This is a genomic window from Streptomyces sp. NPDC056835, assembly GCF_042789485.1.
Lineage (GTDB): Bacteria > Actinomycetota > Actinomycetes > Streptomycetales > Streptomycetaceae > Streptomyces.
The window spans coordinates 57,672-115,342 of sequence record NZ_JBHUBB010000027.1 but is presented as its reverse complement, the minus strand read 5'-3'; the positions used below and the strand labels follow the sequence as shown (position 1 = coordinate 115,342).

Annotated in this window: 43 protein-coding genes (2 of these 43 cut by a window edge); 32 read left to right on the top strand and 11 right to left on the bottom strand. The window is 69.9% G+C overall.

All coding sequences use genetic code 11. The annotated features are described in order from the left end of the window. From ACFRMN_RS27780 to ACFRMN_RS27765, 4 genes are all read left to right on the top strand, one after another. Positions 1-103, top strand: the end of a protein-coding gene (locus ACFRMN_RS27780) for a GNAT family N-acetyltransferase (protein WP_383024127.1). Its footprint begins 2,753 nt before the window's first position; the window shows 103 of its 2,856 coding nt (coding positions 2,754-2,856); its start codon lies beyond the left edge, outside the window; the stop codon is at positions 101-103. A gap of 79 nt (positions 104-182) precedes the next feature. Then, on the top strand, positions 183-779 hold the full coding sequence (locus ACFRMN_RS27775) for a DUF5998 family protein (protein WP_383024125.1): 597 nt from the start codon (positions 183-185) through the stop codon (positions 777-779). Then, positions 779-1,975 (top strand): alkaline phosphatase family protein, encoded by a 1,197-nt coding sequence (locus ACFRMN_RS27770; protein ID WP_383024122.1) that lies wholly within the window; start codon positions 779-781, stop codon positions 1,973-1,975. Before ACFRMN_RS27775 ends, ACFRMN_RS27770 begins: the two co-directional genes overlap by 1 nt. A gap of 67 nt (positions 1,976-2,042) precedes the next feature. Next, positions 2,043-2,693, top strand: coding sequence for a thymidine kinase (locus ACFRMN_RS27765; RefSeq protein ID WP_383024119.1), 651 nt, complete (start codon positions 2,043-2,045; stop codon positions 2,691-2,693). 60 nt (positions 2,694-2,753) lie between these two features. Here ACFRMN_RS27765 and ACFRMN_RS27760 read toward each other — a convergent pair whose 3' ends face one another. Continuing rightward, on the bottom strand, positions 2,754-3,269 hold the full coding sequence (locus ACFRMN_RS27760) for an MmpS family transport accessory protein (RefSeq protein WP_383024117.1): 516 nt from the start codon (positions 3,267-3,269) through the stop codon (positions 2,754-2,756). A 559-nt stretch (positions 3,270-3,828) separates the two neighbouring features. Between ACFRMN_RS27760 and ACFRMN_RS27755 the strand changes: the two genes are divergently transcribed. Then, positions 3,829-12,267, top strand: coding sequence for a DNRLRE domain-containing protein (locus ACFRMN_RS27755; RefSeq protein ID WP_383024114.1), 8,439 nt, complete (start codon positions 3,829-3,831; stop codon positions 12,265-12,267). A gap of 42 nt (positions 12,268-12,309) precedes the next feature. Continuing rightward, complete coding sequence (locus ACFRMN_RS27750) at positions 12,310-12,852, top strand: hypothetical protein (protein ID WP_383024112.1); 543 nt, start codon at positions 12,310-12,312, stop codon at positions 12,850-12,852. 251 nt (positions 12,853-13,103) lie between these two features. Here ACFRMN_RS27750 and ACFRMN_RS27745 read toward each other — a convergent pair whose 3' ends face one another. Continuing rightward, on the bottom strand, positions 13,104-13,880 hold the full coding sequence (locus ACFRMN_RS27745; protein ID WP_383024109.1) for a VOC family protein: 777 nt from the start codon (positions 13,878-13,880) through the stop codon (positions 13,104-13,106). Positions 13,881-14,087: 207 nt separating this feature from the next. Between ACFRMN_RS27745 and ACFRMN_RS27740 the strand changes: the two genes are divergently transcribed. Then, positions 14,088-14,915 (top strand): sulfurtransferase, encoded by an 828-nt coding sequence (locus tag ACFRMN_RS27740; protein WP_383024106.1) that lies wholly within the window; start codon positions 14,088-14,090, stop codon positions 14,913-14,915. Positions 14,916-15,004: 89 nt separating this feature from the next. Here the strand turns inward: ACFRMN_RS27740 and sepH are convergent, their stop codons facing one another. Further along, the gene (sepH, locus tag ACFRMN_RS27735) at positions 15,005-16,066 is read right to left on the bottom strand and encodes a septation protein SepH (protein ID WP_351390669.1); all 1,062 of its coding nucleotides are present in this window, start codon (positions 16,064-16,066) and stop codon (positions 15,005-15,007) included. A 458-nt stretch (positions 16,067-16,524) separates the two neighbouring features. On the opposite strand from sepH, the gene ACFRMN_RS27730 reads away from it, so the two are divergent. Continuing rightward, a complete protein-coding gene (locus ACFRMN_RS27730; protein ID WP_383024103.1) occupies positions 16,525-17,343 on the top strand; it encodes a hypothetical protein in 819 nt (272 codons plus the stop codon). Here ACFRMN_RS27730 and ACFRMN_RS27725 read toward each other — a convergent pair. After that, positions 17,340-18,659 (bottom strand): D-arabinono-1,4-lactone oxidase, encoded by a 1,320-nt coding sequence (locus tag ACFRMN_RS27725; RefSeq protein ID WP_383024101.1) that lies wholly within the window; start codon positions 18,657-18,659, stop codon positions 17,340-17,342. The two genes, ACFRMN_RS27730 and ACFRMN_RS27725, sit on opposite strands and share 4 nt — an antisense overlap. Continuing rightward, positions 18,619-19,866, bottom strand: coding sequence for an MFS transporter (locus ACFRMN_RS27720; protein ID WP_383024098.1), 1,248 nt, complete (start codon positions 19,864-19,866; stop codon positions 18,619-18,621). The genes ACFRMN_RS27725 and ACFRMN_RS27720 overlap by 41 nt, the downstream gene beginning before the upstream one ends. 182 nt (positions 19,867-20,048) lie before the next feature. Between ACFRMN_RS27720 and ACFRMN_RS27715 the strand changes: the two genes are divergently transcribed. Both ACFRMN_RS27715 and ACFRMN_RS27710 read left to right on the top strand, forming a co-directional pair. After that, positions 20,049-21,176, top strand: coding sequence for a ferrochelatase (locus tag ACFRMN_RS27715; RefSeq protein ID WP_383024096.1), 1,128 nt, complete (start codon positions 20,049-20,051; stop codon positions 21,174-21,176). Positions 21,177-21,187: 11 nt separating this feature from the next. Further along, entirely contained in the window at positions 21,188-22,024 is an 837-nt protein-coding gene (locus ACFRMN_RS27710) for an inositol monophosphatase family protein (RefSeq protein ID WP_383024093.1), read from the top strand. A gap of 184 nt (positions 22,025-22,208) precedes the next feature. Here ACFRMN_RS27710 and ACFRMN_RS27705 read toward each other — a convergent pair whose 3' ends face one another. Then, positions 22,209-22,391 carry a hypothetical protein gene (locus tag ACFRMN_RS27705; RefSeq protein ID WP_351390653.1) on the bottom strand — a complete coding sequence of 61 codons (183 nt, stop codon included), beginning with the start codon at positions 22,389-22,391 and terminating at the stop codon, positions 22,209-22,211. A 350-nt stretch (positions 22,392-22,741) separates the two neighbouring features. Here ACFRMN_RS27705 and ACFRMN_RS27700 point away from each other — a divergent pair, with 350 nt between their 5' ends. From ACFRMN_RS27700 to ACFRMN_RS27685, 4 genes are all read left to right on the top strand, one after another. Continuing rightward, a complete protein-coding gene (locus ACFRMN_RS27700) occupies positions 22,742-23,395 on the top strand; it encodes a response regulator transcription factor (RefSeq protein ID WP_030350181.1) in 654 nt (217 codons plus the stop codon). An 8-nt stretch (positions 23,396-23,403) separates the two neighbouring features. Then, on the top strand, positions 23,404-24,642 hold the full coding sequence (locus ACFRMN_RS27695; protein ID WP_383024089.1) for a sensor histidine kinase: 1,239 nt from the start codon (positions 23,404-23,406) through the stop codon (positions 24,640-24,642). 404 nt (positions 24,643-25,046) lie between these two features. Next, positions 25,047-25,343: a DUF4193 domain-containing protein gene (locus ACFRMN_RS27690; RefSeq protein WP_030350183.1), complete on the top strand. Its 297-nt coding sequence runs from the start codon at positions 25,047-25,049 to the stop codon at positions 25,341-25,343. Positions 25,344-25,356: 13 nt separating this feature from the next. Next, positions 25,357-26,271 (top strand): hypothetical protein, encoded by a 915-nt coding sequence (locus ACFRMN_RS27685; protein WP_383024086.1) that lies wholly within the window; start codon positions 25,357-25,359, stop codon positions 26,269-26,271. A 52-nt stretch (positions 26,272-26,323) separates the two neighbouring features. Here ACFRMN_RS27685 and ACFRMN_RS27680 read toward each other — a convergent pair whose 3' ends face one another. After that, positions 26,324-26,782, bottom strand: a complete 459-nt coding sequence (locus tag ACFRMN_RS27680; RefSeq protein WP_383024083.1) for a DUF3093 domain-containing protein — start codon at positions 26,780-26,782, stop codon at positions 26,324-26,326. A 58-nt stretch (positions 26,783-26,840) separates the two neighbouring features. Between ACFRMN_RS27680 and ACFRMN_RS27675 the strand changes: the two genes are divergently transcribed. From ACFRMN_RS27675 to ACFRMN_RS27625, 11 genes are all read left to right on the top strand, one after another. Then, on the top strand, positions 26,841-27,461 hold the full coding sequence (locus tag ACFRMN_RS27675) for a PaaI family thioesterase (protein ID WP_383024081.1): 621 nt from the start codon (positions 26,841-26,843) through the stop codon (positions 27,459-27,461). After that, positions 27,458-27,982: a dUTP diphosphatase gene (gene dut / locus ACFRMN_RS27670; RefSeq protein WP_383024079.1), complete on the top strand. Its 525-nt coding sequence runs from the start codon at positions 27,458-27,460 to the stop codon at positions 27,980-27,982. The genes ACFRMN_RS27675 and dut overlap by 4 nt, the downstream gene beginning before the upstream one ends. A gap of 1 nt (position 27,983) precedes the next feature. Continuing rightward, positions 27,984-28,766, top strand: coding sequence for a DUF3710 domain-containing protein (locus ACFRMN_RS27665; RefSeq protein ID WP_383024076.1), 783 nt, complete (start codon positions 27,984-27,986; stop codon positions 28,764-28,766). A 294-nt stretch (positions 28,767-29,060) separates the two neighbouring features. Next, on the top strand, positions 29,061-29,150 hold the full coding sequence (kdpF, locus tag ACFRMN_RS27660; protein WP_037727062.1) for a K(+)-transporting ATPase subunit F: 90 nt from the start codon (positions 29,061-29,063) through the stop codon (positions 29,148-29,150). A gap of 3 nt (positions 29,151-29,153) precedes the next feature. Beyond that, on the top strand, positions 29,154-30,818 hold the full coding sequence (gene kdpA / locus ACFRMN_RS27655; RefSeq protein ID WP_383024073.1) for a potassium-transporting ATPase subunit KdpA: 1,665 nt from the start codon (positions 29,154-29,156) through the stop codon (positions 30,816-30,818). Beyond that, a complete protein-coding gene (kdpB, locus tag ACFRMN_RS27650; RefSeq protein WP_383024071.1) occupies positions 30,815-32,959 on the top strand; it encodes a potassium-transporting ATPase subunit KdpB in 2,145 nt (714 codons plus the stop codon). Before kdpA ends, kdpB begins: the two co-directional genes overlap by 4 nt. 14 nt (positions 32,960-32,973) lie before the next feature. Then, positions 32,974-33,636, top strand: a complete 663-nt coding sequence (locus ACFRMN_RS27645) for a potassium-transporting ATPase subunit C (RefSeq protein ID WP_383024165.1) — start codon at positions 32,974-32,976, stop codon at positions 33,634-33,636. Positions 33,637-33,761: 125 nt separating this feature from the next. Further along, a complete protein-coding gene (locus ACFRMN_RS27640; RefSeq protein ID WP_383024068.1) occupies positions 33,762-36,305 on the top strand; it encodes a DUF4118 domain-containing protein in 2,544 nt (847 codons plus the stop codon). A 26-nt stretch (positions 36,306-36,331) separates the two neighbouring features. Continuing rightward, complete coding sequence (locus tag ACFRMN_RS27635; RefSeq protein WP_383024065.1) at positions 36,332-37,021, top strand: response regulator; 690 nt, start codon at positions 36,332-36,334, stop codon at positions 37,019-37,021. Positions 37,022-37,054: 33 nt separating this feature from the next. After that, the gene (locus ACFRMN_RS27630) at positions 37,055-37,441 is read left to right on the top strand and encodes an OB-fold nucleic acid binding domain-containing protein (RefSeq protein WP_165372066.1); all 387 of its coding nucleotides are present in this window, start codon (positions 37,055-37,057) and stop codon (positions 37,439-37,441) included. Positions 37,442-37,552: 111 nt separating this feature from the next. Then, positions 37,553-38,272, top strand: a complete 720-nt coding sequence (locus ACFRMN_RS27625; protein ID WP_383024162.1) for a DUF3159 domain-containing protein — start codon at positions 37,553-37,555, stop codon at positions 38,270-38,272. Positions 38,273-38,365: 93 nt separating this feature from the next. On the opposite strand, the gene ACFRMN_RS27620 is transcribed toward ACFRMN_RS27625, so the two are convergent. Continuing rightward, positions 38,366-39,043, bottom strand: a complete 678-nt coding sequence (locus ACFRMN_RS27620; RefSeq protein ID WP_383024062.1) for a potassium channel family protein — start codon at positions 39,041-39,043, stop codon at positions 38,366-38,368. Next, a complete protein-coding gene (locus tag ACFRMN_RS27615; protein ID WP_030350197.1) occupies positions 39,043-39,711 on the bottom strand; it encodes a TrkA family potassium uptake protein in 669 nt (222 codons plus the stop codon). Before ACFRMN_RS27615 ends, ACFRMN_RS27620 begins: the two co-directional genes overlap by 1 nt. A gap of 590 nt (positions 39,712-40,301) precedes the next feature. On the opposite strand from ACFRMN_RS27615, the gene ACFRMN_RS27610 reads away from it, so the two are divergent. Continuing rightward, positions 40,302-42,350, top strand: coding sequence for an APC family permease (locus ACFRMN_RS27610; protein ID WP_383024059.1), 2,049 nt, complete (start codon positions 40,302-40,304; stop codon positions 42,348-42,350). Between the two features lie 229 nt (positions 42,351-42,579). Next, on the top strand, positions 42,580-43,908 hold the full coding sequence (locus ACFRMN_RS27605) for a class I SAM-dependent RNA methyltransferase (protein WP_383024057.1): 1,329 nt from the start codon (positions 42,580-42,582) through the stop codon (positions 43,906-43,908). A gap of 139 nt (positions 43,909-44,047) precedes the next feature. Here the strand turns inward: ACFRMN_RS27605 and ACFRMN_RS27600 are convergent, their stop codons facing one another. Further along, positions 44,048-44,251 carry a hypothetical protein gene (locus tag ACFRMN_RS27600; protein ID WP_383024054.1) on the bottom strand — a complete coding sequence of 68 codons (204 nt, stop codon included), beginning with the start codon at positions 44,249-44,251 and terminating at the stop codon, positions 44,048-44,050. A 308-nt stretch (positions 44,252-44,559) separates the two neighbouring features. On the opposite strand from ACFRMN_RS27600, the gene ACFRMN_RS27595 reads away from it, so the two are divergent. After that, on the top strand, positions 44,560-46,611 hold the full coding sequence (locus tag ACFRMN_RS27595; RefSeq protein ID WP_383024052.1) for an N-6 DNA methylase: 2,052 nt from the start codon (positions 44,560-44,562) through the stop codon (positions 46,609-46,611). 64 nt (positions 46,612-46,675) lie between these two features. On the opposite strand, the gene ACFRMN_RS27590 is transcribed toward ACFRMN_RS27595, so the two are convergent. Further along, positions 46,676-48,187 (bottom strand): serine/threonine-protein kinase, encoded by a 1,512-nt coding sequence (locus ACFRMN_RS27590; RefSeq protein WP_383024049.1) that lies wholly within the window; start codon positions 48,185-48,187, stop codon positions 46,676-46,678. 179 nt (positions 48,188-48,366) lie between these two features. Here ACFRMN_RS27590 and ACFRMN_RS27585 point away from each other — a divergent pair, with 179 nt between their 5' ends. The 4 genes from ACFRMN_RS27585 to ACFRMN_RS27570 all read left to right on the top strand — a co-directional run. After that, entirely contained in the window at positions 48,367-50,136 is a 1,770-nt protein-coding gene (locus ACFRMN_RS27585) for a PD-(D/E)XK nuclease family protein (RefSeq protein ID WP_383024046.1), read from the top strand. Then, positions 50,133-51,323 carry a hypothetical protein gene (locus ACFRMN_RS27580; protein ID WP_383024044.1) on the top strand — a complete coding sequence of 397 codons (1,191 nt, stop codon included), beginning with the start codon at positions 50,133-50,135 and terminating at the stop codon, positions 51,321-51,323. Before ACFRMN_RS27585 ends, ACFRMN_RS27580 begins: the two co-directional genes overlap by 4 nt. After that, entirely contained in the window at positions 51,316-55,023 is a 3,708-nt protein-coding gene (locus tag ACFRMN_RS27575; protein WP_383024041.1) for a hypothetical protein, read from the top strand. Before ACFRMN_RS27580 ends, ACFRMN_RS27575 begins: the two co-directional genes overlap by 8 nt. Before the next feature lie 77 nt (positions 55,024-55,100). Further along, positions 55,101-57,671, top strand: partial view of a pPIWI_RE module domain-containing protein gene (locus ACFRMN_RS27570; protein ID WP_383024038.1) — the 5' portion only. The gene runs 489 nt beyond the window's last position; the window shows 2,571 of its 3,060 coding nt (coding positions 1-2,571); the start codon lies at positions 55,101-55,103; its stop codon lies off the right edge, out of view.

Here is a 57,671-nt window from a genome sequence, read left to right as displayed (position 1 = left end):
GGTCGTCGCCACGCGGGGACTCACCGTCCTCGGCGCGAACGTCCGTCTCGCACCGCCGCCCGCCCGCGACGACCTCGGCCCGCGCCGGCTTCCCAGCTACTGATCGAAACCTGGGGCTCCGGCCGGATGACGCCCGTACGGGGCGTCTCCGGCAGCCATCCGGCCACCGTAGGATGGAGCCCATGGCGAAGACCGGTACGACGACCCAGGGGCTGCGCACGGCGATCGAGCGCAGCGGCTACTACCCGGCTCTCGTGGCCGAGGCGGTGGAGGCCGCCGTCGGTGGCGAGCCGATCGCGTCGTACGTGGTGCATCAGGAGACCACCTTCGACGCCAATGAGGTACGCCGGCATGTCACCGTCCTCGTCCTGACGGCCCACCGCTTCATCGTGAGCCACACCGACGAGCAGACCGCCGACTCCAGCTCCCCGACCCCGTACGCCACCACCTCCACCGAGTCGGTCAAGCTCGACCGCATCTCGTCGGTCGTGGTCAGCCGCGTCGTCGCCAACCCGGAGTCGTACACCCCCGGCACCCCGCCGCGTGAAGTCGTCCTCACCATCGGCTGGGGCGCCGTCTCCCGGATCGATCTGGAGCCCGCCGCCTGCGGCGACCCCAACTGCGAGGCGGACCACGGCTACACCGGCAGCTCCACCGCCGACGATCTGAGCCTGCGTGTCAGCGAGGCCGGTGACGGCCCGGACACCGTCCGCCAGACGCTCGCGTTCGCCCAGGCACTCTCCGAAGCCACCGCCGCCGGCACGGCGCCCGGCCGCTGATGGCCGCCGAAGCCCTCTGGCAGGACCCCGTCCCGCTCGCCCTCGACTCCGCCCCGCTGCCCGAGTACGGCAGTGGCTCGCTCGCCGATCTGCTGCCGACGCTCGCGGCCGGCCAGGGCGTACCGAACCTGACCGCGGCCATCCCTGAACTGACCCCCGCCGACCGGAACTGCGTCTTTCTGATCGATGGCCTCGGCTGGGAACAGATCACGGCACATCCGGACGAAGCGCCCTATCTGACCTCGCTGCTCGGCAGCTCGCGCGGCAACACGGGACGCCCCCTCACCGCGGGCTTCCCGGCCACCACCGCGACCTCTCTCGCCTCCGTCGGTACGGGTCTGCCGCCCGCCGCCCACGGCCTGCCCGGCTACACGGTCCGCGACCCCGCGACCGGCGCGCTGATGAACCAGCTCCGTTGGAAGCCCTGGACCGCGCCGCACGTCTGGCAGCCGTACCCCACCGTCTTCCAGCTCGCCGACGCCGCGGGCGTCCACACCGCCCAGGTCTCGTCGCCGACCTTCGCCCACACCCCGCTCACCAAGATCGCGCTCAGCGGCGGGACCTTCCTCGGCCGGCTCTCCGGCGAGGAGCGAATGGATCTGGCCGCCGACCAACTCGGCGCGGCGGACCGGTCGCTGGTCTACACGTACTACAGCGAGGTCGACGGCAAGGGGCATCGCTTCGGCGTCGACTCCGACGCCTGGCGCGGTCAGCTGATGTATGTCGACCGGCTCGTCCAGCGCCTCGCCGACCAACTGCCGCCCCGGGCCGCCCTCTACGTGACCGCCGACCACGGCATGATCGACATCCCCTTCGACGAGGAGTCGCGCATCGACTTCGACGAGGACTGGGAGCTGCGCGCCGGAGTCGCGCTGCTCGGCGGCGAGGGCCGGGCCCGCCATGTCTACGCCGTACCGGGCGCCGAGACCGATGTGCTCACCGTCTGGCGCGAAGTGCTCGGCGAGCGTTTCTGGGTGGCGAGCCGGGACGAGGCGATCGCGGCGGGCTGGTTCGGACCGCCCGGCGCGATGGACGAGCGGGTGTACGGCCGGATCGGCGATGTCGTCGCGGCGGCCCACGACGATGTGGTGATCACCGCCTCCGTTCAGGAGCCGCACGAGTCGGCGATGGTCGGGATGCATGGTTCGATGACCCCCGTCGAGCAGCTTGTCCCGCTCCTCGAAGTACGCTCTTAGCGCCTGACGGACCGCTCGTCGCGGTTTCCGGGCCCTCCTCCTGTCACCGAAAGGCCGTCACCCCCTCATGCCAGAGCTGGTGTTCTTCTCCGGAACGATGGACTGCGGAAAGAGCACCCTCGCTCTTCAGATCGAGCACAACCGTTCCGCGCGCGGGCTCCAGGGCATGATCTTCACCCGCGACGACCGCGCGGGCGAGGGCAAGCTCTCCTCCCGGCTCGGTCTGGTGACCGACGCCGTCGAGGCCGCCGAGGGCTTCGACTTCTACGCCTATCTGGTGGACCGGCTCTCCAAGGGCGGCCGGTGTGACTATGTCATCGCCGATGAGGCCCAGTTCCTCGCCCCCGAGCAGGTCGACCAGCTCGCGCGGGTGGTGGACGATCTGGAACTGGACGTCTTCGCCTTCGGTATCACGACCGACTTCCGCTCCAAGCTCTTCCCCGGATCGCAGCGGCTGGTGGAGCTGGCCGACCGGGTCGAGGTCCTTCAGGTGGAAGCGCTCTGCTGGTGCGGCGCGCGGGCGACGCACAACGCGCGGACGGTCGGCGGCGCCATGGTGGTCGAGGGAGCGCAGGTCGTCGTCGGGGATGTCCACCAGAACGGGAACGAGGTCGGGTACGAGGTGCTGTGCCGGCGCCATCACCGCCGCCGGATGACGAGCGGTTCTGTCCGCGCCGGCGCGCTCTCGCCGGACGTCCTGCCAGTGGCCTCTGGCTGAGGTTGTCGGCCGAATAGGCCGTTGGTTCACCGTGCGGTGGTCCGCAGAGCCCGTGCGGGGTCACTGGGCTCCTTCAGGGACTGCGGACGCTTCGGGGGTGGGGAGTTCGCCGCCGCACGTGGTCCGGCCGAAGGCGCCGGTGGCGGTGGCGCGTTGGACGTGCTTGCCACGTACGGCCAGGGTGCAGCTGGCCGTGCCGCCCTTCTCGCCGAGGGTGACGTTGACGATCGGGGAAGCGCCGAGCGGAACGCTCACGGTCTTCCTCCACGGCAGGCGGGCGCCGGTGACGACGTCCGCCTTGTCGGCGCCGGCCCCGCGGTAGGAGATGTCGGCCGCGCCCTCGCCGAGCACCTCGTAGGTCACCTCGGCGGTGGACGTGGTCGGCCGCTTGTCCGCCGGGTCGTCATCGGAGTCGAGGACTCCGTAGGTGACGAACGCGCCGCATGCGAGCAGCACGGCCGCGGCGACGGCGATGCCGCCCCGGTGGACGCGGCGGTCGTCAGGGGTCTGGGAATCCCCTGTGGCGTCCGGGGTTTCGGACTTACCCGGTCCTGCCGGCTCTTCGGTCGTCGGCATGGCCGCACTTTCTGTCGATGTGAATTCCGCCTGGGTTATACACCATCGGATTCAACGAATGCCAGGCAGCGGAAAAGTCCGGCAAGGCGACCCCAATCGCCATGATCCGATAAATGAAATGCCCTAAATGTGCGAACGGTTGACGAAGCGTCAACTCGCATGGTCAGAATCCCCTCCGCCACGATCGGCTCACCTTTGACGAGGCCACTTCTCCGTATGCGGGTGGTGGCCTGGTTCGGCATGCCTTGAGGTGCTCCGGTCGAGGTCAGGTCCACCGTGACCGGCGACGGAGTGCCCGCGCAGGCACGGCGATGCGCCTCTTTCGCCTGGGTGCGGGATGGGTGCCAATGAAGGGGATGGCGTGAAATTGAGATACGGGCGGGCGATAGCCTGCCTCGTGGTTTCGGCGGTTGCCGGGACCATGCTTCCACAAGTCGCTTATGCGGCACCGGTTTCAAATGATAACGGCAAGGGTATTGTCGATACCTTCGCGAGCTGGTTCTCGGAGGACGACGACGAGTCGGGCGGGCCAAAGGAGCCGTCGACCGGTGGGACTCCGGTGCTGCCGAGCCGGGAGAAGCTGCCGAAGGGCAAGGCTGCCGGGAAGACGAAGCGCGTTGCGGAACTGACGGGCAGTCGTACGGCGAACGCCCGGTACTGGAAGATGTCTGACGGCCGGGTGCAGGCCGAGGTGTCGGCGGTGCCGACCGGGTATCGGGCGGGGAAGTCGTGGAAGGACATCGACCCGACGGTCATCCCGACCGGCACCAAGGGCTTCGACTTCGCCAACACGACCAACGCCGCCAGTAGTTGGTTCGGGTCGGACTCCGACAGGCTGCTCCGCTTCGAGTCCGGTGACGGGCATGCTGTGACGCTGGGCCTTCAGGGCGCGGGCAAGCTCACCCCCGTCGCCAAGGGCGACACCGTCACGTACAAGGACGCCGTGGCCGGTGCGGACCTGTCGTACCAGGTCGGTCCGGGCCGGGTGAAAGAGAACATCCTCCTGGACCGGAAGCCCACGGGCCCGGTCTCCTTCACCTTCACGCTGGACGCCGGCGGGCTGACGCCGAAGCCGGGCGAGGACGGCTCGGTCTCCTTCTACGGCGAGGCCGCGAATCCGGTCCTGGTGATCCCCGCGGCGTTCATGACGGACACCAGGAAGGACGCCCAGTCGCCGTACGGGGTCTCGCACAGCAAGAAGGTCACCCAGAAGCTGACCAGGGCCGGCAATGGCTGGAAGCTGACGGTCACGCCCGATGCGAAGTGGCTGGCCGCGCCGGAGCGGCAGTACCCGGTCACGATCGATCCGACGATATCCATCGCGCCGACGCCGACGACGGCGCAGGACGTGATGATCTCCTCGGACGGTCCGGGGTCCAATTACGACGACAACTGGCGGCTGTCGGTCGGCAACACCTCCACGGGTTCGTCGCGTGCGCTGCTGCGGTTCCCGCTGACCGGCGTCCCGGCCGGTACCAAGCTCGACTCGGCCAATCTGAAGCTGTACTACGACCAGACACACACCACCGGTGACACCGAGGTCCAGCTGGAGGCGCACCGCGCCACCCAGGCGTGGACCGAGGACCAGGCGACGTGGAACAGCGCGAACACCCTCACCGGTGAGCTGTCGGGCACGGCGGTCGTGGTGGATGACGGCGACACCGGACGGACGGCTGCCGTCGGCGCGTGGCCGGCGTCGGGGAACACGGCGTACACGCAGTACGCGGTCAACCAGGATTACTTGTACAACAAGGACTCGGTCGCGGGTGACACGTACACCTGGCAGCCGAGCCTTCCGGAGGACGGCACGTACCAGGTCGAGGCGCACAACGTGCCGGCCTCGGACCGCGCCACGAACGCCCCGTACACCGTCACGTACGACGGCGGCAGCAAGGCGTACAGCGTCAACCAGCAGGCCGGCACGGCCGGTGTGTGGAAGACGCTCGGCTCGCACCCGTTCAAGGCGGGCACCCTGGGCAAGATCGTTCTGGGTGACGGTCCCGCATCGACCGCCACGTCGGTCATCGCGGACGCGGTGCGGTTCACCAAGGGCGGCGTGGTCACCAAGCAGCCGGGCGAGCTGAACACCTGGCACACCTTCCCGGTGACCAAGACGGTCCAGCAGTGGATCGACGGGACGTACACGAACAACGGTTTCGTGATCAAGGCCGGTGACGAGTCCGCGAACGGCCCGAAGGGCGGTCCGCGGTACGAGGGCAGTGAGTTCGGGTACGGCGGCGAGTCCGCCAACTACCCGCGCCTCGTCATGACCTTCGGGCGTCAGGGCGTCGACCTCGCCGCCCCGACCACGATCCACGACACCGGCGCGAAGCTGAACTGGTCGACGTACCAGGACTCCGATCCCGTCGGGATCGGTGACAACATCGCCGAGTACCAGGTCCACCGCTCCATCAGCCAGACCTTCACCCCGTCGGCCGCCACCCTCGTCGCGCCCGTCGCGCCCGCGGTGACCTCGTTCACGGACACGAGCGCCGTGCCGACGAAGGCCGAAGACCCGGACCCGTTCGGCCGCGCGTACTACTACATGGTCGCGGTCAAGACAAAGGACGGGCAGGTCATCGCCGCTCCGACGCAGTTGGTACGGCTGCCGAAGGCTGGACGGACGACCAAGGTGCTGGACGCCGCGCAGGACACCACACTGTCCTCCGCCCGACCCACGTCCACGCACGACACGATCGACGACGGCGGCCCGAAGAACTGGCTCAGCGTCGGCAACAACTCGGCCACCTACGGCGACACCCGCGCCGTGCTGAAGTTCCCTGCCCTCGGCATCCCGACCACGGCGCGGGTCCTCGACGCGAACGTGCGGCTGTGGGGCACGCAGACCGCGACGGACACCGCCGGAGCGCGCTACGAACTGCGGCCTCTGACGCGCGACTTCGACGAGGCCGCGGCGACCTGGGCCAAGGCGAACGCGACCACGAACTGGACCACCGCGGGTGGTGACTTCGGCACGGTGACGGCCGACACCGGGGCGAAGACCAACGACCCGGCCCGGCACGACTGGAACGTCACCTCGCTCGCCCAGTCCTGGGTGACGACTCCGTCGTCCCAGCAGGGCGTGATTCTCAAGATGGCCGACGAGGCCGCCTCGCAGGAGCGGACCCTGTTCCTTTCCTCCGAGGGCACCGAGCCACGGCTCCACCCCAGGATCGTGGTCACCTACATCGACTCGACCACCGAGTCGACGTACTACGCGCCGCAGACCCCGGCACGGATCACCCCGAACAGCGACCACACCGTCGAGTTCACCCTCACCAACACCACCACGTCCACCTGGAAAGCCGGCACCCACGCCCTGAGCTACCGGTGGGCGCTCCCGGACGGCTCCGACGTCACCACCGGCGGTAACCAGCTCCAGACCGCCCTGCCCGCCGACCTGCTGCCCGGTGACTCGGTCACCCTGCGGGCCGGCCTCCGCGCCCCCATCAACTCCGGCTCGGGCAACAAGCGCACCGAGTACGTCCTCACCTGGGACGTCCGGGACACGGTGGCGGGTACCTGGCTGTCCGGCGCGGGCGGCACAGCCGGACTCCAGCAGAACGTCACCGTCGAGGACCCGACCTCGGACCAGCTCGGCCTGGAGAAGTACTACTCGTACAACGGCACGAACACCGGCGCGGGTTCGTCGCTGATGAACAACACCGCCGCCGGGAACAGCGTCTGGCAGTACAACGCTCTCAGCAACCCGGGCCGCGGCCTGAACACCTTCGCCCGCTTCGCCTACAACACCCAGGACACCTCGGACACCGTCGCCGGTCACGGCTGGTCCGTGCAGGCCGCGGGGCCGATCCGGCTCGGCGCCCCGCTGGACTTCCACCCGAACCCGAACCCGCGGGAGGTCCGGCTGCCGGATGGGGACGGGACCACCCACACCTTCCGACTGCGGGACGACGGCACGTGGAAGGCGCCGGCCGGCGTCCACTTCCGGCTCTCGGCCAAACCGGGACTGGACTGCACCCCGGCGAAGGACCCCATACCGGACGCCTGGACTCTCACGCGCCCGGACGGCACGCGGTTCCTGTTCGGCTGTGACGGCTACCAGACGTCCGTCGTCGACAAGAACGGCAACACCCAGACGTTCACGTACGAGGAACGCAAGTCCAACAACAAGCCGACGAAGTTCCTCAAGTACATCACCGACCCGACCGGGCGGGAGACGCTCACCGCCGCTTACTACACCAAGGCGGACACCAGCAGCCCGAAGATCATCGACCACCTCAAGTCGATGACCGACGTCTCGGGCCGCACGCTGGCCTTCGAGTACTCCGACAAGGGACTGCTGACCAAGCTGACCGACGGCGCGGGCTCGTCCCAGCCGAAGGTCTTCGGCTTCACCTACGACGCCGAGCAGGGCAACAAGAACGTCAAACTGGTCGAGATCACCGACCCGCGCGGAAACGCGACCGGCCTCGACTACTACTACCCGGACGAGGGCGAAGACCCGAAGTACCACTGGTGGACCCAGACCCTCACCGACCGCATCGGCGGCCGCACCGAGTTCGCCTACGCCCCGGACACGGCCAATACCCGCTTCACGTCCGCGGTGGTCACCGACGCCGAGGGCCACAACACCACGTACGTCACTGACGACTTCGGGCGCCCGGTGCGGTCCGTCAACGCCAAGTCGCAGCAGACCGTGCTGGCGTGGGACGCGGACAACAACGTCACCCACATGGAGGAGAACAACGGAGCCGTCACCGCGTACTGCTACGACGCGCTCACCGGCTACCCGCAATGGAAGCGCACCGCGGAGAACAACACGGGCGGGGCCCCGCCGCAGAGCGACTGCGCGCCCGGCAAGTACCCGGCCGACGCCCAGAAGTTCGAGTACGCCAAGCGGCTGGACGGCTACTCCTCCGACCTGTCCCGCAAGACGTCGCCGCAGGGCCGCGCCTGGCAGTTCGGCTATGACAACTTCGGCAACCTGAAGTCGGTCACCGACCCGAAGGGCGTCTCGACGCCCGCCGAGGGCGACTACACGACTCGGTACGAGTACGACGCCCACGGTCAGCTCACCAAGTCCACCGACGCCAACGGCCACTCCACGGTGAACAGCGAGTTCGACCCGACCGGTTCCCCGGCGAAGATCACGGACGCGCTGAACAACAGCTCGACCTACGAGTACGACGAGCGCGGCAAGGTCACCCGGACCACCGACCCGCTGGGCACCCGCACCACGCAGACATACGACACGTACGGTCGGCCGGAGGTCAGGACGGTACCGAGGGACCAGGCCGAGAACGACCTGGTGACCGTTCCGGCACCCGACTACGACGCCAACGACAACGTCACCAAGGCGATCTCGCCCACGGGAGCGGTCTCCACGGCGGTCTACGACGCGGCCGACCAGATCACCGAGGCCACCTCGCCGCAGGACTCGCCGACCGCGCCCCTGCGCCGGACCGCCTACACCTACGACAAGACCGGTCACCTGAAGACGACCACCGAGCCGAAGGGCGTCGACACGCCCGCCGACCCGGACGACTACACCACCACCCAGAACTACGACGAGATCTACCAGCTCGCCTCGGTGGTCAACGCCGTCGGCGAGAGGATCACGTACTCGTACGACTCGGTGGGCAACAACGTCAAGGTCGTCGACCCGAAGAGGAACCGGACGGCGGACCCCGACGACTTCTCGTCGAAGATGACCTACGACCTGGAGCACCGGGTCACCTCGGTCACCGACCCGCTGGGCAATGAGACGCGCCGCGCCTACGACAAGGACGCGCTGGTCGTCGTCGACACGGACCCCGACGGCAACACCACCCTGTCCAGCTACGACGAGCGGGGCCGCAAGGCCGAGGTCAAGGTTCCGCACTCAAGCACCGGCGGCGACACCACGTACCGGACCACCCGTTACGAGTACGACCAGGTCGGCAACGCCACCCGGGTGATCACCCCGCGCGGCACGGAGACCGAGAACGCCGACGACTTCACCAAGCGCACCGAGTACGACGCGCTGAACCGGCCGGTCAAGCAGTACCTGCCGTACAACCCGTCGGACACCCGCTACAACGACCCGAACGTGTACACGCAGACGTTCTACGACGCGGCCGGCCGCGTCACCCGGACCTCGCTACCGCCCTCGGAAGGCCAGACGGTCCGCAACGACACCGAGTTCACCTACTACGACAACGGGTGGACCAGGAGCTCCACCGACCCGTGGGACATCCGGACCAGCTACGAGTACAACGACCTGGGGCTGCAGACCTCCAGGACGCTGAGCTCCGCCGGCGACTCCGTCAGCCGCACCATGGGCTGGAGCTACTACCCGAACGGCAAGCTGAAGGAGAAGACCGACGACGGCGTGCCGGTGGGCACCGCGGTGCCCCTCGTCGACAACTCCGACATCCAGCACACCGGTTCCACCGGCACCTGGACCACGGCGAGCCTCAGCGGGCAGCAGGGCTTCGACCACCGCGTGCACGCGGCCGGCGGCGGGACGGACGCGTACTCCTGGACGCTGAACATCCCCAAGAACGGCAAGTACACCGCCTACGTGAAGTTCCCGCAGGTCGCGGGTGCCAGCAAGACCGCCAAGTACAAGGTCACCCACACCGGCGGAAGCACCGACAAGACGGTCGACCAGACCGCCGCGGCGGGTACCTGGGTCAGCCTCGGCACGTACGACTTCACCCAGGGCAACGCGGCGAAACTGGAGCTGTTCCAGGCCGCCGACGGCAAGGTCGTGGCCGACGGGGTCAAGCTGGTGCGCGACCTGACCGGCGACATCGACGCGGAGAAGCACCACTTCCGCTACGCCTACGACCTCAACGACAACCTCTCGCTGATCGACGACCTGTCGCCCGGCGCCGAGGTCGACAAGTACACGATCTCCTACACCGGCTTGAACCGGGTGTCCCGGGTCACCGAGACCCTGGCCGGCCAGGAGAAGACGAACACGTCCTACACCTACGACCCCAACGACCAGCCCGAGACGATCACCCACCCCGACCAGTACTCGAAGTACACCTACGACCTGAGGGAGAAGGTCAAGTCGGTCTCGGTGGGCACGTCGCCCACGGACACCGACCCCAAGGTCACCTCCTACGCCTACACCGACCGCGGTGAGGTGCTGCGGGAGACCAAGGACAACGGCAACACCGTCGACCACACGTACTTCCTCGACGGAACGGTGAACACCAGCGCGGAGAAGAAGTCCGACGGCACGCTCGTCGCCTCGCACGCCTACGTCTACGACGCCAACGGCAACAAGGCGAAGGACACGGCGAAGAAGATGAACGCCGACAACCACTCGGCGTACCTGGAGTCCACCACCGAGTACACCTACGACCCGGTCGACCGGATCTCCAAGTCGGTGAAGACCGGCAACGGCGCCGCCACGGAGACGTTCGTCCACGACGACAACGCCAACGTCGTCCAGCAGACCGTCGGCGGCACGCCCACGGACTTCCGGTACGACCGCAACCGGCTGCAGACGTCGACCACCGCCGGGTCCGTCACCTCCTTCAACTACGACCCGCTGGGCCGTCAGGAGTCGACGTCCCACGACGGGCAGGTCGTCTCGCGCAGCATCTACGACGGCTTCGACCACGTCACCGAGTCCCAGCAACGGGACGCGGACGGCACCATGAAGTCGACGAAGTACACGTTTGACCCGCTCGACCGCACCTCGTCCAAGACCGCTGACGGCAAGACCACCGACTACCGCTACCTCGGCCTCTCCCAGGAGGTACTGACCGAGGAGGTGGCCGGCAAGCTCACCAAGTCCTACCAATACAGCCCGTGGGGCCAGCGCCTGTCGCAGGTCAAGCACAACGAGAACGGGACAACCGAGGACGCGTACTACGGCTACAACAGCCACACGGACGTCGAGACCCTGACCGACGGCACCGGCAACACCAAGGCCACCTACGGCTACACGGCCTACGGCAACGACGACTCGTCGGAGTTCACCGGCATCGACAAGCCGGACGCCGCCGATCCGACCAAGGAGGAGTACAACTCCTACCGCTACAACGCCAAGCGGTGGGACGCCGGATCCGGCACGTACGACATGGGCTTCCGCGACTACGACCCGGGGCTGAACCGCTTCACCAGCCGGGACATGTACAACGGGGCCCTGGCCGACATGGGTCTGGGCAGTGACCCCTTCACCGGCAACCGCTACGCCTTCACCGGCGGCAACCCGATCAGCAACGTCGAGGTCGACGGTCACTGGTTCGCCCTCGCCATCCCTGTGGTCGCCGCGGTCTTCGTCGTCGCGGTCGTGGTCACGGTCGCGGTCATCGCCGTGGCCGCCGCCGTCGACTACGTCGTCAGCGAGGTCCGGGACCGGATCGACGAGCGTTCCCGTGCGCGGGACGACGCCGACGCCGAGCCCGCACCTGCCCCGCGGCCCGTTCCGCGGCCCCAGCCGGAGCCCGACAGCGACGACGACCGGTCCGGTTGCGGTGACGGCTGGATCAAGTATGGCGAGCGGGACGCGGCCAACGGCAGCCGGGCCACGACCGGTGAGGCATGCCTGACGAAGGATTACCTCAAGAAGAACAAGGGCACGCCCGTGGGTTCGAACCCGCCCGGATACCAGTGGGCTCAGGGCTTCGCCACGGGCAAGGGGCTGGACGCACAGAAGAACGTCAACGCCTGTCACCTCATCGGCAACAAGCTGGCGGGCAAGGGCGTCCTGGCGAACCTCTCCCCATGCGCCCGCGGCGCCAACGCCAAGCAGATCGGTTCCACGCAGGGCGAGGAGCACATGAGAACGTACGAGAGCAAGGTCTACGCGGCCGTGATGGCCGGCCAGGACGTCATGTACACCGTGTCGCCCCGCTACGACGGCAGCAGGACGGTGCCGACCGGGTACGACATGTCGGCGTACGGCGTCAATCCCGACGGCTCGGCCGGGATCGACTTCCAGGTGTTCATACCGAACGAACTGAGCACGGGAGACAATCTCGGCACACAGATGGACAACGGCGCGGCGGCACCTACGGGGAGCACCCCATGACGCTGACCGACGAGGACCGAATGCACACAGAGCGAGGTACCGATGAGTGAGCTGGCCGATCTGGACGCCCTGCGACGGCTCATGCCGCCGCCGACGGACGGGGGCACGACGGTCGACTGGACCGCCCTCGCCGTATCGTGGGGCAAGCCCTTCCCGCTCGACTTCCAGCGCTACATGGAGGTCTACGGCCCCGGCGCGGTGCAGAACTACCTCTCGATCGGTAGGCCGGAGCCCAAGGTCCCGCTGGAGCAGGCACCGCGGGACGGCATGGTGATCGAGACGGCGAACGCCGAGGCCGACTGGGAGACGGAGGAGAAAACCCCCGAACTGGAGGGCACTTCTCCGGTGCTGATCACCTGGGGGGTCGACGCCACCGCGGACATGCTGTGCTGGGACGCGTCGGACGACGATCCCGCCAAGTGGCCGGTCGTGGTCTATCAGCGCAACGATTCGCTGTGGAGCCGCTACGACTGCGGGATGGTGGAATTCCTCGTCCGGAACTTCCATGCCGAATGGCCGGAGAACCCGCTGGGCAGCGAGTTCCTCTGGGGCGTGAGTGAGGTGACGTTCCAGGCACGCGGCTGACGCTCCGCGGTAGGCGCGGCAGGTACGGAGACCCGGACCGACCGACGCTTTCTTAGGGATCGTTGCAACACGTGGTCGTGTTGGTCAGGCCGCGAGCGGTTTACGCGGGCGCTCGGCTGGGGTTTCCCAGCCGAGCGTTTCGCGTGGGCGGCAGTTGAGTTCGGTGGCCTCCCCGGACGTCCTCCCGGTCCGAGCCGCCGCTACCGGGGCCGGCCGCTCACGTCATTGGGAGCCGGCCGGTACGCCCCCGGTCAGTGCGTGGCCGACCGTACGATCGTGAAGACCGCGCCCTCCGGGTCCGCGACCGTCGCGAGCCGCCCGTACGCGCCCTCGCGCGGTGGCGTGATCACCCGCCCGCCCAGTTCGGTCACCAGCCCCGCCGCGGCGTCCGTGTCGTCCACCTCGAAGTACGTCATCCAGTGCGAGCCCAGATCGCGGCTGAGCGACCGGCCGACGCCGTGCAGCGAGGCGACGGGCCGGTCCTCCAGACGCAGCGTCAGAAAATCGAAGTCGGGGGAGACGACCGCCTCCACGTCATAACCGAAGAGCGCTTCGTAGAACTTGCCGACCGTGGATGTCTCACGGGTGATCAGTTCGTTCCAGATCGGTGTGCCATGGGCCCCGGCCACGGCCGTGCCGATATGCGCCGCCGCCTGCCAGATCCCGAAGACCGCACCCGACGGATCCGAGGCTATGGCCATCCGGCCGGCCTCGGCCGCGTCCAGCGGTCCGACGCCGACGGTGCCGCCGCAGCTCCTGATCGTCTCGGCCGTCAGATCGGCGTCGTCCGTCGCCAGATAGGTCATCCAGGAGATGGGCAGCTGCCGGTCCGGCGGCAACTGCCCGATGCCCGCGATCTCCTTGCCGTCGAGCAGTCCGCGGACATACGGTCCGAGCTGCTGCGGTCCGGGCTGGAACTCCCAGCCGAACAGCGCTCCGTAGAACTCCTCGGTCGCGGCAAGGCCGTGCACCATCAGACTCACCCAGCAGGGTGTGCCGGGTGTGCGCCGGATCGCTGCCTCGGTCATCGTCACTCTCTCCTCGGACCTTCGTGGTGGCGGCCCAGGGCCGATTGCGAGCCGCCGTGACATGGCCGTACGGCCGTGGTGATGCTGTCACCCACCGGCATCCCGCGCCGGGTGGCCGCGCCGCATTTGGCGGGATCTCGATTCGCTGTTTACCCCCCGTTTCTCCACCGTTACGAGCGGCCCGGAGAGTACGCGAGGATGGCGTCCATGACAGCCATCATCACCGCAGCAGAACTCGCCTGCGAGTCGGCCGGGCCGCGCCCGCCCGTCCTGCTCGACGCCCGCTGGCAGCTCGGCGGTCCGCCCGGCCGCGCGCAGTACGAGGCCGGCCATCTTCCGGGCGCCGTCTACGTCGACCTCGACCAGGAACTGGCGGGCCCGCCCGGCGCGGCCGGCCGGCACCCGCTGCCCGAGGTGGAGGCCTTCGGCGCGGCGATGCGCCGGGCCGGAGTCTCGCAGGACAGACCGGTCGTGGTGTACGACGGCGGACAGTCCTGGGCGGCGGCCCGCGCCTGGTGGCTGCTGCGCTGGGCGGGCCACCCGGACGTCCGGGTGCTGGACGGCGGGCTGGCCGGCTGGACCGGCCCCGTGACCACCGAGGTCCCCGCGCCGGAGGAGGGCGACTTCACCCCGGCGCCCGGCGCGCTCGGGCTGCTGGACGCGGACGCCGCGGCGGCCCTGGCCCGCGAGGGACTGCTGCTGGACGCGCGGGCGGCCGAGCGCTACCGCGGCGATGTCGAGCCGATCGACCGCGTCGGCGGCCATATCCCCGGCGCGCTGTCGGCGCCGACCACGGAGAACGTGGCTGAAAACGGCGGGTTCCTCCCGGCCCAGGATCTCGCGGCCCGCTTCGCGGCGCTGGGGGTCACCGGCGATTCGAAGGTCGGCGTCTACTGTGGCTCGGGTGTTTCGGCCGCCCATGAGGTGCTGGCCCTGGAGATCGCGGGCATCCCGGCGGCGCTGTACGCGGGTTCCTGGTCCGAGTGGTCCGCCGACACGTCGCGTCCGGTCGCCAAGGGGCCGGATCCCCAGTAAGAGGCGGTAGATCCTGAGCGCGCCGGAGGGGCCGGTGCTCACCAGCCGTGGTGGGCACCGGCCCCTCCCGCTCCGTAGGTACGTACGTGCTAATCCTGCTTCTTGCGGCGTGTACCGAACACGATCTCGTCCCAGCTCGGCACCGCGGCCCGGCGGCCCGGACGTACGCCGTCCGCCTCCGCCTGGCGGTCCGTCGTACCCGTGAGCCGGTCCCGGTGACCGGCCACCGAACGCGGCATCAGCACATCCGCGTACGCCGATCCGGCACCGGCGGAGGCGGCGGGCGCCACCGGCTCCTCGGCGTCCGGCTCTTCCTCCTGGTCGGCGGCCGGGCCCACGGGCTGCTCGGGCACCACCATGTCGCCGCGGAAGCTCGGCACCGCCTCCAGCAGGCTGGTCAGCGAGTCGCGCTCACTCGTGTCGTCCGGCTCCGGTGCGACCGGCCGCTCCAGCTGCCGGTCGAGGGAACGATCCAGCGGCCGGTCGCGCGGCAGCCGCGCGATCCGGGGCACGAACGGGAAGCTCGGCTCCTTCGCGGCGACCGTGTCGTCCGTGTCACCGATCAGCGCGCGTGCCTCGTCGTCCACGGCCTGTACGAGCCGCCGGGGCGGGTCGTACGTCCAGCTCGCGGAGTGCGGCTCGCCCGCGACCAGATAGACCAGCAGGACTTCCCAGGTGCCGTCGTCGCGGCGCCAGGAGTCCCACTGCACGGTCTCCTTGTCGGCGCCGCGCAGCGTCAGCCGCTCCTGCACGGCCTCACCGAGCTGGGGCCCGGTGTTCTCGCCGGGCCGGCGCACCGCCGTCTTCCTGGCCCGCTCCGCCATGAAGGCGCGCTCGGCGAGCACCGGGCCCTCGAAGCGGCGGACCCGGTCGACCGGGATTCCGGCGTGCTGCGCGACCTCCTCGGCGGAGGCACCGGCTCGTATCCGCGCCTGGATGTCACGCGGTCTGAGGTGGCTCTCCACCTCGATCTCGATCTGGCCGAGACGGGCGCGGTCATTGCGCACGGCGGCGCGCAGCCGCTCATCAATCGGAAGCGTGTATTCCGTACTGTCGGCAGCTTTGAGCACCAGTCGTGTGCCGTCGTTGGAGACGGCCACGACACGCAGTTCGGGCATGGGGACCTCCCGGGTGGTGCCTGCCGACGTCACGTGCGTCGCTGCTTCCGCTAGTCGAGTGTGGCCTGCCCGGGTGCAGCCTGCCACAACCTTTCCGTGCTGCTGCCCGGCGTGTCGGGCATGGGTCCTGGATCGCCGATGGCACGGTTACCTGTTTGCGACGCAGAGTGACGGACTCGGTCACTCTCTGCAGCAGGTGCCCGTACGGTGCCACGGCTCCGCCGGTTCGAGTGCCACGTTCGGCCCCCTTCCCGTAGGTCCCGGACACCCATGAGGGAGTCCGGCCCCAGGGCTCGCCACAGTACTCCATTCGGGCCACGGGGGTGGACCGGCGCGCCGCCCAAGTTCTCCCAGGGTAGGGGAGTTGGGTCTCGGTGACGATCCCGAACGGGTGTCCTGCTTCACAGAACCTCCGAAATCGGAACTATTCGTTTCGCTCAGTTGTCCTTTCTTGGTGCAAGGTAGGGCAGATGGGCGATCAGGGGCGGTAGATGGATCAGCGGTCGGGCAGCGGTACGCGGCAGAACGAGAGCGAGGTATCCGGGAACCCGCCGGCGCAGCGGCTCGATCTGAGCGTCGCGCAGGTCGCGGGCAGCACGCTCGCGGCGGTCGCGGCGGCCGTGCTCGCCTCCCGGCTCGGCGTGTACGGGACGATCGTCGGCGCCGGTGTGGTCAGCGTGATCGCCACCTGCGGCGGCCCGGTCTTCCAGCATCTGTTCCGGCGCACCGGCGAGCAGATACGCGAGGTCACCGTCCAGGTGAAGCCGGGGGGCCGGCAGGTGCCGGTACGGGACGATCCCGGCAATCCACCTGTTCCGGACGGGGTGTTCGGGGAGGCCACCACCCATGGCACCCGGGTGCGGGGCTGGAAGCGCCCGCTCCGCGCGGCCGTTGTCGTCTTCGTGGTGGCGATGGTCGGCATCACCGGGTTCGAACTCGCCGCCGGGCGGGATCTGAACGGAGGCAAGGGGACGACCGTCGGATACGTCGTACGCGGCGGTGGCGGCGATTCCACCCCGTCGAAGGACCCCGCCAACTCCCCCGGCCCCGGCGGGGATCCGAGCGGGACACCCGACGGGCGGTCCTCGGGCGGCACCGGAGGTACGGACCCGAGCGGCACGCCAGGCACCGGACCGAGCACGGGTACGGGCGCGGGACAGGGCGGCAGTCCGGATCCGTCACCCACTCCGTCCACCACGCCCTCCGCCACCCCGTCCGGCCCCGGCGGCTCCAGTCCGGCTCCGACACCCTCCAACGGCACCGGCGGTACCGGAACGAGTGACACCACAACGGACAACTCGACGCCCTAGTCCCCGAGGACCCGCCGCAGATAGTCGTTCCCGAACAGCCGGTCCGGATCCAGCCGGTCCCGTACCGCCGTGAACTCGCCGAAGCGCGGATATACCCCGGACAGATACGCCGCGTCCCTGGTGTGGATCTTCCCCCAGTGCGGCCGGCCGCCGTGCGCGGTCATGATCCGCTCCACCGCGGTGAAGTAGGAGCGGTACGGCGTGCCCCGGTACAGATGCACCGCGATGTACGCGCTCTCCCGGCCCGACGCCGTCGAAAGCGCGATGTCGTCCGCCGGAGCCGTCCGTATCTCCACCGGGAAACTCACCCGTAGCGGGGAACGCTCGATCATCGCCTTGACCTCGCGCAGCGCCCCGATCGCGGCCTCGCGCGGCAGCGCGTACTCCATCTCCACGAAGCGCACCCGGCGCGGGGAAGTGAAGACTTTGTAAGGGATGTCCGTGTACGTACGGGCGGAGAGAGCGCGGCTGGAGATCTTGGCGAGGGCGGGGATGGTCGCGGGAACGGCACGGCCGAGCGAACAGGCCATCTGGAAGGCCCCGTTGGAGAGGAGTTCGTCGTCGATCCAGCCGCTGAGCCGGCCGGGCGGCGCCGCGTGACCCGCGCTGCGGTTGTTGCGCTTGGTGTTGCAGTTGCCGGTGTGCGGGAACCAATAGAACTCGAAGTGCTCGTTCTCCGCGACATGCTGGTCGAACTCGGCCGTGACCCGGTCGAAGGTCATCGGCTCCTCACGGGCCGTCAGCAGGAAGACCGGCTCCACAGCCAGGGTGAGCGCGGTGACCACACCCAGCGCGCCGAGCCCGATCCGGGCGGCGGCGAAGACCTCCGGGTTCTCCTCGGCCGAGCAGCGCAGCAGCGAGCCGTCGGCCGTGACGAGTTCCAGGGCCCGGATCTGGGCGGCTATGGAGGCCGAGTCCCGGCCGGTGCCATGGGTACCGGTGGAGGTGGCGCCCGCGACGGTCTGCTCCATGATGTCGCCCATATTGGTGAGCGACAGTCCCTCCCTGGCCAGCGCCGTGTTCAGCCGTTTCAGAGGGGTGCCCGCCGCCACGGTGACAGTGCCCGCCGCCCGGTCGGTCTCCCGGATGCCGGTGAGCAGATCGGGGCGGATCAGCACCCCGTCGGTGGCGGCGGCCGCGGTGAAGGAGTGGCCCGTACCGACGGCCTTGACCCTGAGTCCCTCCGCCGCCGCCCGGCGTACGATCCCGGTCAGCTCCTCGACGGAGGCCGGGGACACCACGCGGGCCGGACGGGCCGCGACGGTTCCCGCCCAGTTACGCCACGCTCTCGTGGCCGTCGTACGGTTCCTGGTCATCCGCCCCGCGCCCTCCCCGACTCGGTACCGGCCCGCGCAGCCGGCGATACCCCAGGAACGCCACCACGGCCGCGGCCGCGCCCGCCGCGACGGGCACTCCGTACCCCGCCTCGGCCCCGGCCGCGTCGACCACCCAGCCGGCGGCCGACGAGCCGAGCGCCACGCCGACCGCGAGCCCGGTACTGGTCCAGGTCATGCCCTCGGTCAGCTTGGTGCGCGGTACGTGCGCTTCGACGAGGGCCATGGTCGTCACCATCGTCGGTGCGACGGAGAGGCCCGCGACAAAGAGCGCCACGGCCAGAAACGGCAAGCTCCCGGCCAGTTGGAGGGGGATCATACTCAAGGCCATCGCGCAGATACCCACCAGCCACCTTCGTGCGGGAGGTCCGGTGAGATGCAGCAGCCCGAACACCACCCCGGCGAGGCAGGATCCGAGCGCGTACACGGCCAGCACCAGACTCGCGGCCGTCTTGTGACCCCGCTCCTCCGCGAAGGCGACCGTCACCACATCGACCGCGCCGAAGATCGTCCCGGTCGCGACGAAGGTCGCCACCAGGACGCGCAGCCCGGGGGAGCGGAGCGCCGAACCCCCGGTGTGCAGCTCGCGTGGCCCCGGTACGGGCTCGGTGGCCCGCTGCGCGGTCAGCCAGACGACCCCGACGACCAGGAAGACGGCCGCGAGCAGCGGACCCGCCTCCGGGAACCAGGCGGTCGAGAGCCCGATCGAGACGATCGGACCGACGATGAAGCAGACCTCGTCGATGATCGACTCCCACGCGTACGCGGTGTGCAGCTCGCGCGGTGAGCCCCGGTAGAGCGCGGCCCAGCGCGCCCGCACCATCGCGCCGAGGCTCGGCACACAGCCCGCGCCCGCGGCGAAGACGAACAGGGTCCAGTCGGGGGCGGACTGCTGGGCGCAGACGAGCAGCCCCGCCACGGACGTCACCGCGACCAGCGTCGCCGGGCGCAGGATCCGCCCCTGGCCGTGCCGGTCGACGAGCCGGGAGATCTGCGGACCGAGCAGCGCGGCGGACATCGCCAGCGTCGCCGAGAGCGCCCCCGCCAGCCCGTAACGCCCCGTGAGCTCGGAGATCATCGTCACGATGCCGATGCCCATCATGGCCAGCGGCATTCTGCCGATCAGACCGGCCGCACTGAATCCCTTGGTACCGGGAGCGGCGAAAATCGCATGGTAGGAACTGGGCAACGGACGCTCCGGTAAGGAATGAATCTGGCGATACAGCTTACGGTCGCGCTCCCGCGTACGCGCCCCGATTTTCGGACCGGACGATCGGACCGGACGATACGGGGCGACATCGGCCGACGCCGGGCGGGGCGGGGCGAGGCGCGGTTGCCGGGCCCGGAGAGCCGGGTGGGAGGATCGGACACATGCCAGAACAGCTCGCGACTTCCCCCTACGACGCTCTCCTTCTGCTGTCCTTCGGCGGTCCCGAGGGCCCGGACGATGTGGTTCCGTTCCTGGAGAACGTGACCCGGGGCCGTGGCATCCCCAAGGAACGGCTGAAGGAAGTGGGCAAGCACTACTTCCTGTTCGGCGGGGTCAGCCCGATCAACGAACAGAACCGCGCCCTGCTGGACGCCCTGCGCAAGGACTTCGTCGAGCACGGCGTGGACCTGCCGGTCTACTGGGGCAACCGCAACTGGGCGCCGTATCTGACCGACACCCTGCGCGAGATGGTCGCGGACGGCCGGCGCCGTATCGCTGTCCTCGCCACCAGCGCGTACGCCTCGTACTCGGGCTGCCGCCAGTACCGCGAGAACCTCGCGGACGCGCTCGCCACCCTGGCCGACGAGGGGCTCGCGGTGCCCCGGGTGGACAAACTGCGCCACTACTTCAATCACCCCGGCTTCGTACGCCCCATGGTCGACGGCGTGCTCGCCTCGCTCGCGGACCTGCCGCCGGACGTACGCGCGGGCGCGCGTCTCGCCTTCACCACCCACTCCATCCCCGACGCCGCCGCCGACACCTCGGGACCCGTCGAGGCCCACGGCGAGGGCGGTGCCTATGTGGCGCAGCATCTCGACGTCGCCCGGCTGATCGCGGACGCGGTCCGCGAGGAGACCGGCGTCGAGCACCCCTGGCAGCTCGTCTACCAGTCGCGCAGCGGCGCCCCGCACATCCCGTGGCTGGAGCCGGACATCTGCGACCACCTGGAGACCCTGCACGGCGAGGGCGTCCCCGCCGTCGTGATGGCCCCCATCGGCTTCGTCTCCGACCACATGGAGGTCCTGTACGACCTCGACACCGAGGCCACCGCCAAGGCCGCGGAGCTGGGACTCCCCGTACGCCGCTCGGCGACGGTGGGGGCGGATCCGCGCTTCGCCGCGGCGGTACGTGATCTCCTCCTGGAACGCGCCGCCTCCGAGCGGGGGCGTGCGGTGGAACGCTGCTCCCTGGGCGCGCTCGGCCCGAGCCATGACCTCTGCCCCGTCGGCTGCTGCCCCGCCCGTGCCCCCAGGCCCGCCGCGGCGGGCGCCGACAGTCCTTACGCCTGAAGGAGCCCACTGTGACCGACGCCCCGCACGCTGTGACCGACGCCCCGAACGAGGACGCCCTGAGCGGGGAACTGCTCGCACTCGCCCTGGAGGCGGCGAGCCGGGCCGGTGCGCTGCTGCGTGACGGCCGCCCCGACGATCTGGCCGTCGCCGCCACCAAGTCCAGCCCCATCGACGTGGTCACCGAGATGGACATCGCGGCCGAGAAGCTGATCACCGGCTATCTCTCCGAACACCGCCCCGACGACGGCTTCCTCGGCGAGGAGGGCGCCAGCTCGGCGGGCAGCAGCGGGGTCCGCTGGGTCATCGACCCGCTGGACGGCACGGTCAACTACCTTTACGGGCTGCCCACTTGGGCCGTCTCCATCGCGGCGGAACGCGACGGCGAGACGCTGGCCGGAGTCGTCGCGATCCCGCTGCGCCGCGAGATCTTCCGCGCCGTGCGCGGCGGCGGAGCGTTCCTCAATGACCGCCCGATCGGCTGCCGCCCCGCTCCGCCGTTGGAGCGTGCCCTGGTGTCGACCGGCTTCAACTACGTCACCGCCGTCCGCACCCATCAGGCGGGGATCGCCCAGCGGCTGATCCCCCAACTGCGCGACATCCGCCGCGGCGGATCGGCGGCGACCGACCTCTGCGATGTCGCGGCGGGGCGGCTCGACGGCTACTACGAGCGCGGACTGCACCCCTGGGACCTGGCGGCCGGCGATCTCATCGCCCGCGAGGCGGGCGCGCTCACGGGCGGCCGTCCCGGCACCCGGCCGGGCTGGGACCTGACGGTGGCCGCCACCCCCGGCGTCTTCGAGCCCCTTCAGTCGCTGCTTGAGGAGTACGGCGCCTGGCACGACTAGGTCCCCCCCCGCACCAGAACCCGGGCGGCGGCCCGGACGGACGGGCATACGGAAGGGCCCCGGCACCGTTCCCCTCGGCGCCGGGGCCCTTCTCTGTAGGTATCTACGGCTCTGTAAGTGTCGTGAATCTGTATGTCTGTACGGCTATGGCTGTACGACTGTGTCTGTACGACCGCGGTGCGGGTCAGACGCCGCTGGGGGCGCCTACCTCCACATCCACGCCGTGCTCGGCGGCAAGCCGGCGAAGGTCGTCCAGCTCTTCCTGTTCGACATCCGCGAGGAAGTCGTCGCCCGTTTCACGGGCATGGGTGAGATCCGTTTCCGTGGCCTTTATACGCTGCAGAAGCCCGGCGGTGAACGCGTCCATTGCGCCCCCTCGTCGTGGGTCAGTGGCACGGGGGTGTGCCGACGTCGTGGTCGGTGGCACGGGGGTGTGCCGACGGCGGGAAGATCACGCACCCACTGCCTCTGGATGACAGATAAGGGTGTGGCATGCCACAAACAGGGCGTGATCTCGGGTGTGAAATCGTCTTCCCCACGGTCCGCCGCCGAGAAACCTCAACGCATCAACGAATCCGGTCCATTCCCGGATGTGCCAGGTCATCCGGCATCGTCTTACCGCCGGTTTATGGCCGTTAAGGGCAGGATGGGCCCGCACAGCCAGTGATACAACCTGCCCTGATCACGGGTGACGGGCCCAGAGGAAGGAACAGCGACGTGCGCGTACTCGTCGTCGAGGACGAGCAGCTGCTCGCCGATGCGGTGGCCACCGGACTGCGCCGGGAGGCCATGGCCGTCGACGTCGTGTACGACGGCGCGGCGGCGCTGGAGCGCATCGGGGTGAACGACTACGACGTGGTGGTGCTCGACCGCGACCTGCCCGTCGTCCACGGCGACGACGTCTGCCGGAAGATCGTCGAGCTGGGGATGCCCACCCGGGTCCTCATGCTCACGGCCTCGGGCGATGTCAGCGACCGGGTCGAGGGGCTGGAGCTGGGCGCGGACGACTATCTGCCCAAGCCCTTCGCGTTCAGCGAGCTGACCGCGCGGGTACGGGCGCTCGGCCGCCGTACGACCGTACCGCTGCCTCCCGTGCTGGAGCGCTCCGGGATCAAGCTCGACCCCAACCGCCGCGAGGTCTTCCGCGACGGCAGGGAGATCCAGCTCGCCCCCAAGGAATTCGCGGTGCTCGAAGTCCTCATGCGCAGCGAGGGCGCGGTCGTCTCGGCCGAGCAACTGCTGGAGAAGGCGTGGGACGAGAACACGGACCCGTTCACCAATGTCGTGCGCGTGACCGTCATGACGCTGCGCCGCAAGCTCGGTGAGCCACCGGTGATCGTCACGGTGCCCGGCTCCGGTTACCGGATCTGATGCGCGTGATGAGCACACCCGCGCCCCCTGTGCCGCCCGCGGCGCCCCCGAAACCGACCTGGGACCCCAGACGCCCCGACCAGTCGCTCCCCTGGGTGCGTCCGACCATCCGGATACGGCTCACGCTGCTCTACGGCGGAATGTTCCTGATCGCTGGCATCCTGCTGCTCTCGATCATCTATCTGCTGGCCGCGCAGGCGCTGCACGTGGGCAGCGAGCTGCCCTTCAAGATCGTGTCGGGAAAGGTGAGCAGCGACGTCTGCAACTTCCCGGACCAGGCGCCCCCGGAGGAGTTCAACGCGGCGATGAACAGCTGCGTCAACCACCAGCGCCAGCAGGCGCTCGACGATCTGCTCAGCCGCTCGCTCTTCGCGCTGGTCGGCCTCAGCGTCATCGCGTTCGCCTTCGGGTACGCGATGGCCGGCCGGGTCCTCTCGCCGCTGGGCCGGATCACCCGCACCGCGCGGCGCGTGGTCGGCTCCGACCTGTCCCGGCGCATCGAGCTGGACGGCCCCGACGACGAGCTCAAGGAGCTGGCCGACACCTTCGACGAGATGCTGGACCGGCTGGAGCGGGCGTTCAGCGCGCAGCAGCGGTTCGTCGCGAACGCCTCGCACGAGCTGAGAACACCGCTCGCCATCAACCGCACCCTGCTGGAGGTCCATCTCTCCGATCCGGGGGCGCCCGTGGAGCTCCAGCAGCTGGGCAAGACCCTGCTGGCCACCAACGAGCGCAGTGAGCAGCTGGTGGAGGGCCTGCTGCTGCTCGCCCGCAGCGACAACGAGATCGTGGAGCGAAAACCGGTCGATCTCGGCGAGGTCGCGACCCGTGCTGTGGACCAGACGCTCTCCGAGGCGGAGGCGAAGGGGGTGGAGATCCGTGGTGAACGTGTGCCCGCCGTCGTGCAGGGGAACGGCGTCCTGCTGGAAAGGATCGCGCTGAATCTGGTGCAGAATGCCGTCCGGTACAACATCCCGGAGGGCGGCTGGGTTGAGGTCACCACCGCGACCGAGCAGGGCCAGGCGATCTTGGTGGTGTCGAACACCGGTCCCGTGGTTCCCGCGTACGAGATCGATAATCTGTTCGAGCCGTTCCGGCGGCTGCGGACGGAGCGCACCGGCAGTGACAAGGGCGTTGGCCTCGGCCTTTCGATCGCCAGATCTGTCGCGCGCGCCCATGGTGGACGAATTCACGCCGAACCGCGCGAAGGCGGTGGACTCGTGATGCGTGTCACTCTCCCGGTCTGAGAGACTGCGCGGAGTGTTCGGGCGGAAGATTTGCTTTGTTCGCTTTGCGCGGAATTCTCGCCATCGATTTTCGCCGGGCCCATGTGTGATCGATCACAGGGTCGAATTCCCGCCTATCCACTCTGCGTGATCAAGCCTTCAACGGAAAGCCGGTAAAGTCCGGGTTTCCAGGGGTCGGGATCACGGGAAGTACACGGGGTGGCGCCCGTGAAGTACGACGTTGGGACCGTGTACGGTCCCCTTCGCCACCTGAAGCCGATCACTCCACGTGAGTCCGGTTGGGTGTCGATTGAGTAACAGACCTTGATGTGAGGCAAAATCTCCGCCTCAGGTCGGGCACAAGTCCGGCCTCTCACGCGTTACCCGCGCTGAGACACCACAGACACCCAGAGGGGGAGAGCGACATGGCAACGGATTACGACACCCCACGCAAGACCGATGACGACGTCGATCAGGACAGCCTTGAAGAGCTGAAGGCCCGTCGGAACGACAAGTCCACGTCAGCGGTCGACGTCGACGAGTTCGAGCAGGCCGAGGGCCTGGAACTGCCCGGCGCGGATCTCTCCAACGAGGAGCTGTCCGTCCGGGTGCTGCCCAGGCAGGCGGATGAGTTCACCTGCATGAGCTGCTTCCTGGTGCACCACCGCTCCCAGCTCGCCAGGGAGAAGAACGGCCAGCCCATCTGCCGCGACTGCGACTGAGGTCAGGACGGCCGTGGCAGGCGACACACCGTTCCGGAAACGGCGCTTCCGGCGTAAGGGTTCACCGGAGGTGTATGAGGGCGGCACAGGCCCGGCAGAAGGCGTTCAGCCCGCTGCCGAGCACTCCGCCCTGTCGCCCCGTTCCGGCACGGGGGACGACGAGCGAGGCCTGCCGGCCTCGCTCGAAGCGGACCGGGAAGACCACGGCGGCCCCAAGACCGGGGGCCGGCGCCTGGACACCATCAAACGGGGTGTACGCAGGGGCGGCGACAGCGCGAAGGCCGCGCTGGCCCATCTCGCCGACCGGATCATCGAGAACGCTCCTCGGGTTCCGGTCCGCGATCTCGCCACCCTCCGCAAGCAGTTCCCGGGCCTCGGTCCGGAGGAACTGGCGGACAAGCTGGTCGCGGGCGCCGCGAACAGCACCTCCACAGTCGGCGCGGGTATCGGCGCGGCCGCGATGATGCCCGTACCGCCCGCGATGCCGGCCGAGCTGGCAGCCGAGATCACCGCCGTCGCCGCGATCGAGCTGAAGCTCATCGCGGAGCTGCACGAGGTCTACGGACTGCGCCCGCCCGGCACGCTCAGGGAGCGCAGCGCCGCCTATCTGACCTCCTGGACGGAGGAGCGCGGGGTCGACATCACCAAACCGTCGACCTTCAACGGCGCGCTGAGCGGCCGGATGAAGCGTGAGCTGCGGCAGCAGATCATGAAGCGCACGGTCCGCAGCCTGCCGAATCTGGTTCCGTTCATGATCGGAGCGGCCGTCGGCGCGATGATGAACCGGCGGGACACCAAGAAGGTCGCCGAGCGCATCCGCAAGGACCTGCGGGCCCGCCAGATCCCCTGGGGCGCGCTGCCCGCGCTGCCCCCGCTGGAGAGGCCCGCCGAGCTTCCCGCGGAACTGCCCAGGGAACTGGGCCACTAGGCCCACCGGCCCCCCAGGGGCCCACCAGGCCCGCCGGCCCCCGAGCGGGCTCTCAGGCGGCCCGTACCGCGTCCAGCGCCGCCGCCAGTGCCTTCGGGTCGCGTGTCGACACATATACGTACGGCGTCGGGTCGTCCGGGTCCGTGATCTCCACGCGCAGTGCCGTCGGCACATAGCTGCGCAGGAGCATGAAGGCGCGCGGGTCGGCCTTGTGCTGCCGCCAGGCCCGCGCCTCCTCCTCGTCGAGCACCTCCGCGTCACCGAGCGCAGAGACCGGGATCCTCGCCTCGCCCGCGACCAGCGAGTCCGCCGCCACCCGGATCCGCGCCGAGCCGTACGAACTCACCCCCGCCGCCGCCAGCGCGCCGGCGCCGATCACCCCGCCGAGCATCGGCAGCGGCCCCAACGGCAGCGTGATCAGACCGCCCGCGACGGCGATCAGGGCGGCGATCCCCCACCAGGACGGGGGGGCGGTCAGGCGTTCGTCGTAGCGCACGGCGGAAGGCTCCATGGAGCCAAGCTTGGCACGGTGCGGTTCCCGGGCGACCGCGCGGGTAAGGTCTGCGCCTGTGAGTAACGTGCCATCCCGGGGAACGCCCCCCGGATCCCCAGCGGGGCCGGGGCCCCTGACACCGCCGGCCGACGCCGTACCGCCGGTACGGCACCCCGACGCCCCCGCTCCCGGTGAGCCGCTCGGGGCGCACTACGAACATTGTTTCGGCTGCGGCGAGGCACAGCCCCATGGACTCCAGATGCTGGCGCGCGCCGGTGAGGGCGTCCGTATCATCGCCGAGTTCACGGTCAAGCCCGCCCACCAGGGCGCCCCCGGGCTCGCGCACGGCGGTGTGCTGGCCACCGCGCTGGACGAGACGCTCGGCTCGCTGAACTGGCTGCTGCGGGTGGTCGCCGTGACCGGCCGGCTCCAGACCGAGTTCCTGCGGCCCGTACCGGTGGGCACGTCGCTGTATCTGGAGGCCGAGGCCACGGCCGTCCACGGGCGGAAGATCTACTCCACCGCCACCGGCAGGCTCGGCGGCCCCGAGGGACCCGTCGCCATCCGTGCCGATGCCCTTTTCATCGAGGTCAAGATCGATCATTTCATCGACAACGGCCGCCAGGAGGAGATCCGGGCGGCGATGGCCGATCCCGACCAGATCAAGCGCGCCCGCGCCTTCGAGGTGAACCCATGAGTCCTGCCCCTGCCGGCCCCCTTGACGTGCTGATCCGCCGGGTCGATCCGGAGGCTCCGCTTCCGTCGTACGCGCACCCGGGCGACGCGGGAGTCGATCTGGTCACCACCGAGGCAGCGGAGCTCGCCCCCGGCGAGCGGGCGGTCCTGCCGACGGGGGTGGCCATCGCCCTGCCCGACGGCTACGCGGCCTTCGTGCACCCCCGCTCCGGGCTGGCCGCCCGCTGCGGTGTCGCCCTGGTGAATGCCCCCGGGACGGTGGATGCCGGGTACCGTGGAGAGATCAAGGTGATCGTGGTCAATCTGGACCCGCGCGAGAGCGTTCGATTCGAGCGGTTCGACCGGATTGCCCAGCTGATCGTCCAGCGGGTCGAGAAGGTGCGCTTCCACGAGGTGGCGGAACTTCCCGGCTCCGCGCGGGCCGAGGGGGGCTTCGGCTCCACCGGTGGTCATTCCGCCGTGGGCGGGGTACAGGGTGGGAATCGATACGCTTCGGTCGTATCCGACCGGGAAGGACAGTGACGTGTTCGGACGTCGCAAGAAGAGTGGTTCCGCAGAGGGCACGGCGGACGCAGCGGGCGAGGCCGGGCAGCTCACCGACGGCGTCGGCGTGGACGCCGATGACAGCGAGGCGGGGGACGCACCCCGCCGGGCGAACCTTCCGCCGGCGCCCAGGCCCGACGGTCCCTGGGACATCTCCGAGGTCTCCAAGCCCGAAGAGGGCCGGGTGGATCTGGGGGGCGTCTTCGTCCCCGCGGTCGACGGCATGGAGCTTCGGGTAGAGGTCGCCGGTGACGCGATCGTCGCCGCCACCGTCGTCGTGCGCGACAGCGCCGTACAGCTCCAGGCCTTCGCGGCGCCCAAGAAGGAAGGTATCTGGGGCGAGGTCCGCGAGGAGATCGCCTCCGGTATCACCCAGCAGGGCGGCATCATCGACGAGGTCGAGGGTCCGCTGGGCTGGGAGCTGCGCGCCCAGGTCCCCGTACAGCTGCCGGACGGCACCGGAGGCGTACAGCTGGTGCGCTTCATCGGGGTCGACGGACCGCGCTGGTTCCTGCGCGGTGTGATCTCCGGGCAGGGTGCGGTGCAGCCCGAGGCCGCGGGGCTGCTTGAGCAGATCTTCCGGGACACCGTCGTCGTACGCGGCGAGGGACCGATGGCGCCCCGCGACCCCATCGTCCTCAAGCTGCCGGACGACGCGCAGATGGTGGCCGAGGGCGTTCAGCAGGAGGAGCAGGAGGGATCCCGCTTCTCCGGTGGCATGGGACAGCTCCAGCGTGGTCCGGAGATCACCGAAGTGCGCTGACACCTGATCGGAAATAGCGTGGGCCGCACCCCGTCGAGGGGTGCGGCCCATTGCTGTTTCCACCGGCCTTTTCACAGGTCACGGGCGTGACCGTAGGAAGTTCGTCAAGCGGGGGCCCTCATTCGTATGGGACCCGTCAACAGAGGCGGAGTCCGCCGGATCAGCGGGTTTCCTCAAGGGGGTCAGATCTTCCGTACTCATTCAGGAGCACCCGATGGCCGACCTGGCCTTCGTCGTCACCACGATCGCGGTCTTCGCGCTGGTGGCCCTCATCGCCAAGGGGGTGACGAAGCTATGACCGCGGAGAACATCGTCGGCCTGGTCGTGGCCGTCGCCCTGCTGGGCTATCTCGTCCTCGCCCTTCTCTTCCCCGAGAGGTTCTGAGTGATGAGCCCCGTCCTCGCCGGTGTGCTCCAGCTGCTCGCCCTCATAGCGGCGCTCGCTCTGGCGTACCGCCCGCTCGGTGACCACATGGCGCGTGTCTACTCCTCGCCCAGGCATCTGAGGGCCGAGAAGTGGATCTACCGCGCCATCGGCGCCAATCCCGCCACCGAGATGCGCTGGCCCGCCTATCTGCGTGGTGTCCTCGCCTTCTCCGCGGTCAGCGTCCTCTTCCTGTATCTGCTCCAGCGGGTCCAGGGCGGTCTGCCGGGCTCGCTCGGCTTCGCGTCGATCGATCCGGACCAGGCGTTCAACACGGCCGCGTCCTTCGTCTCCAACACCAACTGGCAGTCGTACTACGGCGAACAGGCCATGGGCCATGTCGTACAGACCGGCGGTCTCGCGGTGCAGAACTTCCTCTCCGCCGCCGTCGGCATGGCCGTCGCGGTGGCGCTGGTACGCGGCTTCGCCCGCTCCCGCACCGGTGAGCTGGGCAACTTCTGGTCGGACCTGGTGCGCGGCACCGTCCGGATCCTGCTGCCGATCTCTGTCATCGGCGCGCTCGTCCTGGTCGCCTGCGGCGCCATCCAGAACTTCGCGGGTATCCATGAGGTCGGGCAGTTCATGGGCGGCTCGCAGCAGTGGAACGGCGGCGCCGTCGCCTCCCAGGAGGTCATCAAGGAGCTGGGCACCAACGGCGGCGGTTACTTCAACGCCAACTCCGCCCACCCCTTCGAGAACCCCAACCCGATCTCGAACCTCTTCGAGATCTTCCTGATCCTGCTCATCCCGTTCGCGATGACCCGCACCTTCGGCCGGATGGTGGGCAGCCTCCGGCAGGGGTACGCGATCCTCGTCGCGATGCTGGTGATCTGGCTCGGCTTCACGGCGCTGATGATGTGGACCGAGTTCCACCACGGCGGCCCGGCGTTCGACATCGCGGGCGGCGCCCTGGAGGGCAAGGAGACCCGCTTCGGAGTCGGCGGCTCGTCGATCTTCGCGGTGGCCACCACCCTCACCTCGACCGGCGCGGTCAACTCCTTCCTCTCCTCGTTCACCGGGTTCGGCGGCGGTATCGCGATGCTGGGCATGCAGCTCGGTGAGATCGCGCCGGGCGGGGTCGGCTCCGGTCTCTACGGCATGCTGATCATGGCCGTCATCGCGGTGTTCATCGCGGGTCTGATGGTCGGACGTACGCCCGAGTATCTGGGCAAGAAGATCGGCAGCCGCCAGATCAAGTTCGCCGCCTGCTACATCCTGATCACCCCGGCGCTGGTGCTCTGCTTCACCGCCGTGGCGATGGCGCTGCCCACCCCGACGAACTCCCTGACCAACTCGGGGCCGCACGGCTTCTCCGAGATCCTTTACGCGTACACCTCGGGCGCCAACAACAACGGTTCGGCGTTCGCCGGGCTCAACGCGGACACCCAGTGGTTCAACACCACGATCGGGCTGGCGATGCTGCTCGGCCGCTTCGTGCCCATGGTGTTCGTCCTCGCGCTGGCCGGATCGCTCGCCGAGCAGAGCCCCGTACCCAAGACCGCGGGCACACTCCGCACGGAGAAACCGCTGTTCAGCGGAGTGCTGGTGGGCACGATCCTGATCGTCGCCGGCCTGACCTACTTCCCGGCGCTGGCGCTGGGCCCGCTGGCCGAGGGGCTGGCGTCATGAACACTCGTACGAAGCAAGAGGACGCGATGTCCAGTACCACTCCGGCCCGCGCGCCGCACAGCGATGTTCCCACCGGGCACAAACCCGATGACGGACGCGTCGGCGGGGGCCTGTTCGACCCCAAGCAGCTGCTGCGCTCCTTCCCGGAGGCGGTGAGGAAGCTCGACCCGCGGTCGATGGCCAAGTCGCCCGTGATGTTCGTGGTCCTCATCGGGTCCGTCCTCAGCACCGTCTTCGCCGCGCTGAGCCCCGGGGACTGGTTCGGCTGGGCCGTGGCCGCCTGGCTCTGGCTGACGACGATCTTCGCGAATCTGGCGGAGGCGGTCGCCGAGGGGCGTGGCAAGGCGCAGGCCGACACCCTGCGCAAGGCCAAGACCGACACCGTCGCCCGCCGGATCGTCGGCGCACACGAGGAGCGGGTGCCCGGCACGGAGCTGTGCGTCGGCGATCTGGTCGTCTGCGAGGCCGGCGACATCATCCCCGGCGACGGCGATGTGGTCGAAGGCGTCGCCTCTGTCGACGAGTCGGCCATCACCGGTGAATCGGCGCCCGTCATCCGGGAGTCGGGCGGCGACCGCTCGGCCGTCACCGGCGGTACGAAGGTCCTCTCCGACCGCATCGTCATCAAGATCACCACGAAGCCCGGCGAGACCTTCATCGACCGGATGATCGCGCTGGTGGAGGGTGCGGCCAGACAGAAGACGCCCAATGAGATCGCGCTGAACATCCTGCTGGCCTCGTTGACGATCGTCTTCCTGCTCGCGGTCGTCACGCTCCAGCCGTTCGCCGTCTACGCGGGCCAGCGCCAGCCGGTGATCGTGCTGATCGCGCTGCTGGTCTGTCTGATCCCGACCACCATCGGCGCGCTGCTCTCCGCGATCGGCATCGCCGGCATGGACCGGCTCGTACAGCGGAACGTGCTCGCCATGTCGGGGCGTGCGGTCGAGGCCGCGGGCGATGTGTCGACTCTGCTGCTCGACAAGACCGGCACGATCACCCTCGGCAACCGGCAGGCCGCCGAGTTCGTTCCGGTCAAGGGTGTGACGGAGGCCGAGCTCGCCGACGCGGCCCAGCTCTCCTCCCTGGCCGACGAGACCCCCGAGGGCCGCTCCATCGTGGTGCTGGCCAAGGAGAAGTACGGGCTGCGCGAGCGCCACCAGGGCGAGCTGGCCGGCGCCGAGTGGGCCGCCTTCACCGCCCAGACCCGGATGTCCGGTGTCGACCTCGTGGAGAACGGGGTGCGGCGCAAGGTACGCAAGGGCGCGGCCGGTTCGGTCGCCGCCTGGGTCCGCGAGCGCGGCGGCCCGGTGTCCGAGGACACCCGGGAACTCACCGACGCGATCTCTGAGGCCGGTGGTACGCCCCTGCTGGTCGCCCTGGAGGACGACACCGGCGGTGCCCGGGTGCTCGGTGTCATCCACCTCAAGGACGTGGTCAAGGAGGGGATGCGGGAGCGGTTCGACGAGCTGCGCCGTATGGGCATCAAGACCGTCATGATCACCGGTGACAACCCGCTGACCGCACGGGCGATCGCGGAGGAGGCCGGTGTGGACGACTTCCTCGCCGAGGCCACCCCCGAGGACAAGATGGCCCTCATCCGGAGTGAGCAGGCGGGCGGCAAGCTCGTCGCGATGACCGGCGACGGGACGAACGACGCCCCGGCGCTGGCGCAGGCGGATGTCGGCGTGGCCATGAACACCGGTACGTCGGCCGCCAAGGAGGCCGGGAACATGGTGGACCTGGACTCCAACCCGACCAAGCTCATCGAGATCGTCGGCATCGGCAAGCAGCTGCTCATCACCCGTGGCGCGCTGACGACCTTCTCCATCGCCAATGACGTCGCGAAGTACTTCGCGATCATCCCCGCGATGTTCGCGGTCGTCTATCCGAGCCTGGACAAGCTCAACATCATGCGGCTGTCCTCGCCGGAGTCCGCGATCCTCTCCGCGGTCATCTTCAACGCGCTGATCATCGTCGCGCTCGTACCGCTCGCGCTCAGGGGCGTGCGCTACCGGCCGATGAGCGCCGACAGGATGCTCCGCAGGAATCTGGGGATCTACGGCCTCGGCGGACTGATCGCCCCCTTCATCGGCATCAAGATCATCGATCTGCTCCTCTCCCTCATCCCCGGCATCGGGTGAACGGCATGACATCCATGAACAGCTCGGCACGCAACACCGCACGGCTCCTCGGGGCCGGGGCGCGCGCTCTCCTCGTCCTCACCGTCCTGTGCGGGGTGCTCTACCCGCTGGCCGTCACCGGCGTCGCCCAGGGCCTCTTCCCCCACCGGGCGAACGGGTCGGAGGTCAAGGAGGCCGGCGAGGTCGTCGGCTCCTCGCTCATCGGCCAGCGCTACGACCTGCCGCTGAAGAAGGGCCAGGAGACCCCGGAGCCCGACCTCAAGTGGTTCCAGCCGCGCCCGTCCAACGGCCTGGGCAGCAACAGCGTCAACACCCAGTACAAGCTGATCCTCTCCGGGGCCACCAACCGGTCGGGCGACAACGAAGAGCTGATCAAGTGGGTCAAGGACGCCAAGGCCGCGGTGATCAAGGACAACTCCACCCCCGGTTACCGGGTCCCGGCCTCCGCCGTACCGCCGGACGCCGTCACCTCCTCGGGCTCCGGCCTCGACCCGGACATCTCACCGGCGTACGCCCAGCTCCAGGTCCACCGGGTGGCCGAGCGGAACCAGCTCTCCGTCCAGCAGGTGGAGAAACTGGTCAAGGACCACACCCAGCAGCGCGTTCTCGGCTTCGTCGGGGAACCCCGGGTGAATGTCCTCGCGCTGAACGTCGCGCTTCGGGAGTTGATCGGCTGACCATCAGAATCGTGTCAAGACCGACTCACGAGACCGGTGCCGCCCCTTTTGTCCGCATCCCTGGCTGTAGTTTCGACACGGTCGGCGCGTCGGGCGCGGTGGCTCTTCTGGAAGACAATGGGGCCATGGGACGCGGCAAGCTTCGTATCTACCTGGGTGCGGCACCGGGCGTCGGCAAGACATACGCGATGCTCTCCGAGGCGCATCGCAGGGTGGAGCGCGGCACGGACTGTGTCGTGGCGTTCGTCGAGCATCATGACCGGCCGCGTACGGAAGTGATGCTGCACGGACTCGAAGCGGTCCGGCGGCGCGAGCTCGATTACCGCGGGACGGTCTTCACGGAGATGGACATCGACGCGGTGCTTGAGCGCCGTCCGGCCGTCGCCCTGGTCGACGAACTGGCACACACCAATGTGCCGGGCTCCCGCAACGCCAAGCGCTGGCAGGACGTCGAGGAACTGCTCAAGGCCGGGATCGAGGTCGTGTCCACGGTCAATATCCAGCATCTGGAGTCACTCGGCGATGTCGTCGAGTCGATAACCGGAGTACGGCAGCAGGAGACCGTCCCCGACGAGATGGTGCGCCGCGCCGACCAGATCGAGCTTGTCGACATGTCGCCCCAGGCGCTGCGGCGGCGCATGGCGCACGGCAATGTCTACAAGCCCGACAAGGTCGACGCGGCGCTCTCGCACTACTTCCGCCCCGGCAACCTCACCGCGCTGCGTGAGCTGGCGCTGCTCTGGGTCGCCGACCGGGTGGACGAATACCTCCAGCAGTACCGCGGCGAGCACAACATCCGCTCCACCTGGCAGGCCAGGGAGCGCATCGTCGTCGGCCTCACCGGCGGACCGGAGGGACGTACGCTCATCCGGCGCGCCGCCCGGATGGCCGCGAAGGGCTCCGGCAGCGAGATCCTGGCCGTCTACATAGCCAGGAGCGACGGCCTGACCGCCGCCTCGCCCAAGGAACTGACGGTCCAGCGCACCCTGGTGGAGGACCTGGGCGGCACCTTCCACCATGTCATCGGCGACGACATCCCCTCCGCGCTGCTCGAATTCGCGCGCGGGGTCAACGCCACCCAGATCGTGCTGGGCTCCAGCCGGCGCAAGACCTGGCAGTACATCTTCGGGCCCGGAGTCGGCGCCACCGTCGCCCGGGAGTCCGGACCCGATCTGGACGTCCATATCGTCACGCACGAGGAGGCCGCCAAGGGGCGCGGGCTGCCAGTGGCGCGCGGGGCCAGACTCGGCCGCTCCCGGATCGTCTGGGGCTGGCTGGCCGGGGTGGCCGCGCCCGTACTGCTCTCGCTGCTGCTGACGGCGCTGAACAACACGCCGGGGCTCGCCAACGATGTCCTGCTGTTCCTGTTCCTGACCGTGCTGGCCGCGCTGCTCGGCGGACTGCGGCCCGCCCTCGCGTCGGCCGCCGTGGGCTCGCTGCTGCTCAACTTCTACTTCACGCCGCCCACCCACACGCTGACCGTGTCGGACCCCAAGAACCTGGTCGCCATCGTGATCTTCTTCGCGGTGGCCGTGTCGGTGGCGTCCGTGGTGGATCTGGCGGCCCGCCGTACCCACCAGGCGTCCCGGCTGCGCGCCGAGTCGGAGATCCTCTCCTTCCTGGCCGGCAGCGTGCTGCGCGGGGAAACCACACTGGACGCGCTGCTCGAACGGGTACGCGAGACGTTCGCCATGGAGTCCGTCGCACTGCTCGAACGTACGAGCGATGTCGAGCCGTGGACCCGGGCCGGCAGCGTCGGACCGCACCCCGTCGACCGCCCCGAGTCCGCCGATGTCGACATGCCGGTCGGCGACCATATGGCGCTGGCGCTCTCCGGCCGCGTGCTGCCCGCCGAGGACCGGCGCGTGCTCGCCGCCTTCGCCGCCCAGGCCGCCGTCGTACTCGACCGGCAGCGCCTGGTGGGCGAGGCGGAACAGGCCCGTGCGCTCGCCGAGGGCAACCGCATCCGTACGGCGCTGCTGGCGGCCGTCAGTCACGACCTGCGGACCCCGCTGGCCGGCATCAAGGCCTCGGTCACCTCACTGCGCTCCGACGATGTCGAGTGGTCCGAGGAGGACCAGGCCGAACTGCTGGAGGGCATCGAGCACGGCGCCGACCGGCTGGACCATCTGGTCGGCAATCTGCTCGACATGTCCCGGCTCCAGACCGGTACCGTCACCCCGCTGATGCGGGAGATCGACCTCGATGAGGTGGTCCCGTGGGCACTGGGCGGCGTACCGGAGAACAGCGTGGAGCTGGACATACCCGAATCCCTGCCCATGGTGACCGTGGATCCCGGTCTGCTGGAGCGCGCGGTCGCCAATATCGTCGAGAACGCCGTCAAGTACAGCCCCGAGGGACGGCTCGTCACCGTCGCGGCCAGCACGCTGGGCGCGCGGGTCGAGGTACGGGTCGTGGACCGGGGCCCCGGCGTCCCCGACGATGCCAAGGACCGGATCTTCGAACCCTTCCAGCGTCACGGCGACGCGCCGCGCGGGGCCGGAGTCGGCCTCGGCCTCGCGGTCGCCCGTGGCTTCGTGGACGCGATGGGCGGCACGCTGGCCGCCGAGGACACCCCCGGCGGCGGTCTGACCATGGTCCTCACCCTCTCAGCGGCGTCCGGACGAGAGCCGGTACGTCCCGAACCACCCGCCCGGTTCCTCACATGACCGGGACAGCAGAAAGGCAGGCCCCTATGACCCGGGTGCTCGTGGTCGACGACGAGCCGCAGATCGTACGCGCGCTGGTGATCAATCTGAGAGCACGCAAGTACGAGGTGGAGGCGGCGTCCGACGGCGCGAGCGCGCTGGAACTGGCCGCCGCCCGCCATCCCGATGTCGTCGTGCTCGACCTCGGCCTCCCGGACATGGACGGCGTCGAGGTCATCAAGGGCCTGCGCGGCTGGACCCGCGTACCGATCCTGGTGCTCTCCGCGCGCCACACCTCCGACGAGAAGGTCGAGGCGCTGGACGCGGGCGCCGACGACTATGTCACCAAGCCCTTCGGCATGGACGAACTGCTGGCCAGGCTGCGCGCCGCGGTCCGGCGGGCCGAGCCGGTCGGCGGCGACGGCGACGAGACGGTCTCGGTCGTGGAGACCGAGGGGTTCACCGTCGATCTGGCCGCCAAGAAGGTCCACCGCGAGGGCAGGGACGTACGGCTCACCCCGACCGAGTGGCATCTGCTGGAGGTGCTCGTACGCAACACCGGCCGGCTGGTCAGCCAGAAACAGCTCCTCCAGGAGGTCTGGGGCCCGTCGTACGGCACCGAGACCAACTATCTGCGGGTCTATATGGCCCAGCTGCGCCGCAAGCTGGAGGCGGATCCGTCGCACCCCAGGCACTTCGTCACCGAACCGGGCATGGGCTATCGGTTCGAGCGTTGATCCGACCCGTCCATACCCCGGTACGCTTTGTCCATGAGTGCTGAGAAGCCGACCGGCCGCTTCCGCCGGATGCTCGACCGGCTCTCCAGCTCCCAGGAGGATCTGGAGTCCGAGGAACTGCAGGAGGACGCGCAGGCATCGGGCTGTACGCGGATCTCCGACTGCAACGACCGCCAGATCGTACGGGTGACTGGTACGTTGCGGACGGTCACCTTGCGTCCACGGGCCGGAGTGCCCGCGCTGGAGGCGGAGCTGTTCGACGGCACCGCGCCGCTGGACGTGGTGTGGCTGGGCCGGCGCTCGATCGTGGGCATAGAGCCGGGCCGCAAGCTGATCGCCTCCGGCCGGATCTCCCTGAGCCACGGCCGGCGGGTGCTGTTCAATCCCAAATACGAACTCCGACCACTCGGACAGGAGTAGCCGGTGACGTCACCCGACAAGCCCGCCGCCTCGACCGCTTCCCCCACCGCCTCATCTCCCTCATCTCCCTCCTCCGACACCTCGGCCGCTTCGGCCGCTTCGGACGGCGATGTGAAAGCCGCCACCGAGGCGGCTCTTTTCGAGGCCTTCGGCGGCCTGCGCGGCATGGTGGAGACGGTCCTCCCCGGCCTGCTCTTCGTCACGATCTTCACGGTCAACAAGGACCTGCACACATCGGCGATCGCCGCCCTGGCCGTCTCGCTGCTGCTCGTCGTGGTCCGGCTGATCCGCCGGGACACCGTCAAGCACGCCTTCAGCGGGGTCTTCGGTGTCGCGTTCGGTGTCGTCTTCGCGATGATGACCGGCGACGCCAAGGACTTCTATCTGCCCGGCATGATCTACACGCTGGGGCTGGCGGTCGCGTACATCGCCACCACGCTCGCGGGCGTGCCGCTGATCGGGCTGATCCTCGGCCCGATCTTCAAGGAGAACCTCTCCTGGCGCACCCGTAACCCGGGCCGCAAGAAGGCCTATGCCAAGGCCAGCTGGGCCTGGGGGCTGATCCTGCTCGCCAAGTGCGCGATCCTCTTTCCGCTCTACTGGTGGGCGGACACCAACCAGGACACCACCCAGTTCGGCTGGGTTCTGATCGCGCTCAAGATCCCGCCGTTCCTGCTGGCGGTCTATCTGACCTGGGTCTTCCTGGCGAAGGCGCCGCCGCCGATCGATGTGTTCGCCGAGATGGAGGCGGAGGAGCGGGCCGAGAAGGAGCGCGCGGCCGCCGTCGCCGCGCCGACCGGGGACGGGTCGGGGCCACGGCACCGCCGGTAGGCGATCGTCACCGGTCCGCCCGGACCGTCTCTGGGCGCGGGACAGGCCGTACGGGCAGGCTTTCGCCCGTACGGCCTGTCCTGTGTCAGGGCGTCAGCCGGCCGCGTCCTCGCGGCGTACCGACAGCAGATCCTCCAACTGCTCCTCGCGGGCCTGGGCCGCCACGAACAGCAGCTCGTCGCCCGCCTCCAGCGTCTCCTCCGGATTCGGAGTGAGGACGCGCGTCCCGCGGATGATCGTGACCAGCGAGGTGTCCTCGGGCCAGATCACATCACCGACCTGCGTGCCGGTCACGGCCGACTCCGGCGGCAGCGTCAGCTCGACCAGGTTCGCGTCGCCATGGCTGAAGCGCAGCAGCCGTACGAGATCGCCGACGCTCACCGCCTCCTCGACCAGCGCCGACATCAGACGCGGCGTGGAGACCGCGACATCCACCCCCCAGGACTCGTTGAAGAGCCATTCGTTCTTGGGGTTGTTGACCCGGGCCACCACCCGTGGGACGCCGTACTCGGTCTTGGCGAGCAGTGAGACGACCAGATTGACCTTGTCGTCGCCCGTCGCCGCGATCACGACGTGGCAGCGCTGGAGCGCCGCCTCGTCCAGTGACGTGATCTCACAGGCGTCGGCCAGCAGCCATTCCGCCAGCGGCACCCGCTCCACCGAAATGGCGGACGGCGCCTTGTCGATCAGCAGGACCTCGTGTCCGTTCTCCAGCAGCTCACCCGCGATGGAACGGCCCACCGCGCCTGCCCCGGCAATCGCGACGCGCATCAGTTCCCGCCTCCGTCCGGGCCCTCGGCGAATGCCGCCTCGACCTTCTCGATGTCGTCCGTACGCATCATCACGTGGACGAGATCGCCCTCCTGCAGCACCGTCTGGGACGTCGGCAGCATCGCCTCGCCCAGCCGGGTCAGAAACGCGACACGGACGCCCGTCTCCTCCTGGAGCGTGCTGATCTTGTGGCCGATCCAGCTCTCCGCGGTGTGCACCTCGGCGAGTTGTACGCCGCCGCTCGGATCGCGCCACAGCGGCTCCGCGCCGGACGGCAGCAGCCGGCGCATCATCTGGTCGGCGGTCCAGCGGACCGTGGCCACGGTCGGGATGCCCAGCCGCTGGTAGACCTCGGCGCGCTTCGGGTCGTAGATACGGGCGGCCACGTTCTCGATGCCGAACATCTCGCGGGCCACCCGGGCGGCGATGATGTTGGAGTTGTCGCCGCTGCTCACCGCGGCGAAGGCGCCGGCGTCCTCGATCCCCGCGTCGCGCAGGGTGTCCTGGTCGAATCCGACCCCGCTGACGCGACGGCCGCCGAAACCGGAGCCGAGCCGCCGGAACGCGGTGGGGTCCTGGTCGATGACGGCGACGGTGTGCCCCTGCTGCTCCAGGTTCTGCGCGAGTGCGGCACCCACCCGGCCACAGCCCATGATGACAATATGCACGGCCCTACCCCGCACTCCTCATACCCCACCTGAACTGCGTATACATCCTGCTCATGTCTCTTCTCTCGGCTCGCCGGGCAACACGTTGCGGGCACTTGGGGGCCCGCGGGGCACCATGTGCCGACTGGCTGCCGGTCAGGGGCCCGAGCGGTGCCGGGGATGTCGCCCTCGTCCGCGCTCAGGCCCACCGTATCGGCAACCAGGAACGGGAGATCAGGCGTGTGCCCCGTCGGCTGGTCCCGTGCCGCGTGACGCCGGAGCGCGGAGTGTGGCACTGCGCGCGGTCAATCTCTCCCCCTCTCCCCCGTGAGCGTCGACACGATCAGCGATCTGATCGATGTGATCGATGTGATCGCCCGTTGTGAACGAGGCGGCTCGGAGCGGGGCGGCTCGGAGCGGGGCGGCGACTGAACCTCGGAGTGACGGAACGCCCGGACGGAGCCGAGATGCCGAGGATGAGGAACGGATCGCCGCCCGCGCCGAGCACGTCGCGCATCGACGGCACCCACCGGGGGCCCGCCGACATGCCGGGCCGCAGGTGAGGGGTGGTGCCCGCACACGGTCTTGTTCGAACGCATACGATCCCTTCCGTGTCCAAACTGACCGACGTGCCCAAACGGATCCTGATCGGGCGGGCGCTGCGTAGCGACAGGCTCGGGGAGACCCTTCTCCCCAAGCGCATCGCCCTGCCCGTCTTCGCCTCCGACCCGCTGTCCTCGGTGGCGTACGCGCCGGGAGAGGTCCTTCTGGTCCTGTCCATCGCGGGTGTGTCGGCGTACCAGTTCAGCCCCTGGATCGCGCTGGCCGTCGTGGTCCTGATGTTCACGGTCGTCGCGTCGTACCGGCAGAACGTGCACGCCTATCCGAGCGGCGGCGGCGACTACGAGGTCGCCACCACCAACCTCGGCCCCAAGGCCGGCCTCACCGTCGCCAGCGCGCTGCTCGTCGACTACGTACTGACCGTGGCGGTGTCGATCTCCTCCGGCGTGGAGAACCTCGGATCCGCGATCCCCTTCGTGGTGGAGAACAAGGTCCTCTGCGCCATCGGGATAATCGTGCTGCTCACGCTGATGAACCTGCGCGGCGTACGGGAGTCCGGCAAGCTCTTCGCGATCCCGACGTATGTCTTCGTCGGCGGGGTGTTCCTCATGATCATCTGGGGCGCGTTCCGGGGACTCGTACTCAACGAGACCATGCACGCCCCGACGTCCGACTTCGAGATCAAGGCCGAGCATCAGGGCCTGGCCGGCTTCGCGCTGGTCTTCCTGCTGCTGCGGGCCTTCTCCTCCGGCTGCGCCGCGCTGACCGGTGTCGAGGCGATCAGCAATGGCGTGCCGGCCTTCCGCAAGCCGAAGAGCAGGAACGCGGCGACGACCCTCGCCCTGATGGGCGGCCTCGCCGTCACGATGTTCTGCGGCATCATCGTCCTGGCCATGGCCACCGATGTGAAGATGGCGGAGTCGCCCGGTACGGACCTGCTCCGCGACGGCGTCCCGGTCGGCTCGGGCTATGTGCAGAACCCGGTCATCTCGCAGGTCGCCGCCGCCGTCTTCGGCAGCGGCACGTTCCTGTTCGTCCTGCTCGCCGCGGCCACCGCGCTGGTCCTCTTCCTGGCCGCCAACACCGCGTACAACGGCTTCCCGGTGCTCGGCTCGATCCTCGCCCAGGACCGCTATCTGCCGCGCCAGCTGCACACCCGCGGCGACCGGCTGGCCTTCTCCAACGGCATCGTGGTGCTGGCCGGGGCCGCCGCGCTGCTCGTCGGCCTCTACGGCGCGGACTCCACCCGGCTGATCCAGCTCTACATCGTCGGTGTCTTCGTCTCCTTCACGCTCAGCCAGACCGGCATGGTCCGGCACTGGAACCGCCATCTGCGGACCGAGCGGGACCCGGCCAAGCGCCGCCATATGATCCGGTCCCGGGCGATCAACACCTTCGGTGCCTTCTTCACCGGTCTGGTGCTGGTCGTCGTGCTGGCGACCAAGTTCACCCATGGCGCCTGGGTCGCGCTGCTCGGCATGGTGATCTTCTACGGGACGATGACCGCGATCCGAAAGCACTACGACCGGGTCTCGGCGGAGATCGCCGCTGCCGAGGGACCGTCCGACGACAGCGTCCGGCCGTCCCGGGTGCACTCGATCGTGCTCGTCTCCAAGGTCCACAAACCCACGCTGCGCGCCCTCGGGTACGCCAAGCTGATGCGCTCGGACACGCTGGAGGCGCTCAGCATCAATGTCGACCCGGCGGAGACGAAGCAGCTGAGGGAGGAGTGGGAGCGGCGCGGCATCAACGTACCGCTGAAGATCCTCGACTCCCCGTACCGCGAGATCACCCGGCCGGTGATCGAGTACGTACGCGGTCTGCGCTCGGAGAATCCGCGCGACGCGGTGAGCGTCTACATCCCGGAGTATGTGGTCGGCCGCTGGTACGAGCATCTGCTGCACAACCAGAGCGCGCTGCGGCTCAAGGGGCGGCTGCTCTTCACTCCGGGGGTGATGGTCACCTCGGTGCCGTACCAGCTGGAGTCCTCGGAGCTGGCGAAGAAGCGGGCGAAGAGGCGCGCGGCGTATGTGGCGCCGGGTGCGGTCAGGCGCGGTCCGGTGGACTCGCGGCCGAAGGAGCCGGAAGGGAAGGGCTGAGTGGGCCGGGAGGGCTGAGGGGGGCCGGGGCCGGGGCTGAGCGGGCCGGGAGGGCTGAGCGGGGCCGGGGCTGAGCGGGCGGGCCGCGGACGAGGGACTGGCTCGTGGCGGCCGGGTGGGTGACGCGCACGTAGACTGGTGGGCTGTCGTCCACCCCCTCACTGTTTCCCCCTTGCCCCTTATCTTTTCCGCTGATTTCTTTTCCTCTGATCTTTTGGAGCCACCTCCCATGTCAACAGAACCGCAGGCTTCGCTGATCGGGGAGGAGTACGAGGTCGAGGTGGGCCCCGTCGCTCATGGCGGCCACTGCGTCGCCCGTACCTCCGGGGGCCGTGTGCTCTTCGTACGGCACGCCCTGCCCGGCGAGAAGATCGTCGCGCGCGTGACGGAGGGCGAGGAGGACTCCCGCTATCTCCGCGCCGACGCGGTGAAGATCATTGAGCCGTCGAAGGACCGGGTCGAGGCTCCGTGCCCGTACGCGGGCCCCGGCCGGTGCGGCGGCTGCGACTGGCAGCACGCCAAGCCGGGCGCGCAGCGCCGTTTCAAGGGCGAGGTCATCGCCGAACAGCTCCAGCGGCTCGCGGGCCTCACCCCGGAGGAGGCGGGCTGGGACGGTACGGTCATGCCCGCCCCCGGCGACAAGCTGCCCGCCGGCGAGGTGCCGGCCTGGCGCTCGCGCGTGCAGTACGCGATCGACAAGGACGGGCGCGCTGGGCTGCGCAAGCACCGGTCGCACGAGGTCGAGCCGGTCGAGCACTGCATGATCGCCACGGAAGGCGTCAGCGAACTGGGCGTGGAGCGGCGTGAGTGGCCGCAGATCGCCACGGTCGAGGCGATCGCGGCGTCGGGCTCCGGCGACCGGCAGGTGATCCTCACCCCGCGCGAGGGCGGCCGGCTGCCGCTGGTGGAGCTGGACAAGCCGGTGTCCGTCCTGCGGGTGGACGAACGCGACGGGGGAGTGCACCGGGTCCACGGCCGCGCCTTCGTCCGCGAGCGCGCCGACGGCCGTACGTACCGCGTCGGCATGGGCGGCTTCTGGCAGGTCCACCCGCAGGCGCCGCAGATGCTGGTGGAGGCCGTGATGCAGGGCCTGATGCCGAGAAAGGGTGAGACGGCGCTCGATCTGTACTGCGGAGTGGGCCTGTTCGCCGGGGCGATCGCGGAGCGCGTCGGGGAGACCGGCGCTGTGCTCGGCATCGAATCCGGCAAGCGCGCGGCCGAGGACGCCAGGCACAACCTCCAGGACCTGCCCCGGGTCCGGATCGAACAGGGCAAGGTCGACCAGGTGCTGCCGCGCACCGGAATCACCGAGACGGACCTCATCGTCCTGGACCCGCCCCGCGCGGGCGCGGGCAAGCAGACGGTCAAGCACCTCTCGGCCCTCGGCGCCCGCCGCATCGCCTACGTCGCCTGCGACCCGGCAGCCCTCGCCCGGGACCTGGCGTACTTCCGGGAGGGCGGCTACCGCCCGCGCACGCTGCGGGCCTTCGACTTCTTCCCGATGACGCATCACGTGGAGTGCGTGGTGATTCTGGAGCCGGCCGCCAAGGGCTCCTGACCTGTGGTTTTATTCGTGCGCGTTAGGTGCGGTGTGGGCGTTACGGGCGATATCTTGACGCTGAAATGACGCTCGTGGCGCTCATTCGACGCTCGTTCTGATGGAGTGTCAGGCGCCTTGCCGGGCAGGTCAGCCCCAGTCAAGGTGGCGAGCAGTTGGCCTTCACCGCGCCGTCGATCCGTTCCATGGCGATGAACAGCGTGTCGCCCTCGTGCCGCCCGGTCTTGTGCACCGCCGGTACGCCCGGGCGCCCGATGCCAGCGATGACCTGTGACCGATCAGCCTCGTCCGCATGCGCCGGCGCGCGGTGTGTCGTCCCGCTCCCCGGTGACGCGGTGTTCACCGCGCGAAGCTCTCACGCCCGCCACGGGCCCTGGGGAGGGCGAACGGCCGCCGAGGGTCCCCCGGGCTGAAGGCGCGGGGCGCGCGCGACCCGCCGGCGGTGCCGGGTAGCAACGGTCGCAGCGCGTCGTACACCTCCGCCGCCGAAGCCATGCTGCCTCGGCCGAGTGCGCGGGGCGGGACCTGTGAACAAAGTCAACATGCGTTAGCCTGGCCCCGGGAGCGGGAAAGGTGCGAGGGGGTTGCCTGCTCAAGCGCTCTCGCAAGCCGACACTCCGGTTCCGCTCGGCCGACGCCTCTGGAGAAGTGATGACCTCGCCCCCCGCCGTACCGGTGACCCTGGCAGAGATTGCCCGGCTCGCGGGGGTGGGACGGGCCGCCGTGAGCAACTGGCGCCGCCGCCACGACACTTTTCCACCGCGGATCGGCGGCACCGATGTGAGCCCGCACTTCTCCCTGACAGACATCGAGAAATGGCTCAGGGAGAACAGGAAGCTGGGGAAGGTCACGAGCCGCGAATGGCTCTGGCCCCGGTTCGAGGCACTGGGCGACCGTGACGAGACCGGGCTCGCCATCGCCGCCGCGGGACGGCTGCTCGCCCGGGGGGAGAGCGGCGGCGGGCCCGACGACGCCGGATCGGGCCCGGTGCGGGCCGCGGTGGAGCTGGGGCGGCGTGAGGGTTCGTCCGACATCCTCATGTTTCTGCTGCGCCGCTGGCTGGACACGCACGTACGCCAGATCACCACCACCCCCGAGCCGCTTGCCGACCTCATGGCCGATCTCGCCCTGCGGGTGCGCGAGTCCGCCGCCGGCGAACAGCGCGAGGACCCCGTCACGGTGCTCGACCCCGCCTGCGGTGCGGGCCATCTGCTCGCCGCCGCCGCGACGGCCGTCCCCGCCGCGCTGAACCGGCCCGCCGCGCTTCTCGGCTGCGACCGCGATCCGGTGCTCACCGCTCTCACCGACGTGCGGCTCGCACTGCTGCCGCGCCCCGGGGCGCCGGCGCCCGCGCCCGTGGTCGCGCCGGGGGATTCCCTCCGCGCGGATCCCCTCATCGGTACACAGGCGGACATGGTGCTCTGCAACCCGCCCTCCAACGAACGGGACTGGGGGTACGAGGACCTTGCCACGGACGCCCGGTGGGCGCACGGCATGCCGCCCCGCACCGAACCCGAGCTCGCCTGGGTGCAGCACTGCCTCGCCCGGCTCCGCCCCGGAGGCAGCGCCGTCCTGCTGCTGCCGCCGACCGTGGCCGCGCGCAAGGCCGGCCGGAGAATCCGCGGATCGCTGCTGCGCACGGGTGCCCTGCGGGCCGTGGTGGCGCTCCCGCCCGGATCCGCCGCACCGCACAGTGTCTCGCTGCACCTGTGGGTGCTGCGGCGGCCTGTCGCGGGGGAGAGCCCGCCGGGTCCTGGAGAGCTCCTGCTTGTCGACGCCGCCGCGCGGTTTCCTCGGTCCGCGGCCCGGGAGAACGGCCCCGAGTGGGGCGAACTCGGTGCTTTCGTCCGGTCCGTCGTCACCGGCGCGATCGGCGGGGGGACAGTCGGCGGGGCAAGGGGCGGGCTGGCGGCCGAGGACCCCGACACGACCGCGTGGGCCACGGTCATCCCCGTCGTCGACCTCCTCGACGACGAGGTGGACCTCACCCCCGGCCGCCACATCACGTCGGCCTCGGGACACGCCGGACCCCGGCTCGCCGACTCCTGGAACGAGGTCGGCGAACTGCTCGACGGTCTCCGGACCGAAAGCGCCGGCCTGGCCGCCCTCGATCTCAGCAGTGGCACGGCGGATCAACCGAACGCCACCGTCGGCGAACTCGCCCGGGCCGGGGCACTCACCCTCCGCTCGGGCCGCCATCCGGCCGAAGCGGCCACACTGGAGCCCCGGCACGCGAGGATCCCGCTGCTGACCCTCTCCGATCTACTGCTGGACGGATCCCCCCGCGGATGGGCGCACCCGGACGACGCCGTCGTCGTGGAATCCGGGGACGTGGTGGTCGTCGGTGTCTCCAGGGAGTTCTCGGCCTGGGTCCACGAAGGCCCGCCGATGGCGGTGGGCCCACAGATCCACGCCATCCGGGTCGACCCGGAGGTACTTGACCGCTGGTTCCTGGCTGGTTCGCTCACGGCGTCGGCCAACGCCCGCCACGCCGGTACCCATGCGTCGAGTTCCTCCCGGATCGATATGCGCCGACTCCAGGTGCGCCGACTCGCCCTGCCGGAGCAGCAGCGGTACAGCGACGCGTTTCGGCACCTGGCCGCCTTCGAGCGGCTGGCCGAACGGCTGGGGACCGTCGCCAAGGAGCTGGGACGGGACCTCGGCGACGAACTCGCGGCGGGACGCCTCGTGTACGGGAAGTAGACCAGGCGCATGGAAGGCGGACACGTGTCGGACAGCGCCGGGTGCTCCGGCGGGCCCGGTGACGTCACCCCCGCCCGGGCGTCGCACCGGAATCCGGTCCACCGTCCCGTGCGGCGAGCAGTTCCGAGACGCGGTCGGCCGCCTCGCGGCGCTCCGTCTCCACCTGCATGGCGTACGGCTCGGGCAGCGTCGCCGCCATGTAACCGGCCTCGGTGACCACGTTGATCGCCGCCCCGGTGTCGCCGTCGGACTCCAGCCGGCACCGGGCGGCACGCAGTCCGAACACCGCCCGGTCGGCCCGCTCCCGGGGGTTGTTCCCGCGCACCAGGTCGTCCGCGATGTTGTCGTAGAGCCGCGCGGCGGCACCGAAGTCTCCCGCGAGCCAGAGCCCTCCGGCGGTCAGCTCCCAGACCTGCCGGACCAGCGGGCGTCGTCCCCACTCCTCGCGAACGCGGGACACGAGCCCGGCGAGTTCGCTCACCGCGCCCCCGGGCTCACCCTCCTCCAGCTCCCGCTGGGCCGCCGAGCAGAGCAGATCGATCGCGTCCGGGTCCAGCCATCCCCCGTCCTCGTCGTCCCCGCTCCCCCCGGCCGACTCCTGCTCGGGTGACCGGCCCGCGGCCGTGTTCTCGTCGGGCACCCGGAAGGGGCGCGTGGTGTCGTGGGGGTGCCACGGCCGGGGCTCGGGGTCGCCGGGCCGGGGGGTGAACTCACTCAAGACATCGAGGATCTCCCGCATGGCCGGGCGCTTCTCCGGTTCCTTGGCGAGCCCCCGGAGCGCGAGCTCGTCCAAGGCGTCGTCGATCCCCGCCGCGAGGTCGCTCGGTCGCAGCGGCGCCGTACGCAGATGCTGGCGCTCCACCGATCCGTCCCGGTCATTGGCGACGAACGGGGGTCTTCCGGTGAGGAGTTCGTAGAGCACGCAGCAGAACGAATAGACATCCGTGGCCGCGGTGGCCTCCTCTCCCTGGATCTGTTCCGGTGCCCGATAGCCCGGTGTGCCGAGGGTGGAACCCGGCTGGGTGAGGGTGGACTCGATTCCGAGCTGCTTGCCGATGCCGAAATCGATCAGGAACGCCACACCCCGCTCGGAGATCATCAGGTTGTCCGGCTTCAGGTCTCGGTGCACCACGCCGAGCGCATGGGCATGGACGAAGGCGGCGGCGATCTGCGCGGCGGCGGATACGGCGACGGTGGGCGTCAGTGGTGTGTACCGCTGCAGGAAGGTGCGCAGGTTGATCCCCACCACGTGGTACATGACCAGGTAGGGGACCCCGCCGCGCGTTCCGAAGTCGTACTGCTCGGGGATGTTGGGGTGTTTCAGGAAAGCGAGGAGGCCCGCCTCGCGAATGAACCTGAGGCGCCGATGTCCGAGTTCTTCCTCCTGCTCCCGGGTGTCGAGCTGACGGAGGTCCTCGGTGTCCAGGCGCAGAAACTTCACGGCGACCTGTCGGCTGGTCTTTCGGTCATGGGCCCGCCAGATCTGAGCCATCCCTCCCTTGCCGATCGGATCGACCAGTTCGTAGCGGCCGTCGATCAACTCCCCCGCCCGCACGTCCTCCCAGCCCGCTTCCACCCTCTGCGCCCCTCCGTAGTCGACCCGAGTGCCCTGCCTGAAGGCGCAGCGTACCGTGTATCGAACGTGAATGATGTCACGCAACGACTTAGTTCACAGCATGTGTCATGCTGTTTGGGTGCTTCGGTGGTCCGGCTCTTCGGTTCACCCCGTCCGTGCCGCCCTGATCAGGGGGAAACATGGAAAATCCACTCGGAACCATCGGCGAGAGCTGGCTGGTCAAGGTCAGTTCCACCCATGCCCGTTCCGATTCCGACGTCTGCCCGTCCCATCTGCGCACCGCGGTCCGGCCGCTGCTCAGCGCGCAGCTCCCGGACACCCCCGGCACGCCGCCCGCATCCCCCACGGGTGAACAGCCCACACTCCTGGAGGACTTCGGCGCCGGCCCCCTCTTCGCCGCGCTGGACCTATGGGAGCACAGGCACCGACACCCCCGGCGCGTAGTCGAGGAATTGCGCCAGACTCGTGGCGCATTCCGTGGGCGCAAGGCGCCCGCGCACCCCTCCCTCATAGCGTGGACCATTCATGCGTTCGAGCGGTATGTCGCCGCCCGCACCCGGGAACAGCAGGCGGCGCTGGCCGCCGGACTACCCCCCACCGCCCCCGTACAACTGGACTGGACCGTGCGCACCGCGCTGCGGGAGCACCCCGACGACAGGGGCGCGCGGCAGTACGAGCACAAGACCTGGGGCCGTCAGTACGCCTCGGCCGACGGCACGGTAAGGGATCTGTGGATCCCGTCCTTCGGCCGCGCGAAGACCGACCGCCCGGCGGCGGAGAAGGCCGCGATCGCCCATGTCGTCGCACAGGGCCTGCCCGCCCGGCGGCGCGCCCGCCTCACCCACCCGCCCGCGACCTCCCTGGTGAACCCCACGCCGCCGGAGCGGGTGCGGGTCTTCGACTTCGGCTGCGCGGACGGCAGCGTCGCCCCGCTGCTCGACTGGGGGCCGGACACCGTGCGCGATCTGTTCAGGCGTGACGCCGCGCCCGCCTTCATCGCCGCCGCCACCGGCACCGGCGTACGCCCCGGGGCCGGCTGTGTCGGCTGCAAGGTCATCGGCCACTGCGCCCAACCGCCGCGCACTCCGGAACTGTGGGGGCCGCTCCGTGCCCCCGTACCGCCCCGCGCCGCGCGTCGCTCCATCTCAGCCTGGGACCTGCGACTCCACGGCGACTGCCCCGCCCAGTACCACCTCGTGCGCCACCTGCGTCTCAACGACCTCACCCCCGAGAACTCCGGAGCACGCCGTGGGCGCGTGGTGGACGCCGTGCTGAACGCGCGGCACGCACAGCGTCTCCCGCGCAGCTGCCGGGAACTCCCCCCAGCGCACGAGAGCATGCTGCCCCCCGCGCATCCGCTGGAGGAACCGCTGGCCCGAAGCGCCCTGCGGATGCTGGACGAACACCGCGCGCTCTGTCCGCTGGACGGACTGGCCCCGGGGGAGAAGGTGCTGACACAGCATCGGGTCACCGCGTACGTCCCCGAGCTGGACGTCGTCGTCCTCGCCGTGCCGGACCTGCTCCACACCCGTCGGGGCCGGTGGATCTGGCGGGAGACCAAGACCTCCGCCGCACCCCTGTGGGAAGGCCGCCCGCTGCTGAGCTCCTATCCGCAACTGGCCCTGGCGGTTCTGCTGTTCGACAAGGGGGCCCTGGGCGACGGGCCGCGCCGTGGCCGTGTCGAGCTGGAGCACCTGCGGGAGGGCACGGGGGAGAGTCGCCTCGAAGCCATCGACCCCAGCCGCCCCGCCACGGTGGCCGAGGCCCGTGAGGTGATCGCGGATCTCGCCGAGCCCCTGCTCCGGGACACCTCGTACGAACCCCGCACAGGCCGCCACTGCCACACCTGCCAGGTGCGCACCTGGTGCGAGCCCGGCACCGCGCACACCGCGGACCCTCCGCCGGGCGACATCCGCGATGTCACGCCGGGACCGGAGGACGCCGCGTGAGCGGCTATGCCGGGACGATTCCGGACTGGCTGGAGAACCCGGACGTGGTCCTCCTCCGTGACGTCGCCACGGCCGTCGTGCGGTTGGACGAGGTCGTCCAATTGGACTCCTTCACCCTTCCCTATCCCCCCGAAGCGCAGCGCGCCCTGGACGGGCTGGTCCTCGCCTGCCTGCGTGGCGGGGCGCGGCCCCCCGCGGGGGTACCGGAGATGATCCACTGGTGCCGGACCCGCCCCTTGAGGCGCTGGCCCCTCGACGCTCTGCCTCTGGGCCTCTTCAACAAGAACAACCGGCTCATCGACCCTGACTCCGGGAAACCGACGCAGCTCTGCGGCGAGCTGGAGGTCAAAGGGGTCGGGAACAGCACCGGCCGCCAGTACGTCCGACTGGTGATCCACGAGGCCATGAGCGCCTGCCGCGCGGCGAACTCGCCCCAGTCGTACACGGCCTTCCGCCGGCTGCTGGTCACCCGGCCCGTCCTGACCGAGGCGGAGTGGCCGGGCATCAGCACGGACCTCTACCTCGACCCGGTTCAGTTCCTCATCGACGAGATCTACGCACCCGTCCCGGCGGGCCACGGCAGGGACGGTGCCGCTGTCGCCTGCGCACGCTGTCTCACCCTGCTCACCCCCCTGGTCGGGGACGGCTGGTGGTGTGAACGCGACCGCTGCCGGCATCTGGGTCCCCCACCCCTCGGCCGACGGCTGCCCGCCGACGAGGTGGGGGAACTCCGGCAGCTCCGGCACCCGCTCCGGCAGTTCGTCACCGGTCCCGGACACGCCGAGGTGGAGCTGGAGGGGAAACTGCGCGGTCTCGGTCTCGCCGTCGAGATGTGGCCCGGCTTCGACGCGTACGACCTGAGGGTCGCCTTTCCCGACGGTCACATCTGGGCGATCGACGTGAAGGACTGGACCCACCCCGGGTTTCTGGGCCGGGACGCCACCGTCGTACGGCCCGAGCCGCCGTACGACGAGGCGTGCTGGGCCGTGCCGCACTTCCGGGTCCGCGAGCGAGGCGACTACCTGGAGACCTTCGCCCGGGAACGCCCCGCGCACGCTGCCGGGCTGCGCCTGCTCAGCGACGAGCAGGTGGTCGAGGCCGCCCGGAAGCGCCTGCGCGGCGAGCGCGGCCCGGGTGCGCGCATCGCACCGGAGACCCCCATGGGGAAGGGAGCCGATCATGCGTGACCGCAGCGGCTGGTACCAGCGGCTGGCCAAGGACCTGAAACCCTGGCCCGCGGAGTACCGCGGCATCAAACCCGCCCTGCTGTGCCAGGTCGAACTGGGCCTGCGGCTGCTGGAGACGCTGGGGCCCGGGCGGGCGGCGGACGGGGTCTGGGTCCTCCTCGGCGGCTACCCCTTCGCCTCCGCCGCCGGACTGGTGAGATCGCCCGACGACCAGCTCGCCCTGACGGCGGCCCGCCATCTCCTGTGGCCCATGCGGCGGCGACGCCTGTGGCAACAGAGCCTGGAGAGCTATCGGCAACTCCCCGAAGAGCTGCGCGGATACCGTGTCCCGGCCGATGGCGGACCCGCGCGCCGGGTCGCGCATCCGGTGGCCGCTCACCGCTTCGAGGTCTACGACAACGCGCTCGGACGGGTCCCGGACTTCGCGACGAAACCACTTCCGTACGCCGGGGAGGGAACCCACCGCTTCAAGGAGCGGCGCCGGTACTCCTCCGTCACCGTTCCTCCGGAATTCGTGCTCGATCCCGCGCCGGGACACGACCTCGCGTCCCCCCGCCCCGGCCCCGGCGGCCTCGTCGAGATCCCCCTCGCCGAACTGGACGACACCGCGGAGTGGATGGACGCGGAGGAACAACGCCTCGGGAGGCCGCCCAGCCAGTGGCGTGAGCGGCTGTCCCGCCTCGAACTCGATGTCCGCACGGCGGACGGAACGGACTTCGAGCGGGCGAGGACCCTCACCCTGGACGGGCTGACGCACCTCGTGGGCATGGTCGGAGCCGGGAAGTCGACCCTCATGACCCTTCTCGCGGTCTGGGCGCACCGGCGGAGTCTGCGCACCACCCTGGTGGTCGGCGACGTCGCCGAGCAGCTCAGTCTTACCCAGCAACTCCAGGGGCTGGGGCTGCGGGCAGCACTCGTCCAGGGAAGCACCACCCGGCCCAAGCACACCCAGCGCCTGCACCGGCGGCTCGCCGCGCGCGGGGAACGCTCGCTGCTCGACCACACCGATCGGACCTTCGCCCACCTGAGCACGGCCTGTCCGCTCGACGCGCTGCGGGCTCTGGAGACCGTCGAACCGCTCCGCTTCGCCGACGCGCCCTGTGGCGCGCTGCATCCGGTGGAGCGGGGTGCCGACGAGACGGACCAGGAGGAGGACGCACGGTCGCACTCCGCGCGCGTCACCCGGGAGCTCCGGAGCGCCCGGGGCGCGCGTCCGGACGGCGGTGCCGGTGGCTCCGCCGTCCCTGAGTCCGGCGACACCGAGGAGATGGAGACCCTCGGGAACCCGCATGCCTGCCCGCTGTGGAGCGCCTGCCCCCGGCACTCCTCCTCCCGTGATCTCGTGGACGCGCTCATCTGGGTCGCCAACCCCGCGAGCCTGGTCCAGACGGCTGTACCGCGCCAGCTCAACGCCGAGCGCCTGCGCTATCTGGAACTCGCCTGTCTGCGCAGCGACATCGTCGTCGTGGACGAGGCCGACCGCGTCCAGACGCAACTCGACCAGATGTTCGCGCCCACGGCCACTCTGGTCACCACCGGCCCGGAATCCTGGCTCGACCGGCTCCAGACCCACGAGATCGCCGAACTCTCCAGACAGGGACGACTGCAACTCTCGGACCAGGACGTCGAACGCTGGTCGTCCGCCCTCGATGTCGTTGGCTCCGCCGCGGATCGGCTCTACGCCATGCTCCTCGGCGTCCCGACACTGCGGAAATGGGCACAGATCGACTACTTCAGCCCCTGGACCCTTCAGGAACGCCTGCTCAACGCCTGGTACCCGCCGCCGCGCCGGGCCGCCGCCGACGACGACACGGCGGACGAGACCGAACTCTACGACGACGAGGAGGCCCTGGACCGTCTGCCCGAGACGCCCCCCGCCTCGGAGGACACCCCCTGGGCCGCTCGACGGGACCGGCTCACCAAGGTCTTCGACGTCTTCCGCGACGACCCCCTCGGTGATCGCGGGCCGTACGGCACCCCCGCCGACGATCTGGCGAGGTTGGCTCACGACATCCTGCACACACTCCAGGGGAAGCGGACGCGCGAGCGCGTGCGAGCTCTGCTCGACACTCTGCTCGACGGCGCGCCGAAGCCCCGCGAACGACCGCCGCTTCCCGGCGAGGCACCACAGCACGCATCCGAATTCAGCGAGGAGTGGCTCGAACTCAACGCGGAAAGAATGGAGTTCACTCTGGTGCTCTCGGCCCTGCACCAGCGGCTCGACCGGGTGACCTTTCTGTGGCCTCAGGTCGAGGCCGCCCTGCGGCTCGACCCCGGCGAACACGAGCTGACCAGACGCCCGCCCCTGGACTACGCGCCCCTGCTGCCCGAGTCTCCCATGGGCAATGTCCTCGGCTTCCAGTTCCTGCTCGACGAGCGTGACGGCCAGGAAGGACGGCGCACGGGCACCCTCCGCTTCTTCCGGTGCGCGGGGGTGGGCCGCGAGCTTCTTCTCTCGCTGCCCGGGCTGGGCGCCGATTCCGACCGGGGAACGAACGGCCCGAACGTCCTGCTCATGTCCGGGACGAGCTGGGCGGGAACCTCCACCCGGGCCCATGTGGTCGCGCCCGTCCGGGCCGTGCTCAAACCGCAGCCGGAGGCACTGCGCTCGATCGGCGACACCGTCTTCCGCACCGAGTTCATGTACAACGACGCCGGACAGCCCATCCGCGTCTCCGGGGAGAACCTGGAGAAACGCGAGGACGTCCTGCGCCTGCTCGTGTCGAAGCTGGCGCGATCCAACCGGGACCGTACTCCCAGCCCCCTCCAACGCGAACTGGCACAGATTCCCGACCTGCGCCGCAGACGAGCCCTCCTGCTCGTGGGCAGCTACCGGGAGGCCGCGGTGGTGGCCGCGACGCTCGCGGAGATGTCCGGCTGGCGGGACCGCGTCCGGGTGCTCGCCGCGGACGACGCCGCGCTGGAGGCGTCCCTCGCCTCGGAGACACACTCCGAGGGGCCCGCGACGGCGCCCGTGGTGCGCCGCGGCGACCTGGCCGCTTTCGCGGACGACGTCCATGCCCAGATCCTGGTCGCGCCCCTGCTCGCGGTCGAACGCGGACACAACATCCTCACCGTTCCCCAGCGCCCCGGAGAGGAGCGGGTGGCCGCGTTCGGCACCGTGCTCTTTCTCGTCCGCCCCCACCCCCGCCCGGATGACCTCTTCCTCTCCGTCTTCGCCGTCAACGACTGGGGGACGCGGTTCATCCGCAATCACCCCGGCCTGGCCGAGGGCACCTTCGCCGAACTGGTCGGCGACGGGACGGATCTGGACGGAGCGGGCAGCGCCTTCCGCACAGCCGCGCGCGGGGTGTGGCGCCGCCTGCTCTCCCGCTCCTACATGTACTCCAGGCTGTCCGACGCGGAGAAGGAGTCCTTCGCATGGGATCAGCTGGTCACTCTCTGGCAGGTGATCGGCCGCCTGGTCCGCGGTGGGGTTCCCGCCAGGGTCGTCTTCGTCGACGCCGCGTTCGCCCCCCGGCTCGCCGCGGCGGGCGGCCGCGCGGCCGCGGGGCGCCGCCCGCGCTGGCAGAGCGATCCCGGCCTGCTGGTCCGCCTGCGCGACGTGCTGGCCCCCTACTTCGCCCCGGACCCCGGAGTCTGTGCCGACCCCGCTGACCCGTCCCTGGTCAGGCTGCTCTACCGACCGCTGTACGACGCCCTGTGCGGGATCGAGACCTCGCCGCCCGGAAGGCGCTGACCCGTGCCGTGCCCGGTGGAACCCGTGCCGGACGGCCACCGACCCACCACCACACAGACACTCGATGGAGCATCGCCGTGTACCGAGAGATCCGCCGATCCGCCTACCACCTCGCGGACCCCGCGGCCCCGTGGACCGAGGACTACCGTGCTCTGCGCTTCCCGGAACGCTGGCAGAGCACGCTCCTCACACTCCACAACCACGGCCGTCCAGAGACCGAGTGGCAGCGGGTCCTGCCCACCAGAAGCCTGGACACCGCACTGCAGACACTCGCCCCCGAGGTGATCGTGCGGCCACGGGCTCGCCCTCCCATCGGCGAGGGGCCCATGCCACCCGAGGACTTCTGGATGTACGTGCCCGCGGACGCGCCCGATCCCCTGCCCGGCCGGGCCGGCGGTCAAGTGCTCAACGCCTGGCTCCGCACGCTCGTGCCCCGGCGGTCCGAGCACAACCCGGAGCTGCGTGCCCTCCTCCTGCGGTGCAGCGATGAGCTGACGGACACCCCGTTGAGCTGGGAGAGCGTACCGAGGGTGGACCTCCTCGGCACACACCCCACCGAAGGCGGGACGGCCGCACCGGAGCCCCGGCAGTTCCAGCTGGCCACCGACGCGCTCGCCCGCGGCATCCGCGGCCTTGACCCCTATCCCTTCGAAGGCGGTGAACTGCGCTTCCGGGCACTGCCCCGCGGCCCCCGCGACCAAGGGGCTGAGCTCATGTCACAACCCCTGTGCCGCACCATCAAGCGCAAGGAGTGGTGGTTCTCGATCACCCTCAACATCTCGCTGCACACCGTCCCCTTCGACCCGCGGCCGCGGCTGCATCTGCACTGGGGCGTACGCCGCTGGGCCACCCACACGAGGTCCGACACCGGACGGCTGCCACTGCCGTACGGTCAGTCCACCACGGTCCATCTGCGCCCCAAGATTCCTTGGCTGCCCGGGGTGCCCGCGACCGAACGCGGCGCCCTGGCCCGGCTGCGGCGCGACCGTGCCTCCGACGGCTTCACCTGGGCCGAGAACGATCCGGCCGGCATCCTGCACCAGCTCAGCGTCGTCGGACGGTTCCCGGTTCCCGACCGGCTGCTCGCCGACCCGGCCCACTGGATCGGCGACGGCCCCGGCGTCCGGGCTGCCGTCGTCCACAGCAACCACATGGGCGTGCACGAGGTCGGCCCGGGACTCATGCCCCATCAGAGGTCACAGCTCACCGCCTGGGCGGAGACGGCGCTGCCCGCGCGCGTGGTTCGTCTGCCCGATCTGGTGCGCGGCCGGGGCAAAGGCATCGGCGCACCTGCCAATCGTCGCCCGAAGCCGGTGGGCGAACCGGCGAAGAAGGCGGAGGAAGTGCGCGCCGCACAGGCCCGAAGCCGCGCACTCGCGGTCCTCGCCGACCGCACGGGGCTCACGTTCGAGCCGGCCGCCGGGCAGGCGTACGTGACGGTCCGGCTGCTCTGGCGGACCGCGGAACTGCGCCGTCACGCGGTGCGGGAGTTCGCCAGGACACTGGGCCTCGACGGCGACGGCGGGGCACACGCCCTGCCGGAACAGGTTTTCGATGACGCCCGTCCCGGTCAGCCCGCAGTGCTCGAATGGCGGACCCCGGAGCTCGTGGTGCAGTTGCGCTGCCTGCCGCTCACCGACGGGCTCGGGGACCGGCTCGTCCTCGACCCCGCCGTCAGGCGCAAGGGAGAGCGAGTGGCCCGCGCACTGGCCGTTCGCCGCCGGGAGCTGAGCGGCTGGCTCCGCGCGGACGGCGCCGACCTGAACCGTCCCGGCCTCGCCCTGGTGGAGATCGCTCACCGCAGCACCTTCCGTGAGGCCGACACCGATCCCAAGTTCGCCAATCGCCTGGGGTGTGCCGACGCGGGAGTACTGACCCAATTCGTCGTCACGCCGTCCGTGGAACGGCGGATCGCCAACGCCGATACCGTCCAACACCGCGCCCACCATGCCTGGCTGGACGGCTTCCGCCAGCTCGGTGTCCGCGTCCTGCCCGAACACACCCTGGGCGGTGACCTGCCGGACGGTCTTCAGTACGCCGCTCTCTGGATGGTCAAACGGCGCAAGGACGGTCCCACCCGGCTGCCGAGGCACCTGCCGGTCGCCGTGCTCGTCACTCCGCTCCCCGAAGGCAGCGGGCTCTGCGTCGTCCGCGGATGGGACGATGACACCCGCACCTGGATTCCCTATCCGCATTTCCTGCTCGGGCTGGTGAAGAAGGCCGAGATCGACCCGTCCGTCCCGGACGAGCCCGGCTCCGGCGGTACGGCGGACGACGCGCCGCGCATCACCGCGAAGGCGCGGCGGACCAATCTGTCCGAGCAGCGCAGGGAAACCGCGCGCTTCCTCCAGCGCATGCTGCACTCGCTCCGCAATCACCCGACCGTGCTCATCACCCATGCACAGAACAGCAGGTCGCACTGGCCCTGGCTGCAGGACGGGCAGATCGAACCGGACATGATCAGGATCGGTCATGCTCCGCCGGGAGGCATCGACGACGAGCTCCGCCTCGTTCGGGTGCGCGGGCGGGCCGGCCGCGAGACGGCTCAGTGGTGGGGCTTGGCCGAGCCGGGCAAGGCTCATGGTCAGCCGGCGGGGTTCTGGGCGGTCCGGCCGAGTGGCGGCGGACGCCGCGACCCCGGTGAGCGG

Bases quoted from the DNA above. Each gene is read 5' to 3' on its own strand.
- ACFRMN_RS27620 (WP_383024062.1), bottom strand. From the start codon at position 39,043: ATGCGCGTCGCGATTGCCGGGGCAGGCGCGGTGGGCCGTTCCATCGCG.
- ACFRMN_RS27680 (WP_383024083.1), bottom strand. From the start codon at position 26,782: ATGGAGCCTTCCGCCGTGCGCTACGACGAACGCCTGACCGCCCCCCCG.
- ACFRMN_RS27750 (WP_383024112.1), top strand. From the start codon at position 12,310: ATGAGTGAGCTGGCCGATCTGGACGCCCTGCGACGGCTCATGCCGCCG.
- ACFRMN_RS27595 (WP_383024052.1), top strand. From the start codon at position 44,560: ATGACCTCGCCCCCCGCCGTACCGGTGACCCTGGCAGAGATTGCCCGG.
- ACFRMN_RS27640 (WP_383024068.1), top strand. From the start codon at position 33,762: ATGGGACGCGGCAAGCTTCGTATCTACCTGGGTGCGGCACCGGGCGTC.
- dut (WP_383024079.1), top strand. From the start codon at position 27,458: ATGAGTCCTGCCCCTGCCGGCCCCCTTGACGTGCTGATCCGCCGGGTC.
- ACFRMN_RS27585 (WP_383024046.1), top strand. From the start codon at position 48,367: ATGGAAAATCCACTCGGAACCATCGGCGAGAGCTGGCTGGTCAAGGTC.
- ACFRMN_RS27765 (WP_383024119.1), top strand. From the start codon at position 2,043: ATGCCAGAGCTGGTGTTCTTCTCCGGAACGATGGACTGCGGAAAGAGC.
- ACFRMN_RS27635 (WP_383024065.1), top strand. From the start codon at position 36,332: ATGACCCGGGTGCTCGTGGTCGACGACGAGCCGCAGATCGTACGCGCG.
- ACFRMN_RS27605 (WP_383024057.1), top strand. From the start codon at position 42,580: ATGTCAACAGAACCGCAGGCTTCGCTGATCGGGGAGGAGTACGAGGTC.
- ACFRMN_RS27760 (WP_383024117.1), bottom strand. From the start codon at position 3,269: ATGCCGACGACCGAAGAGCCGGCAGGACCGGGTAAGTCCGAAACCCCG.
- ACFRMN_RS27730 (WP_383024103.1), top strand. From the start codon at position 16,525: ATGGATCAGCGGTCGGGCAGCGGTACGCGGCAGAACGAGAGCGAGGTA.
- ACFRMN_RS27695 (WP_383024089.1), top strand. From the start codon at position 23,404: ATGAGCACACCCGCGCCCCCTGTGCCGCCCGCGGCGCCCCCGAAACCG.
- ACFRMN_RS27775 (WP_383024125.1), top strand. From the start codon at position 183: ATGGCGAAGACCGGTACGACGACCCAGGGGCTGCGCACGGCGATCGAG.
- ACFRMN_RS27725 (WP_383024101.1), bottom strand. From the start codon at position 18,659: ATGACCAGGAACCGTACGACGGCCACGAGAGCGTGGCGTAACTGGGCG.
- kdpB (WP_383024071.1), top strand. From the start codon at position 30,815: ATGAACACTCGTACGAAGCAAGAGGACGCGATGTCCAGTACCACTCCG.
- ACFRMN_RS27715 (WP_383024096.1), top strand. From the start codon at position 20,049: ATGCCAGAACAGCTCGCGACTTCCCCCTACGACGCTCTCCTTCTGCTG.
- ACFRMN_RS27740 (WP_383024106.1), top strand. From the start codon at position 14,088: ATGACAGCCATCATCACCGCAGCAGAACTCGCCTGCGAGTCGGCCGGG.
- ACFRMN_RS27575 (WP_383024041.1), top strand. From the start codon at position 51,316: ATGCGTGACCGCAGCGGCTGGTACCAGCGGCTGGCCAAGGACCTGAAA.
- ACFRMN_RS27770 (WP_383024122.1), top strand. From the start codon at position 779: ATGGCCGCCGAAGCCCTCTGGCAGGACCCCGTCCCGCTCGCCCTCGAC.
- ACFRMN_RS27630 (WP_165372066.1), top strand. From the start codon at position 37,055: ATGAGTGCTGAGAAGCCGACCGGCCGCTTCCGCCGGATGCTCGACCGG.
- kdpA (WP_383024073.1), top strand. From the start codon at position 29,154: ATGAGCCCCGTCCTCGCCGGTGTGCTCCAGCTGCTCGCCCTCATAGCG.
- ACFRMN_RS27705 (WP_351390653.1), bottom strand. From the start codon at position 22,391: ATGGACGCGTTCACCGCCGGGCTTCTGCAGCGTATAAAGGCCACGGAA.
- ACFRMN_RS27645 (WP_383024165.1), top strand. From the start codon at position 32,974: ATGAACAGCTCGGCACGCAACACCGCACGGCTCCTCGGGGCCGGGGCG.
- ACFRMN_RS27690 (WP_030350183.1), top strand. From the start codon at position 25,047: ATGGCAACGGATTACGACACCCCACGCAAGACCGATGACGACGTCGAT.
- ACFRMN_RS27745 (WP_383024109.1), bottom strand. From the start codon at position 13,880: ATGACCGAGGCAGCGATCCGGCGCACACCCGGCACACCCTGCTGGGTG.
- kdpF (WP_037727062.1), top strand. From the start codon at position 29,061: ATGACCGCGGAGAACATCGTCGGCCTGGTCGTGGCCGTCGCCCTGCTG.